Source organism: Pseudomonas sp. LD120, assembly GCF_009861525.1.
GTDB lineage: Bacteria > Pseudomonadota > Gammaproteobacteria > Pseudomonadales > Pseudomonadaceae > Aquipseudomonas.
The window spans coordinates 229,867-287,537 of sequence record NZ_WVHL01000002.1; the positions used below are offsets into that span (position 1 = coordinate 229,867).

Annotated in this window: 46 protein-coding genes (1 of these 46 running past the window's edge); 26 read left to right on the forward strand and 20 right to left on the reverse strand. The window is 61.2% G+C overall.

Features of this window, described 5'->3' with window-relative positions; all coding sequences use genetic code 11:
- Nucleotides 1–132 precede the first annotated feature (132 nt).
- On the forward strand, nt 133–1,155 hold the full coding sequence (locus PLD_RS04095; RefSeq protein ID WP_159890070.1) for a zinc-dependent alcohol dehydrogenase family protein: 1,023 nt from the start codon (nt 133–135) through the stop codon (nt 1,153–1,155).
- A 254-nt stretch (nt 1,156–1,409) separates the two neighbouring features.
- The gene (gene pgm / locus PLD_RS04100) at nt 1,410–3,056 is read left to right on the forward strand and encodes a phosphoglucomutase (alpha-D-glucose-1,6-bisphosphate-dependent) (protein WP_159890072.1); all 1,647 of its coding nucleotides are present in this window, start codon (nt 1,410–1,412) and stop codon (nt 3,054–3,056) included.
- 175 nt (nt 3,057–3,231) lie between these two features.
- On the opposite strand, the gene PLD_RS04105 is transcribed toward pgm, so the two are convergent.
- A complete protein-coding gene (locus PLD_RS04105; RefSeq protein WP_159890074.1) occupies nt 3,232–3,927 on the reverse strand; it encodes a pirin family protein in 696 nt (231 codons plus the stop codon).
- A 272-nt stretch (nt 3,928–4,199) separates the two neighbouring features.
- On the opposite strand from PLD_RS04105, the gene PLD_RS04110 reads away from it, so the two are divergent.
- Nucleotides 4,200–6,659 (forward strand): UvrD-helicase domain-containing protein, encoded by a 2,460-nt coding sequence (locus PLD_RS04110; protein ID WP_159890076.1) that lies wholly within the window; start codon nt 4,200–4,202, stop codon nt 6,657–6,659.
- A 51-nt stretch (nt 6,660–6,710) separates the two neighbouring features.
- Here PLD_RS04110 and PLD_RS04115 read toward each other — a convergent pair whose 3' ends face one another.
- Nucleotides 6,711–6,980, reverse strand: a complete 270-nt coding sequence (locus tag PLD_RS04115; RefSeq protein WP_159890078.1) for a DUF1652 domain-containing protein — start codon at nt 6,978–6,980, stop codon at nt 6,711–6,713.
- Nucleotides 6,981–7,247: 267 nt separating this feature from the next.
- Between PLD_RS04115 and PLD_RS04120 the strand changes: the two genes are divergently transcribed.
- Genes PLD_RS04120 through PLD_RS04135 form a run of 4 tightly spaced genes read left to right on the forward strand, consistent with a single transcriptional unit; the run spans nt 7,248 to nt 11,062 of the window.
- On the forward strand, nt 7,248–8,063 hold the full coding sequence (locus tag PLD_RS04120) for an AraC family transcriptional regulator (RefSeq protein WP_159890080.1): 816 nt from the start codon (nt 7,248–7,250) through the stop codon (nt 8,061–8,063).
- Nucleotides 8,064–8,114: 51 nt separating this feature from the next.
- Nucleotides 8,115–9,521: an FAD-binding oxidoreductase gene (locus PLD_RS04125; protein ID WP_159890082.1), complete on the forward strand. Its 1,407-nt coding sequence runs from the start codon at nt 8,115–8,117 to the stop codon at nt 9,519–9,521.
- 57 nt (nt 9,522–9,578) lie between these two features.
- Complete coding sequence (locus tag PLD_RS04130) at nt 9,579–9,920, forward strand: cupin domain-containing protein (RefSeq protein ID WP_123727295.1); 342 nt, start codon at nt 9,579–9,581, stop codon at nt 9,918–9,920.
- A 47-nt stretch (nt 9,921–9,967) separates the two neighbouring features.
- Complete coding sequence (locus PLD_RS04135; RefSeq protein ID WP_159890084.1) at nt 9,968–11,062, forward strand: polyamine ABC transporter substrate-binding protein; 1,095 nt, start codon at nt 9,968–9,970, stop codon at nt 11,060–11,062.
- Nucleotides 11,063–11,201: 139 nt separating this feature from the next.
- Here the strand turns inward: PLD_RS04135 and PLD_RS04140 are convergent, their stop codons facing one another.
- The 5 genes from PLD_RS04140 to PLD_RS04160 form a co-directional block, all read right to left on the reverse strand.
- Nucleotides 11,202–11,963, reverse strand: a complete 762-nt coding sequence (locus PLD_RS04140) for an SDR family oxidoreductase (protein ID WP_159890086.1) — start codon at nt 11,961–11,963, stop codon at nt 11,202–11,204.
- Nucleotides 11,960–13,342, reverse strand: a complete 1,383-nt coding sequence (locus PLD_RS04145) for an aspartate aminotransferase family protein (RefSeq protein WP_159890088.1) — start codon at nt 13,340–13,342, stop codon at nt 11,960–11,962. The genes PLD_RS04140 and PLD_RS04145 overlap by 4 nt, the downstream gene beginning before the upstream one ends.
- 61 nt (nt 13,343–13,403) lie before the next feature.
- Nucleotides 13,404–14,219, reverse strand: coding sequence for a molybdenum cofactor biosynthesis F family protein (locus tag PLD_RS04150; protein ID WP_159890090.1), 816 nt, complete (start codon nt 14,217–14,219; stop codon nt 13,404–13,406).
- Nucleotides 14,220–14,308: 89 nt separating this feature from the next.
- Nucleotides 14,309–14,983, reverse strand: coding sequence for a helix-turn-helix transcriptional regulator (locus PLD_RS04155; RefSeq protein ID WP_159890092.1), 675 nt, complete (start codon nt 14,981–14,983; stop codon nt 14,309–14,311).
- Between the two features lie 169 nt (nt 14,984–15,152).
- Nucleotides 15,153–16,487: an aspartate aminotransferase family protein gene (locus PLD_RS04160; RefSeq protein ID WP_159890094.1), complete on the reverse strand. Its 1,335-nt coding sequence runs from the start codon at nt 16,485–16,487 to the stop codon at nt 15,153–15,155.
- 370 nt (nt 16,488–16,857) lie between these two features.
- Here PLD_RS04160 and PLD_RS04165 point away from each other — a divergent pair, with 370 nt between their 5' ends.
- From PLD_RS04165 to feaR, 4 genes are all read left to right on the forward strand, one after another.
- The gene (locus PLD_RS04165) at nt 16,858–18,345 is read left to right on the forward strand and encodes an aldehyde dehydrogenase (protein ID WP_159890096.1); all 1,488 of its coding nucleotides are present in this window, start codon (nt 16,858–16,860) and stop codon (nt 18,343–18,345) included.
- Between the two features lie 238 nt (nt 18,346–18,583).
- On the forward strand, nt 18,584–20,104 hold the full coding sequence (locus PLD_RS04170; protein WP_159890098.1) for an APC family permease: 1,521 nt from the start codon (nt 18,584–18,586) through the stop codon (nt 20,102–20,104).
- Nucleotides 20,070–20,663: a DUF3156 family protein gene (locus PLD_RS04175; RefSeq protein WP_159890100.1), complete on the forward strand. Its 594-nt coding sequence runs from the start codon at nt 20,070–20,072 to the stop codon at nt 20,661–20,663. The genes PLD_RS04170 and PLD_RS04175 overlap by 35 nt, the downstream gene beginning before the upstream one ends.
- 149 nt (nt 20,664–20,812) lie before the next feature.
- Entirely contained in the window at nt 20,813–21,751 is a 939-nt protein-coding gene (gene feaR / locus PLD_RS04180; protein ID WP_159890102.1) for a transcriptional regulator FeaR, read from the forward strand.
- Nucleotides 21,752–21,771: 20 nt separating this feature from the next.
- Here feaR and PLD_RS04185 read toward each other — a convergent pair whose 3' ends face one another.
- On the reverse strand, nt 21,772–22,575 hold the full coding sequence (locus PLD_RS04185) for a helix-turn-helix transcriptional regulator (RefSeq protein ID WP_159890104.1): 804 nt from the start codon (nt 22,573–22,575) through the stop codon (nt 21,772–21,774).
- Between the two features lie 205 nt (nt 22,576–22,780).
- Here PLD_RS04185 and PLD_RS04190 point away from each other — a divergent pair, with 205 nt between their 5' ends.
- The 10 genes from PLD_RS04190 to PLD_RS04235 all read left to right on the forward strand — a co-directional run bounded on the left by PLD_RS04190 (nt 22,781) and on the right by PLD_RS04235 (nt 36,425).
- Nucleotides 22,781–24,145: an APC family permease gene (locus PLD_RS04190; RefSeq protein ID WP_159890106.1), complete on the forward strand. Its 1,365-nt coding sequence runs from the start codon at nt 22,781–22,783 to the stop codon at nt 24,143–24,145.
- Nucleotides 24,146–24,154: 9 nt separating this feature from the next.
- A complete protein-coding gene (locus PLD_RS04195) occupies nt 24,155–25,255 on the forward strand; it encodes a P1 family peptidase (RefSeq protein WP_159890108.1) in 1,101 nt (366 codons plus the stop codon).
- A 299-nt stretch (nt 25,256–25,554) separates the two neighbouring features.
- Nucleotides 25,555–27,003: a serralysin family metalloprotease gene (locus tag PLD_RS04200; RefSeq protein ID WP_159890110.1), complete on the forward strand. Its 1,449-nt coding sequence runs from the start codon at nt 25,555–25,557 to the stop codon at nt 27,001–27,003.
- A gap of 93 nt (nt 27,004–27,096) precedes the next feature.
- The gene (locus PLD_RS04205) at nt 27,097–27,480 is read left to right on the forward strand and encodes an AprI/Inh family metalloprotease inhibitor (RefSeq protein ID WP_159890112.1); all 384 of its coding nucleotides are present in this window, start codon (nt 27,097–27,099) and stop codon (nt 27,478–27,480) included.
- Nucleotides 27,481–27,689: 209 nt separating this feature from the next.
- Entirely contained in the window at nt 27,690–29,471 is a 1,782-nt protein-coding gene (locus PLD_RS04210) for a type I secretion system permease/ATPase (protein ID WP_256674541.1), read from the forward strand.
- A 14-nt stretch (nt 29,472–29,485) separates the two neighbouring features.
- Nucleotides 29,486–30,802 carry an HlyD family type I secretion periplasmic adaptor subunit gene (locus tag PLD_RS04215; RefSeq protein ID WP_371928929.1) on the forward strand — a complete coding sequence of 439 codons (1,317 nt, stop codon included), beginning with the start codon at nt 29,486–29,488 and terminating at the stop codon, nt 30,800–30,802.
- Nucleotides 30,803–30,804: 2 nt separating this feature from the next.
- Nucleotides 30,805–32,166, forward strand: coding sequence for a TolC family outer membrane protein (locus PLD_RS04220; protein WP_159890118.1), 1,362 nt, complete (start codon nt 30,805–30,807; stop codon nt 32,164–32,166).
- A gap of 50 nt (nt 32,167–32,216) precedes the next feature.
- A complete protein-coding gene (locus PLD_RS04225; protein ID WP_159890120.1) occupies nt 32,217–33,902 on the forward strand; it encodes a polyurethanase in 1,686 nt (561 codons plus the stop codon).
- Nucleotides 33,903–34,003: 101 nt separating this feature from the next.
- Nucleotides 34,004–35,857 (forward strand): polyurethanase, encoded by a 1,854-nt coding sequence (locus tag PLD_RS04230; protein ID WP_159890122.1) that lies wholly within the window; start codon nt 34,004–34,006, stop codon nt 35,855–35,857.
- Nucleotides 35,858–36,044: 187 nt separating this feature from the next.
- Nucleotides 36,045–36,425 (forward strand): hypothetical protein, encoded by a 381-nt coding sequence (locus tag PLD_RS04235; protein ID WP_159890124.1) that lies wholly within the window; start codon nt 36,045–36,047, stop codon nt 36,423–36,425.
- Nucleotides 36,426–36,439: 14 nt separating this feature from the next.
- On the opposite strand, the gene PLD_RS04240 is transcribed toward PLD_RS04235, so the two are convergent.
- Nucleotides 36,440–36,664: a YgdI/YgdR family lipoprotein gene (locus PLD_RS04240; protein WP_159890126.1), complete on the reverse strand. Its 225-nt coding sequence runs from the start codon at nt 36,662–36,664 to the stop codon at nt 36,440–36,442.
- Between the two features lie 202 nt (nt 36,665–36,866).
- Here PLD_RS04240 and PLD_RS04245 point away from each other — a divergent pair, with 202 nt between their 5' ends.
- Both PLD_RS04245 and PLD_RS04250 read left to right on the forward strand, forming a co-directional pair.
- Nucleotides 36,867–38,519 (forward strand): VRR-NUC domain-containing protein, encoded by a 1,653-nt coding sequence (locus PLD_RS04245; RefSeq protein WP_159890128.1) that lies wholly within the window; start codon nt 36,867–36,869, stop codon nt 38,517–38,519.
- On the forward strand, nt 38,516–40,792 hold the full coding sequence (locus PLD_RS04250; protein ID WP_159890130.1) for an ATP-dependent DNA helicase: 2,277 nt from the start codon (nt 38,516–38,518) through the stop codon (nt 40,790–40,792). Before PLD_RS04245 ends, PLD_RS04250 begins: the two co-directional genes overlap by 4 nt.
- A 16-nt stretch (nt 40,793–40,808) precedes the next feature.
- Here the strand turns inward: PLD_RS04250 and PLD_RS04255 are convergent, their stop codons facing one another.
- The 8 genes from PLD_RS04255 to PLD_RS04290 form a co-directional block, all read right to left on the reverse strand.
- On the reverse strand, nt 40,809–41,222 hold the full coding sequence (locus PLD_RS04255) for a TIGR03067 domain-containing protein (protein WP_159890132.1): 414 nt from the start codon (nt 41,220–41,222) through the stop codon (nt 40,809–40,811).
- A 23-nt stretch (nt 41,223–41,245) separates the two neighbouring features.
- Nucleotides 41,246–41,893 (reverse strand): response regulator, encoded by a 648-nt coding sequence (locus PLD_RS04260; protein ID WP_159890134.1) that lies wholly within the window; start codon nt 41,891–41,893, stop codon nt 41,246–41,248.
- A 74-nt stretch (nt 41,894–41,967) separates the two neighbouring features.
- Nucleotides 41,968–45,168 (reverse strand): hybrid sensor histidine kinase/response regulator, encoded by a 3,201-nt coding sequence (locus tag PLD_RS04265; protein ID WP_159890136.1) that lies wholly within the window; start codon nt 45,166–45,168, stop codon nt 41,968–41,970.
- Between the two features lie 110 nt (nt 45,169–45,278).
- Nucleotides 45,279–46,469 carry an EAL domain-containing protein gene (locus PLD_RS04270; protein ID WP_159890138.1) on the reverse strand — a complete coding sequence of 397 codons (1,191 nt, stop codon included), beginning with the start codon at nt 46,467–46,469 and terminating at the stop codon, nt 45,279–45,281.
- On the reverse strand, nt 46,456–49,290 hold the full coding sequence (locus PLD_RS04275) for an ATP-binding protein (RefSeq protein ID WP_159890141.1): 2,835 nt from the start codon (nt 49,288–49,290) through the stop codon (nt 46,456–46,458). The genes PLD_RS04270 and PLD_RS04275 overlap by 14 nt, the downstream gene beginning before the upstream one ends.
- A gap of 197 nt (nt 49,291–49,487) precedes the next feature.
- A complete protein-coding gene (locus tag PLD_RS04280; RefSeq protein ID WP_159890143.1) occupies nt 49,488–50,309 on the reverse strand; it encodes an aldo/keto reductase in 822 nt (273 codons plus the stop codon).
- A 244-nt stretch (nt 50,310–50,553) separates the two neighbouring features.
- A complete protein-coding gene (locus PLD_RS04285; protein ID WP_159890145.1) occupies nt 50,554–51,339 on the reverse strand; it encodes a type 1 glutamine amidotransferase domain-containing protein in 786 nt (261 codons plus the stop codon).
- 64 nt (nt 51,340–51,403) lie between these two features.
- Entirely contained in the window at nt 51,404–51,802 is a 399-nt protein-coding gene (locus PLD_RS04290; protein ID WP_218575850.1) for a DUF3224 domain-containing protein, read from the reverse strand.
- A 90-nt stretch (nt 51,803–51,892) separates the two neighbouring features.
- Here PLD_RS04290 and PLD_RS04295 point away from each other — a divergent pair, with 90 nt between their 5' ends.
- Nucleotides 51,893–52,747, forward strand: coding sequence for a helix-turn-helix domain-containing protein (locus PLD_RS04295; RefSeq protein ID WP_159890149.1), 855 nt, complete (start codon nt 51,893–51,895; stop codon nt 52,745–52,747).
- Between the two features lie 10 nt (nt 52,748–52,757).
- Here the strand turns inward: PLD_RS04295 and PLD_RS04300 are convergent, their stop codons facing one another.
- From PLD_RS04300 to PLD_RS04310, 3 genes are read right to left on the reverse strand one after another with little or no spacing between them, the layout of a single operon-like run.
- Nucleotides 52,758–53,597 (reverse strand): metal-dependent hydrolase, encoded by an 840-nt coding sequence (locus tag PLD_RS04300; RefSeq protein WP_159890151.1) that lies wholly within the window; start codon nt 53,595–53,597, stop codon nt 52,758–52,760.
- Nucleotides 53,598–53,639: 42 nt separating this feature from the next.
- Nucleotides 53,640–54,539 (reverse strand): SDR family oxidoreductase, encoded by a 900-nt coding sequence (locus PLD_RS04305; RefSeq protein ID WP_159890153.1) that lies wholly within the window; start codon nt 54,537–54,539, stop codon nt 53,640–53,642.
- Nucleotides 54,526–56,094 carry an NAD(P)/FAD-dependent oxidoreductase gene (locus PLD_RS04310; protein ID WP_159890155.1) on the reverse strand — a complete coding sequence of 523 codons (1,569 nt, stop codon included), beginning with the start codon at nt 56,092–56,094 and terminating at the stop codon, nt 54,526–54,528. The genes PLD_RS04305 and PLD_RS04310 overlap by 14 nt, the downstream gene beginning before the upstream one ends.
- A gap of 267 nt (nt 56,095–56,361) precedes the next feature.
- Here PLD_RS04310 and PLD_RS04315 point away from each other — a divergent pair, with 267 nt between their 5' ends.
- Nucleotides 56,362–57,357: an alpha/beta fold hydrolase gene (locus PLD_RS04315; protein WP_159890157.1), complete on the forward strand. Its 996-nt coding sequence runs from the start codon at nt 56,362–56,364 to the stop codon at nt 57,355–57,357.
- Nucleotides 57,358–57,650: 293 nt separating this feature from the next.
- Nucleotides 57,651–57,671: the beginning of an alkane 1-monooxygenase gene (locus tag PLD_RS04320; RefSeq protein ID WP_159890158.1), read on the forward strand. 1,272 nt of this gene lie beyond the right edge of the window; the window shows 21 of its 1,293 coding nt (coding positions 1–21); its start codon is at nt 57,651–57,653; its stop codon lies off the right edge, out of view.

The following is a 57,671-nucleotide window of genomic DNA, read 5'->3' on the forward strand; positions in this document are numbered from 1 at the left end:
TGGTTGTGATTTTCATGTTCCAGGGCACGGAATCAATGACAGACATGTCGACTATTAATAGGCACTGATAGTCTTGCTTTCAAAGCCCGGATAAAGTTTGCGGCATTAGAGGTTAATTTGACGAGGTTTGCGATGTCCCGCACGATTCGTTTTCACAAGTTTGGACCGGCCGAGGTGCTCAAGTGCGAAGAGCATGCAGCGTCGTTGCCTGCGCCAGGCGAAGTGCAGGTACGAGTCGAAGCCATCGGTATCAGTTGGTATGACGTGCTCTGGCGGCAGAACCTGGCACCGTCCCATGCGCGCCTGCCGTCCGGCCTCGGGCATGAAATGGCCGGTGTGGTCACGGCGGTAGGCGAGGGCGTCGACGACCTCGCGGTCGGTGACAAGGTCGCCAGCTTTCCCGCGCAAAGCCCCAATGACTACCCGGTGTATGGCGAGCAGATCGTCCTGCCACGCTCGGCCCTGACCCGTTATCCAGATGTGCTTAGCCCTATCGAAGCCGCTGTGCATTACACACCGCTGTTGATTGCCTATTTCGCCTACGCTGACCTTGCGCGGGTCAAGCCCGGGCAGTTCGCCCTGGTCACCGATGCCAGCCACTGTGCCGGCCCGTCTTTTGTGCAGTTGGGCAAGGCCCTGGGGGTGCGGGTGATCGCGGCCACCAAGACGGCTGGCGAGCGTGAATACCTGTTGTCCCTCGGTGCCGAGAAGGTGATTGTCACCGAAGAGCAGGACCTGCTGATGCAGATCAACAAGCTCACCGACAATCGCGGAGTCGATGTGGTGTTCGACGGCCTGGGCGGTCCGCAGATGTCGATGCTCGGTGATGTCCTGGCGCCTCGCGGCAGCCTAGTGTTGTATGGCCTGCAAGGTGGTAACCAGACGCCGTTCCCGGCCTGCGCGGCGTTCCAGAAGAACATTCAGTTCTTTGTCCATTGCATCGGCAACTTCACCGGCAAGCCGGAGCTGGGGATCATTCAGGATCAGGTGGCGTTGCAGCGTGCGCTGCGCGACATCAACCAACTGACTGCGGATCGGGTGCTGGTGCCCTTGAAGACCCGAGTCTTCCCCTTCAGCGAGTTTGTCGAGGCGCACCGTTACATGGACGAATGTCCATGTCGCGAACGGGTCGCGCTGCAGGTCGAACCGGCCTGAATTCCCAAACGCCAGGCCAAGCCTGGCGTTTTTGTATATGGATCTTTGTCGGCGCCGGCTTGTCGACCAATGAGGCCTGAACCTCGTGCAAGCCTTGAGGCTGTCTTCTCTGGCAAGCCAGCTACTGCGTAAGCCAGGCCTGCTGCAGTCAGCTGAGAAAGGCGGGGTTGTTCTGGGATAGATTGCGTCGCGCCGCGGTCAAACTGCCAGTAAACTGCGCTCCATCCCGAATCATCCTTTTCTAGAGGTTTTGCATGACTCTCAGTCCTTTTGCGGGCAAGCCGGCACCCGTTGAGTTGCTGGTCGATATCCCGCGACTGGTTACGGCGTATTACACCGGTCAGCCCGATGCATCGGTGCCCACCCAGCGCGTGGCTTTCGGCACCTCCGGGCACCGTGGCAGTTCGTTCGATCTGAGTTTCAATGAATGGCATGTCCTGGCCATCAGCCAGGCCATCTGCCTGTATCGCGAAGCCCAGGGCATCACCGGGCCGCTGTTTGTCGGCATCGATACCCACGCACTGTCGACCCCGGCCGGAGCCAGTGCCTTGGAAGTCCTGTCGGCCAACGGCGTGACTGTGATGATTGCTGCCGGTGACGAGTACACCCCGACGCCTGCGGTGTCCCATGCCATCCTCTGCTACAACCGCGGTCGCACTTCGGGCCTGGCGGACGGCATCGTCATCACTCCGTCCCACAACCCGCCACAAAGCGGCGGCTACAAGTACAACCCCACCAACGGCGGCCCGGCCGACACCCACATCACCAAGTGGATCGAAGCCAAGGCCAACGAACTGCTGGCGGCCAAGCTCGCTGGGGTCAAGCGCATCAGCTACGAGCAGGCGCTGAAGGCCGATACCACTCATCGTCACGACTATCTCAACACCTACGTCGCCGACCTGATCAACGTCATCGACCTGGATGCCATCCGCAACGCCAAGCTGCGCCTGGGTGTAGATCCGCTCGGCGGAGCAGGGGTGCGCTACTGGTCGGCGATCGCCGAGCACTACCGCCTGGATCTGGAGGTGGTCAACAAACAGGTAGATGCCACTTTCCGCTTTATGTCGGTGGACTGGGACGGGCAAATCCGCATGGACCCGTCCTCCAGTTACGCCATGCAAGGGCTGATCGGCCTGAAAGAACGTTTTGACGTGGCCTTTGCCTGTGACCCCGATCACGACCGCCATGGCATCGTCACGCCCAGCGGCGGCTTGCTGGCCCCGAACAATTACCTGGCGGTATCCATCGACTACCTGTTCCAGAACCGTGCACATTGGCGTGCTGATGCCGCCGTGGGCAAGACCGTGGTCAGCAGCGGTTTGATCGATCGGGTGACGGCACGTCTGGGCCGGCGTCTGTACGAAGTGCCGGTGGGTTTCAAATGGTTTGCCGACGGCCTGTTCGATGGCTCCCTGGGGTTTGGTGGTGAAGAGAGCGCCGGCGCGTCCTTCCTGCGCCAGGACGGCAGCGTCTGGAGCACCGACAAGGACGGGTTGATTCCCGCCCTGCTGGCCGCTGAAATGACTGCCCGTACCGGCCGTGATCCCAGTCAAGCCTACCGCGCACTGTGCGATGAGTTGGGCGAGCCCTTTTCGGTACGTGTTGATGCCAAGGCCAATCCGCAGCAAAAGGCCTTGCTCAGCAAGCTGTCACCGCAACAGGTGACCTCGACCCAGTTGGCTGGCGAGCCGATCCAGCAGATCCTTAGCCACGCGCCAGGTAACGAGCAAGCCATCGGTGGCCTGAAGGTCATGACCGAGAACGGCTGGTTCGCCGCACGCCCGTCTGGTACCGAGGACATCTACAAAATCTACGCTGAGAGCTTCATCGGCGACGACCACCTCAAGCAGCTGGTGCAGGAAGCCCAGACCCTGGTGGATGCAGCCATCAGCGACAACTGATTCACAGAGCCGGCTCGCCGGCGAAAAGATCCTTGAGACGGACACAGGTCTTGCGGATGCGTTCGCTGGCAAGCCAGCTCCTACGGTCGTTGTTCATTGCACGATCTGTGTAGCCGGCTAGCGGGCAAAAAAGGGGCGACCATCATAGTCGCTCCTTTTTAGTTGCCGCTGCGTTTCAAGCCAGGTCTACCAGCACGATTTCGCTGTCTTGCACGGCGCTCACCCGCAGCACCCGCTCATCCTCGATTGCAACACCGTCTCGAGCTTCGGCACGCAAGCCGTTGATCTCGATCACCCCGGTCGCCGGCACCAGATAAGCCCGACGCCCTGCGTCCAGGTGGTACTCGGCGGTTTCCCCGGCCCTCAGGTTGGCCGCCACCAGCCGTGCATCGGCGCGAATACGCAAGCTTTCCTCATCGCCTTCCTTACCGCTGGCCAGGGTCACGAAGCCCTCGCGCAACCCCTTGGGAAACGGCTTGGCGCCCCAGGACGGCGCCAAGCCGGCCTGGTTGGGGATGATCCAGATCTGAAAGATCTTGGTCGGTGTGGCTTCCAGGTTGTATTCACTGTGGGCGATGCCGGTGCCAGCGCTCATGACTTGCACATCACCGGCCTCGGTGCGGCCTTTGTTGCCCAGGTTGTCCTGATGGCTGATGGCGCCTTTGCGAACGTAGGTGATGATTTCCATGTCCCGGTGCGGGTGCTGCGGGAAGCCGGTGCCCGGGGCAATCACGTCGTCGTTCCAGACTCGCAGGTTGCCCCAGTGCATGCGCTTGGGATCGTGGTACTCAGCGAAGGAAAAGTGGTGATGGGCGTCCAGCCAGCCGTGGTGTGCGCCACCCAGGGAGCTGAAAGGTCTGAGTTCAAGCATGATCGTCTCCTCGAAAAGGGTTCGTCATGGCGGGGTGTGCCCGGGCCAAAAAACGATAACCGTTGGTCGATGGCGTGGATCTTCCATCAACTATTGATCGAGAAAAAGCGCAAAAAATGCGGTAATTCAATCGTAAAATCAGATAGTTATTTTGTCGAAAAGTTGGTGTTAAACCTTCGGTTCATCGCTTAAGTTAATGACCTGCAAGCAATTGCCTGGATGTCGTGAAAAAATCTGCTACTAACTGCTCAGCCTCACCCCTTGGAGTCCGCGTGTCGCAACACACCCCCGATCTGCCCCCCGAGCTTTTACCTCTGGCCCAGATGCCTCTCTTGAAGCGCTTGGCGGCGCGATTCTTCGGTCATGGCCTGACGCGCCTGCGGGCTCAGCATCGGGCGTCCTGGCTGCACGGTCAGGCTGACGGCTTTCGCAGCGGTCATACCGCCGGAGTGGAGTATGGGTATGAGGAGGGCCGGCTCGAAGGGTATGAAGCAGGCCGTCAGGTGCTGCTGATTCGCGACAGCCGCGACACCGAACATCGACCACCAGGCGTGGATGACCGGCTGTTTGACGATTGGCGCCTGCCGCTGAACGCCGAGTTGAAAAAACGTTTCAAGACCGATGTCGCCCGCTTGCTGGCGCCCCAGGCTCAGCCCAGTGCCGCGCAGTGGAAGATGATCTTCAGTGACACGCCAGCCACCGCGGTGATTGCCGGGGCTGGAGCTGGCAAGTCGACCTCTTTGGTATTGCGCCTGCTGTTGCTCTGCCACTACCTGGGGTTCGAGCTGGACTCCATGACCGTAGTGACCTTCACTCGCGAGTCGCGCAAGGATTTCATCAACAAGCTGGTGCAGGTCTTTGCGCTATGGGGGCGGGTGCTAAGCCCCCGGGACGCCCGGGACCTGGTACGCACCTTCCATTCGCGGATCCTGCCCATGGTGCGCAGTCTGCCGGGATTCGAGCGCCTTCAGGCCTTCGAGAACCTCGGTGATCGAGTGCAGGGGGCTGAGGATGAGGTGGACAGCAACCCCTTCGATCTGCGCATCAATGACGCCCAGCGCCAGCACCTCAATACGTGCTACCAGGCGCTGTACCGCAGTGATGAGCGCTTCCGGCTAGCCCTGAAACCCTTGCTGCGCCATGCCTTGCAGCTCAAGGCCGTGGAACGCGATCATCCCGATGTGCAAAAGCGCGCGGCCGTCACCGAGCTGGCGTCCAAGCGCGATGAAGAGCTTTGCGACACCGTGGAAGACTTGTGGTTTCGTGCTGGCGCCTGGCCGATTCCAGGCATCGAGCCTGTGCGTCAGCGCTTTGAAATCAACGGTTCGACCTTTCACTGTCACGGTTATGCCGCCGAGCTGGATGCCTGGGTGGTGCTGGGCTTCGATCCTCAAGAAAACCCGCAGATCACTCGGCCCGGGGCCAAGCTGACGGTGCGTGCAGAATGGGCGGTCAAGCGCACGTTGTTTCAAGCTTTCTTTCGTAAGCCATTGATTTGGCTTGATAGCTATCAGGCGTCCAAGCGCGCTTTGGGTGCTTTTTCCGCTGAGCTCAGCGCCGGCCCCGGTTTCGATTACAAGGTCAAGGGTGAGCTGGCCTCGGCGCCGTTGCTCGATTGCTTTGTCGCCGCCGCCGGGTTTATCGAGAACCTGGGACTGGATGTGGGCGACGCCGTTGGCCGTATGAGCTTTGCCCAGGACGATCCTGATCGTTTTTTCTTTGAGGCCTTGAGCCTGTTCTGGCAGGCCCTAGAGGATCATCTGCTGGACCAGTCGCCGCCGATCATGACCTATAACCGGATGTTTGCCTTGTTCAGCGAGCGCTCGCCGGAAAATTTCAAGTTGTTGAGCGATGCCTGTCTGAGGCCGATGTCGCACCTGATGATCGACGAATTCCAAGACGTTTCGCCGCAGATTGTCTCCTGGATCAAAGCGAGCCTCGGGGAGATTCGCAGTCGTGGTGCCGCCCTGCATGTCGGGCGCGGGGCGCAGTATTCCTCGTTGCTGTGTGTCGGGGATGACTGGCAGTCGATCTACGGCTGGCGGGGCAGTTCGCCCAAGTATTTCATCGAGTTCAACAAGGAGTTTGCGTCGCCTACTACCACGCGGGTCATGCTCAGCGAGAATTACCGCAGTCATCAGCATGTGATCGATGCTGCTGAGCATATAGTCCGGGCGGCTCCGGCGATTGCCGGCAAGAAGGCCAAGGCCAGTGGTGAAGCCCGGGAGCTGTGGCCGGTGCAGGTGCTTGATCGTGACGAACAGGGCTTGGCGCAGCGTCTGGCGGAGCACTACCGGCAAGGCGATTCAATCTTGATGTTGTTTCGAAAAATTAGCGATAAACTATTGATTGAAAAGCATATTTCACAAATAGTTAATGTGGATTCTAGCTTGCCGCCAGGGCAGCGAAGGCTGAAACAACTGACCTACCACAGCGCCAAAGGCCTGCAGGCCGATGCGGTATTTTTACTGGGCGACTGCCAGCATCTGAGCAGTTCGCCCTATAAGAACCAGGTGTATCGCATGGCCGGGCTGGGCAAGGACGGCGACGCCGAACCCTACGACAGCGCACAAAAGGACGAGATCCTGCGCCTGGCTTATGTGGGTATCACTCGGGCGGCCAAGCACTGCTACTGGTACGTCGATCGCCAGGAAACCACTGCGGGGAATGCGCCCAAAGCCTCGGACCGGGTGCCCCGTGACAAACCGTACTTTAAGGACCTGCGGCAATGAACAGGAAAAAGCCCGCTGCCTAGGCGGGCTTGGTATAACAGGCGCGCTGTTTCAGGCCTTGAGCGCCAGGGACGGCGCAAACGCCTCCAGTTCATCTTCCACGGCTTCGATTATTCGTTCGACATCCGCCGCGCTCATCACCGTGGCGCAGGGAATACCGGCGATGGCGATCAGGGTTTCACCGCTGGCACGGTCGAAGAGCCGAGCGACCATGCTGCCAGGCGCATCCATGCTGGCCTCGAAACCCATGGGATGGAAATGCCAGCGCATCAACTGGCAGGCGTTGGGAAAGGTGACTTTACTGGCCCAGACTGTGTTCATCGGTGGCCCACCCTGATTCATTGAGCGCTTCCTTGTGCTCGCGGTAGGAACGACCGGATCGTCAATGACCGATCGGTTGAAGGTTTAAAAGTAGCACCGGCGTGTGACGGTTCGCAGTTTTTTTACCCACCGTCCGGCGGTTCATCGAGGGATTCTTGATGAGGGTCACGTCTTCACAGCAAAGTGCCAGCAATGCCGTCACTCAAGGGGTGATTGATGCGCCTGCGGAAGTTCGGCAAGCTGGCTTTTTGCCTGTTCGAGAAGCTTATGTCTGCCCCTGATGACGGGCCGCTGCAAACCCAAGCCACCGGCGAAACCGTGATGCGCTATCACCTGTGCTGGAAACACCGGGACCTCGATGGAGTGATGGCGCTCTATCATCCCGAGATTGAGTACAACGATTTTTTCCAGAACCGCACCTTGGGCCTCGATGATTTGCGCGAATACGTGCGCCTGAGTATGCCCCGGGCCCCCGACGAAGCCTTGGAGCACAGCGACCGTATTCGCTTGGATGGCAACACCGCGTTTATCCAGTACCAAGTGACGCTGCGCGGCGGCCAGGGCCTGGTGTCGTTTCGTGCCAGTGAAGCCATCACCGTGCGCGACGGGTTGATCTGGCGTGTCAACGAGTACGCGTCGCTGGTGCATGAGTCGGCGTCGAACAAGGCCCCCGGCGGTCAGCGTCCGGCGGTCAGTCGTCTGGGGCTGTCGCCGCGCCAGTTGAGCTTCATGGCCGAGGATCTGCAGCAGTACTTCCAATGCCAGCAACCTTATCTGGACCCGGAGCTGGACCTGCAGCGGGTGGCCCGTGAGTGCGGTTACAGCCGCAACCAGATTTCCTATCTGCTCAATCAGGTGCTGGGGCAGAGCTTCTACCGATACGTGAACCAGGCACGTCTGCAACATGTGTTGACGGCCCTGGACAACGCCGTACCACCGCTGCGGATCGATGAGTTGGCCTTTGCCGCGGGGTTCAATTCGTTGTCGGCGTTCTACAGCTGTTTTCGCCAACGCACCGGGCTGTCGCCCAAGGCTTACGCCAAGCAAATATCTTTGCGTGCACGCGCGCAAGACAGCCCCTGAAGACAGGGATTAGGATCGCCGCATTCGAAGTTCGGGTTGCGGAGTGCTTGCATGCCAGCGTGGCGCAGTATCAGTTTGTGGATGGACCAGTTGGACGAGCCGCTAGTGGCGCGCCCGTCCCTTGAACAAGACCTGGACCTGGACGTGGCGATCATCGGCGCCGGTTACACCGGGCTGTGGACGGCCTATTACCTCAAGCGCCAGGCGCCAGAGCTCAAGGTGGCGGTGATCGAGGCCCAGACGGCCGGTTTCGGTGCCTCGGGGCGCAACGGCGGCTGGCTGATGGGCAATCTGCTGGGAGAAGACCGCCTGCTGGCGGGGCTGGCGCCGGAGCAGCGTCGAGCCTCTTTCGACCTGCTGCATGGCATCCCCGATGAAGTGGCCAAGGTCATCGAACGCGAAGGCATCGACTGCGATTACCGCAAAGGCGGGGTGCTGTATTGCGCGGCCCGCTATCCCGAGCAGGCATCCAGCCTGCGCCAGTACCTGGACAAACTCTACGCCCAGGGCCTGAACCAGGACGATTACCGCTGGCTGAACCCCGAGCAACTGGCCCAGCAGATTCGCGTGGCCAAACCCTATGGCGCTGTCTATGCCCCCCATTGCGCCACCATCCAGCCGGCCAAGCTGGTGCGCGGGCTGGCGCGTGCGGTGGAGCGCCTGGGGGTGAACATTTACGAGAACAGCCCGGTGACCCATTGGCAGGCCGGCAGCCTGCAGACTCGCCACGCCGCGGTGCGCAGCCGCTGGATAGTGCCGGCGGTGGAGGGGTACTCGGTGACCTTGCCGCCCCTGGGCCGTTATCAGTTGCCGGTGCAAAGCCTACTGGTAGCCACTGAGCCCCTGCCGGAATCGACCTGGGACGAAATCGGTCTGAACCAGGGCCAGGCCTTCAGCGAGAGCAGCCGCCAGGTCACTTACGGTCAGCGCTCGATGGATAACCGCCTGGTGTTTGGTGCCCGGGGTGGATATCAGTTCGCCAGCAAGCTGCGCCACGATTTCGACCTGAGTCGGGACGAGGTCGAGCTGCGTCGTTACCTGTTCGGCGAGCTGTTCCCGCAATTGAAGAACGTGCGCATCACTCATTCCTGGGGCGGCAACCTGGGCATGTCCCGGCACTTCAAGCCGCACATGCTCTGTGACCGACGCAAGGGCATCGCCCTGTCCGGGGGCTACGGCGGCGAGGGTGTCGGCGCCAGCAATCTGGGTGGCCGGACCTTGGCCGACCTGATTCTGCAGCACGACAGCCCGCTGGTCCGCCAACCCTGGGTGTTGGCGCAAAGCGGCCTCGACGCCCTGCGGGCCTGGGAGCCTGAACCCTGCCGCTGGCTGGGCTACAACGCGATCATTCGCAGCTTTGTCCATGAAGACCAGACCCTGGCCAACCCAGCATCGCCTGCGTGGCGACGGCGTCTGGCCAGCCGGGTCGCCGGGTTCATGGAAGGTTTCATGCACTGAGTCGGGTTTCTTGCACTGAACGATGTCCGTTCGGGTTTTTCAACCAAAGGTAGAGCCATGAGCATCACGCAATTCAAGCACACCGCCACGGTCACCCTGGACGAGTCGGCGCCGGTCGCCGTGCCCCTGGGGACGCCCGTGGCCGTGACTTCGGTGACTGCCGTCGAACGCAGCGACGGGGTCGAAACCGGGATCTGGGAATGTACTCCGGGACGCTGGCGGCGGCAGATCGTCGCCCAGGAGTTCTGTCATTTCATCCAGGGCCGCTGCACCTTCACGCCCGACCATGGCGAGCCCCTGCACATAGAAGCCGGCGATGCACTGATGTTGCCGGCCAACAGCACCGGCATCTGGGATATCCAGGAAACGGTGCGCAAGACCTACGTGTTGATTTTCTGATCCCTTGATTGCCTGCCAATAACAAAACCAGCCACAGGTATCGACTCATGATCCGCAAGACTTGCACTTTGCTGTTACTCAGCTCCTTGTTCCTGGGCGCTTCCCTGGCTCAGGCGGCTAACACGGTCAAGATCTACAACTGGTCGGACTACATTGCCCCGGACACCACAAAGCAGTTCCAGAAGGAAACCGGGACAGGTTTCACCTATGACGTCTACGACAGCAACGAGACCCTGGATGGCAAGCTGATGACCGGTAAATCCGGTTACGACGTGGTGTTCCCCTCCAACCATTTCATGGCGCGGCAGATCCAGGGCGGGGCGTTGAAGAAGCTCGACAAGAGCCAGTTGCCCAACTGGAAAAACCTCAACCCGGCGCTGCTCAAAGCGCTGGAGGTCAACGACCCGGGCAACCTGCACGGTTTTCCCTACCTGTGGGGCAGCACCGGGATTGGCTACAACGTGGCCAAGATCAAGGACGTGCTGGGGGATGACGCTCCGCTGGACTCCTGGGACCTGATCTTCAAGCCCGAGTACATGCAGAAGCTGCAGAAGTGCGGCGTGGCGATTCTCGACAACGGCCCCGAACTGATTCCCACGGCCTTGAATTATCTGGGGCTGCCACACCACAGCAAGAACCCGGCGGACTACAAGAAAGCCGAAGCGCTGCTGATGAAGGTCCGGCCTTATGTGAGCTACTTCCATTCGTCGAAGTACACCAGTGACCTGGCCAACGGCAATATCTGCGTGGCGGTGGGCTTCTCCGGCGACATCCTGCAAGCCGAAAGTCGGGCCAGGGAAGCGAAGAACGGCGTCGAAATCGGCTATTCGATTCCCAAGGAAGGCTCGCCGATCTGGTTCGACATGGTGGCCATGCCCGTGGACGCACCGGATGAAAAAGCCGGATATGCCTTCATGAACTACCTGCTGCGCCCGGAGGTAATGGCCAATATCAGCAACTACGTGCATTACGCCAATGGCAACCAGCAAGCCGATGCTCTGGTCGACCCGGCGATCAAGAGCGACACCAAGGTCTATCCGAGCCCGGCCATGATGGACACGTTGTTCGCCCTGGAAGCCATGCCGCTGGACATCGACCGGGTCCGCACCCGCTTGTGGAACAAGGTTCGCAGCGGCAACTGATCCCCGTCCCCCCAAACGGTGTAGGAGAGGGATGTATCAACGAGCCAGCCCCGCCGATTTTTGTCGGAGCCGGCTTGCCGGCGAAGAGGCCTCAGAGGCAAGCACTGCCCTGAGGACGCCTTCGCTGGCAGGGTAACGCTTACAATTGGCTGTTTTCCGGGAGCAGGGCGCCGCCGTCCACTATCAGGGTCTGGCCGGTGATGTAGCCGGCCTGTGGCGAGGCCAGGAACAACATGGCGTAGGCAATGTCCTCAGGCGTTCCCAGGCGCCCAAGGGGAATGCCCCTGGACAGGGTCGCGGTGTCGCCGAGGTTGTCCATGGCTTGGGTGGCGATAAGCCCCGGTTCGACGCCGTTGACGGTGATTCCATACTCCGCCAGTTCCAGTGCCGCTGCGCGAATGAAGCCATTGACCCCCGCCTTGGACGCCGCGTAGTGGGCCAACCCGGGAATTGCCGTGCGTGGACCGGTCACCGATGAGGTGACGACGATCCGTGGTGCTCGGGCCCGGCGTAGCGCCGGCAAGGCGGCCTGGGTCAGCCAGAAGCAGCTTTTCAGATTCACCGCCAAGGTGCTGTCGAGGGTCTGCTCCTCAAGCTCGGCCAGCTTCTGCATCGGAAAGATCCCGGCGTTGTGCAGCAGCAGGTCCAGGCCGCCGAAGGCGTCCAGGGTCGCCGTTACCGCCTGCTCGGCGGCTGCCCGGGTGCCGAGGTCCAGGGTCAGCAGCTCCGCTGTTCCGCCGGCCTGACGAATCAGGCGTTGGGTTTCGGCGCCTGACGCAGCACTGCGGGTGGCCAGCATGACCTTGGCGCCCCTGGCGGCGAACACCCGGGCGATCGCCCGACCAATACCCTGGCCAGAGCCGGTGACCAGGGCGATGCGCCCGCGGTCATCCTGGCTCATGGCCGGGCACCTGGCAGTACCTGGGCCAGGCACTGGTCCAGCAACCGATTGTGCAGGTCGACCTGCGCCTCGCGGGTGGCTGGACACATCAGGGCCATGTTGTGGAATGGGGTCAACAGCACCCCGCGATTGAGCAGGTACAGGTGCAGATACGCCTCGATCAGAGCATGGCGGGCGTGGTGGGCTTCGCCACCGTTACGCGGGGCCTGCTGCATGAACAGGTATTCGACCCGGGCACCGATGCGGGTCACATGCCAGGGCAAGCCGTGCTTGCCAATGATGCTGTCGACGCCCGCTCGCAGGCGCTCCGCGAGCAGGAACATGCGTGCGTAGTTTTCATCGTTCATCACTTCACTGAAGGTGGCGCGCATGGCGGCCATTTGCAGGGCGTTGCCGGCCAGGGTTCCACCGAAGCCGAAGTGGTTGATCGCCTGGCCCGGCTGGAAATGCGGCAGTACCTGCCAGATCCGTTCGGCCATGGCCTGGCTGCAGCCCCAGACAGCCGTGGGAATGCCCCCGGCGATGGATTTTCCCAGGACGAAGAAGTCCGGCTGCAAGCCCTGTTCGCCGCAATAGCCCCCCGGCCCGCAGGACAGGGTGTGGGTTTCGTCAATGATCAGCGGTACGTCATAGCGCTGGGTCAACTGCCGCAAGCCGTCATGGAAGCCCGGAGCCGGAGGCACCATGCCGACGTTGGTCATGAAGGGTTCGGTCAGTACCGCGGCCACGTCGCCATGGGCCAGGGCCGCTTCCAGGGCCGGCAGGTCGTTGAACTCCACCAGTCGGGTGGTCGAGGCGTGCTGCAAGCCGTTGGCGTGCACGCCGTCTCGGGGAATCATCTGCCCCTGGGCGTCGAATTCCACCTGGGATTCGTCGACGCTGCCGTGGTAGTTGCAGTTAAACACCAGGACCTTCTGGCGTCCGGTGATCATCCGGCACAGGCGCAGGACAAAGCGGTTGGCATCGGTGGCTGAAGTGGTGACCTGCCAATAGGGCAGACCAAAGCGCCGGCTCAGCTCCTTGCCGACCCACAGGCTGTCGGCGGTGGGCAGCATCAGGGTCGAACCATGCAGTGCCTGTTCGGCGATGGCAGCGGCGACCGCCGGTTGGGCGTGGCCGAACATCGCTCCGGTGTCACCCAGGGCAAAGTCCACGTACTCGCGGCCGTCGCAATCGGTGAGGGTCGCACCATGGGCATCCGCCACCATGATCGGGTAGGCGCCGGGCCATTGCTGCATCCAGTGCAACGGCGCGCCGTACAGCCAGTGCTTGAGGTTTTCCCGATAGAAGGCGCCGGAGCGCGGGTGTTGCTCGGCAAACAGCTGCAGTTCGAATTGGTAGCAGCTGGCGACGCGTTGCAGATCAATGCCCAGAGTCATGGGAGTGTCCTGTGAAAAGCGCAGCAGGCTGGCGTTAGGACAAGCCTGCAGCGGTGCGGAATCAGGGGTGCAGGGTTCGGTTGAGTACCTGGGCCAGGGCGCCCACCGGGAAGTTGGCGGCATGACCGAAGTCTGCACCCTGGTAGCCGAATATCTTGCCGTCGCTACGCCCGGCCTTGAGGTCGATCAGCACCAGGCCCAGGGTCGGGACGATCTTCTCGCGCCAGACAAACAGGTACAGTTGTTCGGCGATCTTGTAGCAGTGACAGCGGTCGGTGTCCGCCAGGCCTTGCTCGACGCCCCTGAGGCACTGCCAGCTATAGAAGTTGGCATTCAGGTAGATGTGCTCGTAGGCCTCGCTGGCGCTGTAGACATACTGATTGCGCAGGCCGATCAGCTCTGCGGTGGGCGCATGTCGCGCAGTATCGGCCGTGGGCAAGGCATCGATTGCGCCGTGGAGGAACTGCGCCTTGACCGAGGTCAGTTCACCGCCGGCCAGGGCCCGGCTGAAGAGGTCCACGCCGCACTCGGCTGGGCTCGGCATCTGGCCGACCACGGCAGTGAAACACTGGCGCTCAAGATCCAGAATCAGGCTCACCGAATGGGGCTGGCCTTGCTCCAGCTTGAGAAAGTCCACCAGGTAGATACCGGGGCGTATCGAGGTGGCGCGATAGGGCAGGTGGTCACTGGCGCTTTGGCCGAGGCTGTTCCAGCGCAGGGTGTCGGCCGCGAAGTGGTGTTCGATCTGCCAGCCATTGTCGAAGTGCAGGGTCAAGGTGCGACCGGACAGATCATTCACCCTCGCAAGGATGTGATTGTCGTCTGCAAAACCGTCCGCCAGGGCGCCGACGGTGATCCATTCAGGTTGCTGATTCATGGCAAGGCTCTTGTCCAGGAAAGGAGAGCCCCATGTTCTGCCTGGGAGCCAGTGCTGCCCATCAACCAAATGGTTGAGCCGGTGGCCCTTTACAAGAACAGCGTGCTCACCAGCTCCGTGCGATTGCCGACCCCGACCTTGCGAAACAGGTTGATCAGGTGGGTCTTGACCGTGGGCAGCCCCAGGTCCAGGCGCCTGGCGATGCTCTTGTTGTCGGCGCCATCGCGCAGCAGCCAGGCGATCTCTCGTTCTCTGGGGGTGAGGTTGGCCAGACGTTGGTCGACCTGGGAGTAGGGTGCCAGGGCAGCGATCTCCAGCAGGCCCTGCAAGGCATGCAGGGTGCCCAGTTCGTCGACGCTGAATGGCCCCTGGGCGTTGTCCCGCAGCAGCGACAGGCCGGCGATGGGACGTTCACCGTCACAAGCAAGAATTTCCACCACATCCAGCACCCCGTGACGTTGCAGGAATCCCTGGTAGACCTCGGTTGCGTGACGGCCCTGCTGGGCCATGCCCATGTGCAGCGACAGCACCGGGCGCCCGGCGGCGGCGCAGTTGCGTGGCTGCAACGGGTCGTAGTGGCGATAGCGTTGCAAGTAGGCCTGGTGCATCTGCTCGGGCATGCGGTACAGCGAGAAGTCCCGAGCCTGGAGGTTCGGATCGATGCGGTAGAAAGCGCAGAGGGTGGCGGGCACCACCCGGGTAAAGGCGGCGATGCAGCGTTGCCCCAGTTCATGGGCCCCGGGCAAGGAAGTGGGCGCAATCATTGGATAGCTCCTGGCTGCCGGCTGGGCAGTGGCTCGGGTGGTTGGGGGGCTGCGACGGGTGGCGGTGTCCGTGTCAGGGCGAGTGAAAACCAGGGGCGAGGCGCCTGGCAAGCATGGGGGCGTTGCAGGCTGCGATCGTTGTTTCTTCGACCGCAGCCCGTTGTAACGATTAGCGGTGGGCCTTGCTCAACCCCTCGGCGAGGGCATCGACTATGGCATCCACCTGGGGCTGCTGGATCACCAAAGGCGGCGAAAGAATGATCTTGGTGCCCACCGGGCGCACCATGACGCCGTTGTCCCGGGCGATCTGTGCCACCTGATTGGCGTAACCGCTCATGGGGTCGATGGGTTCGCGAGTGGTCTTGTCCGCCACCAGGTCCAGGGCCAGCATCAGGCCCTTGCCGCGTACTTCGCCGACGGTGTCGAAGCGCTCGACGAAGGGCTGTAGCTTGTCGAGCATGTAGCCGCCCATCTTCGCGGCATTTGCCGGCAGGTCCTCCTTGACCACGATGTCCAGGCACGCCAGGGCGGCAGCGCAGGCCACAGGGTGCCCGGAGTAGGTGTAGCCATGCATGATGGCCCCGGTGAAGTTGGCGTTCTTCTCGAAGGCTTCTTCGATCCGCCGATTGACCACGGTGGCGCCCAAGGGGATATAGCCCGAGGTGATGCCTTTGGCCAGGCACATGATGTCGGGCTTGACGCCCCACAGACGGCTGCCGAACATCGAGCCGCTGCGGCCGAAGCCGGTGACCACCTCGTCGGCGATCAGCAGCACGCCGTACTTGTCGCAGACTTCGCGGATCAGCGGCCAGTAGTTGGCCGGTGGCACTATCACGCCGCCGGCGCCCTGGATCGGTTCGGCAATGAAGGCCGCCACGGTGTCCGGGCTCTGGAACTGGATCTCCCGCTCCAACAGGTCGGCGCAGATCTTGCCCAGCTCTTGCGGGTCCTGGCTGTAGGGGTTGCGGTACAGCCAGGGCGTGTCGATGTGATAGCAGCCGGGCAGCAATGGCTCGTAGTTGCGACGGAACACGGTGTTGCCGTTGACCGAGGCACCGCCGAAGTGGGTGCCATGGTAGCCCTGGCGCAGGGAGATGAACTTGGTGCGGTCGGCCTGGCCTTCGAGCTTCCAGTACTGGCGGGCCAGCTTCAGGGCGCTCTCTATGGCATCCGAACCGCCGGAACTGAAGGACACCCGGGACATGTCCTCGGGCTCCAGCAGGTTCATCAGCACCCGGGACAGTTCTTCGGCACGAGGGTGGCTGACCCCGTCGAACAGCTGGAAATACTCCAGCTCATCGAGCTGGGCGGTGATGGCCGCTTTCACTTCCTGGCGGTTGTGGCCGACGTTGACGTTCCACAGCCCGGCAACGCCATCCACCAACTGGTGGCCTTTGTCGTCATATACGTAGCAGCCATCGCCTCGGACGATGCGGATCGGTTCGCGCTGCTTCATTTCGTTGGGGTGCAGCATGGGGTGCCAGAAACGGCTTGCTTGGCTCACGTTGAGTCTCCTGAAAACGCACGGACAGCGTGGAGCTATTAGTGCGTCATTTGCGGGCTCCTGGCTTGCCTCTGTGTGCCAGGACATTTGACCCAGACTGCCAGGGGCGACTGGGACGGCCTGGTCGCCGGCGGGCAACGCCGCTGCCACTCTCCCAGGCGCTGATTCGCCAGCGACGGCAGGCACGGGGACGAACAAGGCGTGTGGGGCGGTGCGCTGGCAAGCCGGTTCCAGCAGAGCGATGAGGTTGCCAGAGAGTGCCGGTGGCGCTGGCAGCCAGGGCCAAGTTTTACGGCAGCCAGGATCAAGACGGCATCCGACTTTGGGCTCAAAGTCCACCTCGAACAAGGTCAATCTGCGAGGAATCAAGATGAGCGTTGCCATCGACCCACGTGTCGCTGCATTCATAGACAGTCAGCACGGCCTGCTGATCGACGGTCTCAGCCAGCCCGCGCGCTCCGGAGCACGGATGCCGGTGTTCGACCCCGCCAGTGGCGAGCAGTTGACCCAGGTTGCCGCTGCCGCCCGGGCCGATGTGGATCTGGCGGTGGGGGCCGCGCGTCGGGCCTTCGAAGGCCGCTGGAAGGCGTTGCGTCCCGCCGATCGAGAGCGCCTGCTGTTGAAGCTGGCGGATCTGCTGGAAGCCAATGGCGAGGAGCTGGCACAGCTGGAAACCCTCAATAACGGCCAGTCGATTCATCTGGCCCGCGCCTTGGAGGTGGGGGCGGCGGCGGAGTTCACTCGCTATATGGCCGGCTGGGCCACCAAAATCGAAGGCAAGAGCCTGGAGGTGTCCATCGCGGCGGTGTCGGGGGCGAAGTACCGGGCCTATACAGTGCCGGAACCCGTGGGGGTGGTAGGGGCCATCGTGCCGTGGAACTTCCCACTGTTGATGGCCATCTGGAAAATTGTCCCGGCCCTGGCCTGCGGCTGCACCGTGGTGCTCAAACCCGCCGATGAAACCCCGCTGACCGCGCTGCGGCTGGGGCAGCTGTGCCTGGAAGCGGGGATCGCCCCGGGTGTGGTCAACGTGGTCACTGGCAGTGGAGCCGAAGCCGGGGCGGCGCTGGCGGCCCATCCGGGTATCGACAAGCTGGCGTTCACCGGTTCGACCCAGGTCGGCAAGCTGATCGGACACGCGGCGGTGGACAACATGACCCGCTTTTCCCTGGAATTGGGCGGCAAGTCGCCGGTAATCGTCCTCGAAGATTGTGATCCGCAGGTCGCCGCCGCTGGAGCGGCTGGTGCCATCTTCTTTAACCAGGGGCAGGTCTGCACCGCCGGCTCACGGCTGTACATCCAGCGTGGGATCTATGCCCAAGTGCTGGAGCAGCTGGTGGGTATTGCCCAGTCCCTGAACATTGGCCCCGGGCTGGATGAGCAGGCGCAGATCAACCCGCTGATTTCCGCTAAACAGCAGAAGCGCGTGCTGCAGATGGTGGCGCGCGGGGTCGAGGAGGGCGGCGAACTGCTCTGTGGTGGTGTTGCCCATGGCGATCGGGGGTTTTATGTGCGTCCCACGGTGATGGCCAATGTCACTGCCGACTCGCAACTGCTGCGTGAAGAAATCTTCGGGCCGGTAGTGGTGGCGACGCCGTTCGACACCCTGGATGAGGTGGTGACCCTGGCCAACGACAATCAATACGGACTAGGCGCGAGCATTTGGTCCAATGACCTGGGGCTGGTCATGCAACTGATTCCACAGATCAAGGCCGGCACCGTCTGGGTCAACACCCATAACATGCTGGACCCGTCGATGCCGTTCGGCGGTTACAAACAGTCCGGTATCGGGCGCGAGATGGGGCATGCGGCCATCGAGGCGTATACCGAGAACAAGTCGGTGTGCATCGCTTATTGAACGCGGCCCACGCGGACGCCTTCTCCGCCAGCCGGCTTAGTGCAGGAGGCGGTGGGCCGGCGAAGAGCCCCGTGAGACCGTCGCCAGTCTCTTGGACGCCTTCGCAGGCCCCGAGCGTGTACAGGACGTGAACATGATTTTAGCTGCGTCAGACAGCCAAGTATTACGCCGCTATTCAGGCGTGCCCTTGAAATGCCTAGAACAACAATGACCAACCCATGCTTTCGAGGTTTACCCCATGTCGCTCAATGACAGACTCAAGCGGCACCTGGATCAAGGTGTCGTTGGTTTTCCCACCGCGCTGGCCAGTGCCGTGGGCCTGATCATGGCCAGCCCGGTGATTCTCACCGCTACCACAGGTTTTGGCATCGGCGGCGGCGCTTTTGCCATGGCGATGGTGATCGCCCTGCTGATGATGCTGGCGCAATCCACGACCTTCGCCGAAGCCGCCTGTCTGTTGCCGACCCATGGCTCGGTCTATGACTATCTGGCGTGCGGATTGGGACGCTTCTTCGCCATCACCGGTACCTTGTCCGCCTACCTGATCGTGCACGTGTTCGCCGGCACCGCAGAAACCATCCTCAGCGGCGTCATGGCCCTGGTGAATTTCGAATCCCTCAACACCCTGCTGGAGCAGAGCGGCAGCGCCTGGCTGGTGGGTGTCGGGCTGGTGCTGTTCTTCGGTTTGCTGAACGCGGTAGGGATCACCGCATTCAGCCGTGCGGAAGTGATCCTGACCTTCGGCATGTGGACCACGTTGATCATCTTCGGCGTGCTCGGGGTGATCCAGGCGCCAGCGGTGGAGCTTGACGGCTGGTTCGGTGCCTCGATGGTGGGCACCGATCTACCGACCATCCTGTCGCTGGTGGGCATGGCCATGTTCATGTTCGTCGGTTGTGAATTCGTCACCCCCTTGACCCCGGATGTACGCAAGGCCGCCAAGGCCATTCCCCGAGCCATGGCGCTCGGGCTGGCGGGGGTTGCACTGTGCATGTTCATCTACGGCGCGGCGATGAAGCGCCAGGTGGAAAACATTGCCCTGAGTGCGGATGGCAGCGTGCATTTGCTGGATACGCCGATGGCCATCCCGCATTTCGCCGAGCAGATCATGGGGCCGTTCGGCCGTATCTGGCTGGGGATCGGCCTGCTGTTTGCCGGTGCCGCGACTATCAACACGTTGATGGCCGGCCTGCCGCGAATTCTCTATGGCATGGCCCTGGACGGGGCATTACCCAAGGTTTTCACCTACCTGCACCCGCGCTTCAAGACACCGCTGCTGTGCATCGCCGTGGCGGTCCTGATTCCCTGCCTGCATGCCTGGTGGCTGGGTGGCAGCACCGACAGCATCATGCACCTGGTGCTGGCGGCGGTCTGCGCCTGGAGCACCGCCTACCTGCTGGTCACCTTGTCGGTGGTGATGTTGCGCATTCGCCGGCCGGATTTGCCGCGTGCCTATAAATCGCCATGGTTTCCGTTGCCGCAGATCCTGTCTTCGGTGGGGATTGTCCTGGGCATGTGGTTCATCACTCCCCCCGGGATGAATCCACGGGATATCTATGTGCCCTTCGGCAGCATGTTGGGCCTGACCGCTATCTACGCCCTGGTCTGGACCTTGCTGGTACAGAAGGTCAATCCGTTTCGTCCGGTGCCGGTGGAGGAGGTGCTGGAACAGGCGCTGAGCCTGTCGCCGGATGAAGTACCAAGCCCTCGGGAGAACCCGTCTGATGAGTCTTTCAAGCTGGCGACAAAACCTCTTTGAATTCTGGCACCGGGCACCTTCGGGCTATCGCCCGGGGGTCACCCTGGGTCAGGTGCGGCGGGATCTGGCGGGCCTGGATTTCACCCCTCGCTCTGCTGGGCTGGGTGTTTTCCACTGCCCGCAAAGCGCTCTGGAGTTCGAAGTGCGGGAGCGTCCCCAGGCGCAGTTCCTGATGCATATCGTGGTCTGTGAGTGGCGTCTGCGGGTGCCCTGCGAGCGTCCCGGGCAAGCGCGGATCGGCCTGCGCCACACCGGGGCGATTCGTCGACAGGGCGTCGCCGCGCGACTGCTTGCGGGGGAGGCAGAGCAATGGGCGCCCTTGCTGCAGAAGCTGTGCAGTGATCAGTCGTTGCTGGAGCGGCTGCTGCCGCTGGACTTCAAGCACCTTGAGCTGTGGCGGGATGAGCAGGGCTGGCAAGTGCGCCTTGAACACTTTGGCGCCAGCGAGGTGGTCAATCGTTTACCGGGGTTCAGGCGCTACATCCGCTTGAGTGTCCAACAGCGGGCGGCGCTGTTGGGCAGCTTCACTGAGTTGTACAAGCTTCTACGAGAATTCTGACCGACATAACCGTAAGCACTGGCATACACCCTGCTTAAGCCATAACAGACTATCCATGCTGTCAGGCTCCTTGCCTGGCAAATAGATAACATGTTAATGATATCGCCATAACAACAAAGGCGGCCTGAACCGGCTTATGGAGGTGCACAGTGCTTGCTTCGCATAGTTTCAGTTCCTGGGTAGGTGCCCTGCAGGGTGTCTGCGGTCGATTCGACGCGCGCCCGGCGCGCAATCCCGCCTTGTTTATCGGTGAAGTGGGTCTACAGGATTATGCCGGGCTGGAGGTGGCGCAGATCCGCACCAATGCCGGGCTGATCTCCCGTCAGAGCACCAAGGTCGACCACGAGGACGATCGCCATTGTTTCCTGATCATCCAGCGCAGTGGCCACGCTCGCCTGAGCCAGGATGGCGAGAGTATTGAGCTGGCTCCCGGCGACATGGCGTTGCTGGATTCGGCCGGTGCCTGTGAAATCGTGCCCCACGGCCTGATCGAGCACGCCTCGTTCCACCTGAGCCGGGAAGAGGTTTACCGGCATCTGCCGACCCCGCAGCGCAAGTTCGGCAAGTTGTCGCAAAACTGCGCCAGTGGTCGCCTGATGCGTTTGCTGGTGGAGCAGATCTGCGCCGGCGATCTGCAGGGGTGTGCGGCGCAGCACGAGGGTCAGGCCCTGCAAGAGGCCCTGATCGCCTTGCTTGGGCCGACCCTGCGTCAGACGGCCAGCACCCTGGATGGCTTTGACGACAACCTGCATGGTCAATGCCTGCGTGATCAGGCCCGGCAGTTGATCAATCAATCCCTTAACGAGCCGAGCTTGACTCCGGTGTCCCTGGCCGGGCAACTGAATATTTCGGTGCGTCAGCTGTATCGGCTGTTTGAAGAGCAAGGAGACAGCGTGTGCCGGTTCATCCAGCGCTCACGGCTCAAGCGCAGCGCTGCCGACCTGAGCAATCCGCATCTGCGCAATGAGTCGATCACCGACATCGCCTTCAAATGGGGGTTCACCGACTCGGCGCACTTCAGCCGTACCTTCAAGAAGTATTTTGAACAATCGCCGCGTGACTTCAGGGCTCGTTCGCTGAACGCTTAGTGGCCATCAGGGCAGTGGTTTCAGGGGGCTTCCAGGTCATGCCCGAGGGACTGGATAAACAGTGAAAACAATTCTGGCTGGCTGGAAATATCCAGCTTGGCGTAGAGGTGCCGGCGATGCACTTTGATAGTGTCCGGCGATATTTTCAGGCGCTCGGCCATGGCTTTGGAGGAGAAGCCACGAAGGATCAGCCGAGCGATTTCCAACTCACGCTCTGAAAGTACGGCGCTACCAAAATGGCTCAGGGCGTCGCGGATCTGACTGGCCATTTCTTCGGTTGCCGCCCCCAGGGAACGTGCCTGGCTGTGCTGCCAATGCTGTTGCATCAGTGGCAGTACCCAGGCGGAGAAGGTGGTCAACTGGCCAATTTCCTCACTGTTGAAAATGCGCTGGCTGCCCAGTGACAGGGACAGGGTGCCGGCACCCGGCAGTTGCAGGATGAATTGCACCTCGTCTTCCAGGACGTTGTCGTGGAAATAGCTGAGAAAGTACTCGCTCTGGCGGAAGTGGTCCGGGGCTACCTCTTCCACGCGATACAAACCACTGGGATAGCCCTCGCGGCAGGCCTGAAAAAACGGGTCCAGCAGGTACAGGCCGTTGAGGTAGGTGAGCATCGACGCCGGCTTGCTGTTGGGCTCGGCGTCATACTCCTCAAGGGCTCGGGGCGGTGCGTCCGTTGGGTAGAAGATTGCCAGGGCGTTGTCGAAGGGTGTGACCTGGTGCAATAGCAGGATCAGTTGTTTCCAGAACCGTGGATTGCCGATCAGCGTGAGGGTGCGCCCCAGGCCAGCATGCATCCCGACTTCCCTGAACAAATTAGTCAAAGGCCTTGCTCCACTGATTCACCGAAAGTGTCGAAGCACGGTTTCGTTGATTTATCCAGCGCCGTCAAGAGGAGTACTCCAATAGGGGAATTGGTCGACGCGTTGCAACTGCCTAGAGTGAGGCCCATCAAGTGCGACCCAGAACGCACCCGCCCGATGAATTTCGTTTCTGCCTCAGACCAACAATAAACACGAGGATAACGATATGAGCTCTCCCTCTACGCCCGACGGCGCGTTGAAACCCACATTGAGTGTGTTCGACGTGGTGGCCATCACCGTCTCCGGTGTGACCCCCGCCAGTTCGGTATTCGTGATCGCGCCCTTTGCCATCCATCAGGCTGGCAGCGGGGTGTTCCTGGCGTTCGTCATGGCCGGCTTGCTGGCACTGATGTTCGCCTTTTGCTACGCCGAACTGGGCCGGGCCCATAACAGCGCGGGTGGCGAATACGTGTACGCCAAGCGTGTGTTCGGCGGCATGGCGGGTTATGCCACTTTCCTCACGGTGCTGGTGATGCTGCTGTTCATTCCTCCGGTACTGGCCACTGGGGCTGCCACCTACTTGAACAATGCGCTGGGCACGAATTTCGATTCCCAGACCGTAGCCCTGGTGATTGTCGTCGGCAGCTATCTGCTGGGCATTCTCAATATCAAGCTCAATGCCTGGATCACCGGCACCTGCCTGCTGCTGGAAGTCGCGGCGTTGCTGGTGATTGTCTGGCTGGGGTTTGGCAATGCCACGCAACCGCTGAGCATTCTTCTGCACCCGCAGATTGTTGACCAGGGCGTGCTGCAGATGGCGCCCTGGGCCTTGGTGATCGGAGCGGTGGGTATCGGCTTGTTTTCCTACAACGGCTACGGACCGGCGGTACTGCTGGCTGAAGACATGAAGTGCAAGGGCCGTGGCGTGCACAAGGCGGTGTTGTGGTCCCTGGTGCTGGTGGTGATCATCGAACTGGTGCCGCTCACTGCATTGTTGATTGGCGCGCCGTCCTTGAGTGCGATGCTCGCCAGTCCCGATCCCATCGGCTATCTGCTCACCAGCCATGGCAATGAAACCCTCGCTCGGGTGGTCAGCGGTGGGATCTTTCTGTCGGTGTTCAATGCCATTGTCGCCATCGTGATCCAGATCGGCCGGGTGGTGTTCAGCAGCGGCCGCGATGCCTTGTGGACCCCTACCATCAACCGTTTGTTCACACGGATTCATCCGCGCTGGGACTCGCCATGGCTGGCTACGCTGTTCCTGGCGGTGCCTTCGGCGATACTCAGTTTTAGCTCGAATCTGGCGGACCTGACCTCTTTCAGTGTGCTGCTGATCATGCTGGTGTACCTGATCGTTGCCCTCAGCGCGTTGATGAGCCGGGTACTGCTGCGCGACCGCGAGCATCCCTATCGCATGCCCCTGTGGCCAGTGCCGGCACTGCTGGCGGTGATTGGCGCGGGGTATCTGCTGATCAATCTGTTCCTTGAGGCTTCCCTTCGCGACGTCATTGTGATCATCGGACTGCTGGCGCTGTCGGTGATTCTCTATGGCACTAATGGCCGGTATAGCCCGGCGTTTCAAAAACTGTAAGGAGTGGTTATGCGAGCACGTCAATTGGGTATCCGCCTGGGTCTGGGAGCGCCGGGCCCGTTGAATGCGATCACCGATGTGCCTGGGGTGCGAGTTGGGCACAGCACCCTGAACACCACCGTGGCGGGCAAACAGGTGCGTACCGGGGTTACGCTGATCCAGCCCCGGGCCGGGCACGCGCGCCAGCAACCCTGTTTTGCCGGTTGTCACGTGCTCAACGGCAATGGCGACGCCACGGGCCTGGAGTGGATACGCGAAGCCGGAACCCTGACCACGCCGCTGGCCATCACCAACACCCACAGTGTCGGGGTGGTGCGCGATGCCTTGATCGCTCTGGAGCGTGAAGCCCTTGAGGACCCTGCGGTGTATTGGTGCATGCCGGTGGTGATGGAAACCTATGACGGTTTGCTGAATGACATTTGGGGGCAGCATGTCGGCCCGCAGCAGGTGCTCGAAGCCATGGCCAGCGCCGAATCCGGGCCAGTGGCGGAGGGCGCGGTGGGGGGCGGCACCGGAATGATCTGTCATGAGTTCAAGGGCGGTATCGGCACCGCGTCACGCCGGCTTGCGGCGCAGCAGGGCGGTTATACCGTCGGTGCGCTGGTCCAGGCCAACCATGGTAAGCGCGAGGAACTCCGGGTGGACGGATACCCGGTGGGGCGCCGTCTGGGGCACATTGCTTCGCCCTTTGCCGAACGTGGCACTCCTGGCATGGGATCGATCGTGGTGATTCTGGCCACTGATGCGCCGTTGCTACCTCATCAATGTCAGCGCCTGGCTCAGCGGGCGTCTATCGGTATTGCCCGCACCGGCGGCGGCACCGAGGACTCCAGTGGCGATATTTTTTTGGCCTTTGCCACGGGAAACCAGGACTTGCCCTGCGCCGATTATGATCGCCAGGGCCTGGCGCTGACGACGCCGCTGGCGATGCTCAACAACGATCACATCTCGCCGTTGTTCAGCGCCGCCGCCGAGGCGGTGGAGGAGGCCATCATCAACGCCATGCTGGCGGCCAGGCCGATGATGTCGGCCGAGGGTGTGCAGGTGCCGGCGCTGACCCCGCAAGTCTTGCTTGAAGCATTGGAACTAACCGGTTGGAACAGAAGTTAACGGACTAAGAAAGGCGACGTGATTGGCACAACTGTTTATAAGGATATTTAATAATTAAATTGTAGATTGTTGGACAATTCGACCAAGTCAGCCGTTGTAAAAGATTCTTTCGACAGCGCGATCATTGTTTGCTGGAGTTCGCCGGAACAGTGGAAATTGACGTCAAAAAAGTAGTGGACGTTTGATTTCAGAATGTGTCAGCTTGCTTTCGCCTGCGTAGGGCGAGTGATAGGACGATCTCGCCAGGGATTGTCGCTATCGGACAAAAGCTGTTCCATTAATTACAAGGAAGTGTGTTTATGTCGAAAGTTACAGAAGACGCTATTGCATCTGCCGAACAACAACTGGTGCCGCTGGCTGCAGCAAGTTCGGCATATAACCAGATCAACAGTTTCAGTCATCAATACGATCGTGGCGGTGATCTCACGGTCAATGGCAAACCCTCGTTTTCGGTCGATCAGGCCGCCACGCAGCTGTTGCGTGACGGCGCGGCCTACAAGGACCTGAACGCTAACGGCAAGATCGACCTGACCTATACTTTCCTGACCTCGGCCTCCTGGAGCACCATGAACAAACATGGTATCTCCGGGTTCAGCCAGTTCAGCGCCCAGCAGAAGGCCCAGGCCGTACTGGCCATGCAGTCCTGGGCCGATGTGGCCAACGTTGTCTTTACCGAGAAAACCTCGGGAGGGGACGGGCACATGACGTTCGGCAACTACAGCAGTGGCCAGGACGGTGCGGCGGCATTCGCTTACCTGCCAGGCACGGGGGCCGGTTACGACGGCACGTCGTGGTACCTGATCAATAGCCGTTACACCCAGAACAAGAACCCCGATCTGAACAACTATGGCCGTCAGACCCTGACCCATGAAATCGGTCACACCCTGGGCCTGGCTCACCCTGGCGACTACAACGCCGGCGAAGGCTATCCCACCTACAAGGACGCCAGCTACGGCGAGGACACCCGTGGCTACAGCGTCATGAGCTACTGGAGTGAAAGCAATACCAGCCAGAACTTCAGCAAGGGCGGGGTCGAGGCCTATTCGTCCGGCCCGCTGATGGACGATATCGCCGCCATCCAGAAGCTCTATGGCGCCAACTACAGTACCCGAGCCGGTGATACCACCTACGGTTTCAACGCCAATGCCGGGCGTGATTTCTACAGCGCCAGCGCCTCCACCGACAAACTGGTGTTCTCGGTGTGGGACGGCGGCGGCAACGACACCCTGGATTTTTCAGGTTTTACTCAGAGCCAGAAGATCAACCTCAATGATGCCTCGTTCTCCGACGTTGGCGGCATGGTGGGTAACGTGTCCATCGCTCAGGGCGTGACCGTGGAAAACGCCATCGGTGGGTCGGGCAATGACTTGCTGATTGGTAACAGTGCCGCGAATGAGCTCAAGGGCGGGGCCGGTAACGACATCATCTATGGGGCCGGTGGCGCGGATAAGCTCTGGGGCGGTTCGGGCGCGGACACCTTTGTGTTTGCCGCCAGTTCTGACTCCAAGCCAGGTGCGGCCGACCAGATCATGGATTTTGTCAGTGGCCTGGACAAGATTGATCTGAGTGCAATCACCCAGGGGGCGGGACTGCACTTCGTCAACGCCTTCAGCGGTGCAGCGGGTGATGCCATCCTCAGTACCTCGGGCGGGGTCAGCACCTTGGCGGTGGACTTCTCCGGGCACGGCGTGGCGGATTTTCTGGTCAGCACCGTTGGCCAGGCAGCAGTCAGCGACATCATCGCCTAGGTAACGCAGGCGCAAGGCGCCGCCGATGCGGCGCCTTGCGTTCTTGCATTGGCCCCGGGGTTGAGCGAGTCTAGCCTGCAGATGGAGCACCCTATGACCCCACGCACCTTGAGTTACAAGGCGGCCACTTGGCTGCTGTTAACGCTGATGATGTTTTATGGAGCAACAACCATGGCAAGTAGCCTGCGCTTGGCGGACCCTTCGGAACTGGTTGGACACTGGCAGGTGCAGCAAACGGCCGCGCCGGAGAGCACTTGCCTCCTGGACCTGTTGCCAAACGCTGCCCTGGGTGAGGGCGCCGACTGCTTGTCGACATGGATCGGCGAGGCCGCGGTAGGTTGGTTTCCGGAGCCCGATGGCATCGCCATTACTGGACGGGAAGGATCAAGGATTATTTTTTTCAGCCGAGAAAAAGAAGGACTTTACGAGGCTCACCTGAAAAACAACGGCTTGATTGTTTTGCAGCGTGCACGCTAATTCGCGGCGGATGATCTTCGTTCAATACTAAGCGGCCACTATCTTGCCACTTTCGCAAAGTGCTGTTACATGTCGGATCGCTGTTAATGACAGATGTCCGGCTCGAGTGCGTTCGCAGATTTTATCCGCTAAGCAGCACGCGTGATTATTAGTCGGGCCGTATAAGGGCGCGCCACGCGTGGATGGTCAGTTCAGGGAAAACGTTGAAGATGTTGAAGAGCACTCATCCTGCACCACTGTTTAAAGCACTGGGCGAATATAAAGGCATTCTTATCAGTGTTGGTTGTTTCACCGCATTGATTAACCTGCTGATGCTGGTGCCTTCGATTTATATGCTGCAGGTCTACGACCGGGTGCTCTCATCGCAGAATGAAACCACCCTGGTGATGCTGTCACTGATGGTCGTGGGCTTTTTTGTGTTTATCGGCCTGTTGGAAGTGCTGCGCAGCTTTATTGTCATCCGCATTGGCAGCCAGTTGGAGCGCCGTTTCAACCTGCGGGTTTATCAGGCGGCGTTCGAGCGCAATCTGTCTCGCGGCGAAGGTCACGCCGGGCAGTCGCTGGGGGATCTGACCCATATCCGACAGTTTCTCACCGGGCCCGCGCTGTTTGCGTTCTTCGACGCGCCGTGGTTCCCGATCTACTTGTTAGTGATCTATGCCTTCAACGTCTGGCTTGGTGTATTTGCCACGGCGGGCGCGGTGCTGCTGATCGCACTGGCGTACCTGAACGAAGCCATGACCAGGAAGTCCTTGGCGCAAGCCAGCGGTTACTCGCAACGATCCACGCAACTGGCCACCAGTCATCTGCACAATGCCGAAACCATTCAGGCGATGGGCATGCTCGGCGCGTTGCGCAAACGTTGGTTCGCCGTGCATTCACGTTTTCTCGGCTTGCAGAATCAGGCCAGCGATACCGGGTCGGTGATCAGTTCTTTGAGCAAAACCTTGCGGCTGTGTCTGCAGTCTCTGGTACTGGGCTTGGGCGCCTTGCTGGTGATCAAGGGGGACATGACGGCGGGGATGATGATTGCCGGGTCGATCCTCATGGGCCGGGTGCTGAGTCCCATCGACCAGTTGATCGCGGTGTGGAAGCAGTGGAGTGCGGCCAAGCTGGCATATGGGCGCCTGGATGCGTTGTTACGCGAGTTCCCACCCAGCGATACCGCCATGTCATTGCCGCCGCCCAAGGGGCAGGTCAGTTTCGAGCAGGTCAGCGCCGGGCCGCCCGGGCGCCGGGTGGCCACGCTGCAGCAGGCGAGCTTCAGCATCGATGCTGGCGAGGTACTCGGGGTGCTGGGGGCGTCCGGCTCCGGCAAGTCGACTCTGGCTCGGGTGTTGGTGGGCGTCTGGCCAACCCTGGCCGGCACCGTGCGCCTGGACGGCGCGGACATTCATCGCTGGAACCGGGATGAACTGGGCCCCTATATCGGCTACTTGCCCCAAGACATCGAACTGTTCACCGGCAGCATCGCCGAGAATATTGCGCGCTTTCGCCAGGCCGACCCGGAATGGGTGGTCCAGGCGGCGCAACTGGCCGGGGTGCATGAGTTGATCCTGCGCCTGCCCCAGGGTTACGACACGGTGCTTGGCGACGACGGCAGCGGCTTGTCCGGTGGCCAGAAGCAGCGGGTAGCCCTGGCCCGAGCGCTCTATGGCAACCCGAGCCTGGTGGTGCTGGATGAGCCCAATTCCAACCTTGACACCGTGGGCGAGAGTGCCCTGGCTGCGGCCATTGCCCAGCTCAAGGCTCGCGGCACCAGCGTGGTGCTGGTGACTCATCGCTCATCGGTGCTGGCCTTGGCCGACAAGCTGCTGGTGCTCAATGACGGCCGCTTGCAGGCTTTCGGCCCCAGCCAGGAAGTGCTCAAGGCGTTGTCCGGCGCCCAGCAGTCCCAGGCACCAGAGCCGGTCAAACCGGCGGTGATGCCCTATGGCGGCTTGAGCATGAGCCGTCAGTATCAGGCCCCGACACGGAATAAAGGTGCATGAGCAAGGACCGCAACATGATGATCGAAGAGGATTACGCGCCGGAGCGGGTTGAGCGTGACGCCGTTTTTTTTGCCCGCATGGGCTGGATTCTGGCGTTGGTGGGCGCGGGTAGTTTCTTTGCTTGGGCGGCGTTGGCACCCCTGGATCAAGGTATTCCGGTGCAGGGCACGGTAGTGGTGTCCGGCAAGCGCAAGGCGGTGCAATCGATGAGCAGCGGGGTGGTCAGCCGGATTCTGGTGCGCGAGGGTGAACGCGTGCAGCAGGGCCAGCCGCTGTTCCGCCTCGACCCCACCCAGGTCGCGGCGGATGTGCAGGCCCTGCAGGCCCAGTACCGCATGGCCATGGCCAGTCTGGCGCGCTGGCGCAGTGAGCGCGACAACCTCAAGCAGGTGGACTTTCCGGCTCAACTGAGCAATAGCGATGACCCGCGCCTGGCTTTGGTGCTGGAAGGCCAGCGGCAGCTGTTCAGCAGCCGGCGCGAGGCGTTCTCTCGCGAGCAGGCGGGCATTCGCGCCAATATTGAAGGTGCCACTGCGCAACTGGCGGGCATGCGCCGGGCGCGCAGCGACCTGGGTAATCAGGCCCAGTCCCTGCGCCAGCAGTTGAGTAATCTGCAGCCCTTGGCGGACAACGGCTATATCCCGCGAAACCGCTTGCTGGAATACCAGCGCCAATTGTCCCAGGTGCAGCAGGAACTGGCACAGAACACCGGTGAAAGCGGGCGGATTGAACAGGGCATCATCGAATCTCGGCTCAAGCTGCAACAGCACAGCGAGGAGTACCAGAAAGAAGTGCGCAGCCAGTTGGCCGAGGCCCAGCTCAAGACTCAGACCCTGGAGCAGCAACTGACCTCGGCGGGTTTCGACTTGCAGCACAGCCAGATCATCGCTACCGCCGACGGGATCGCGGTCAATCTCGGGGTGCACACCGAAGGCGCGGTGGTACGCCAGGGCGAAACCCTGCTGGAGATCGTGCCCCAGGGCACTCATCTGGAAGTGGAAGGGCGCTTGCCGGTGAACCTGGTGGACAAGGTGGGGACCCACTTGCCGGTGGACATTCTCTTCACCGCCTTCAACCAGAGCCGCACCCCACGAGTGCCTGGCGAGGTCAGTCTTATCTCGGCTGACCAGATGGTCGACGAGAAAACCGGCATGCCTTACTACGTGCTGCGCAGCAGCGTCAGCGACCACGCCATGGAAAAGCTCAATGGCTTGGTGATCAAGCCCGGGATGCCGGCAGAAATGTTCGTGCGTACCGGCGAGCGTTCACTGCTCAATTACCTGTTCAAGCCGCTGCTCGATCGGGCCGGCTCTGCACTGACCGAAGAATAAGGATGTTGCGTCGTATGCGTCAGCTTTCCATCCTCGTCGCCGCCGTGTCTATGCTGGTGTGTCAGGGGGCCCAGGCCATGGGGCCGTTCCAGATCTACGAACAGGCCCTGCGCAACGATCCGGTGTTCCTCGGTGCCATCAAGGAGCGTGACGCCGGTGTTGAGAACCGCGCCATCGGCCGTGCCGGGCTGTTGCCCAAGCTCGGCTACAGCTACAACAAGGGACACAACAACTCCAAGGTCACCTATCTGGACACCGTGCGCGGCACGGTGACCGACAAACGCAACTACGACAGCTACGGCTCGTCCCTGACCCTGCAGCAGCCGTTGATCGACTATGAGGCCTACGCCAACTACCGCAAAGGCGTGGCGCAGGCGCTGTTTGCCGATGAAAACTTTCGCGGCAAGAGCCAGGAGTTGCTGGTGCGAGTGCTGAGTTACTACACCAAGGCGCTGTTCGCCCAGGACCAGATCGACATTGCCCTGGCCAAGAAAAAAGCCTTTGAGCAGCAGTTTCAGCAGAACCAGCACTTGTTCCAGCAGGGCGAGGGCACCCGCACCGACATCCTTGAAGCCGAGTCACGCTACGAGCTGGCCACCGCCGAAGAAATCGAGGCCCGGGATGAGCAGGATGCCGCCCTGCGCGAGCTGGGCGCCTTGATTGGCGTGCCAGATATCGATGTGCGTGACCTGGACCCTTTGCAGGAGGACTTCCAGTCGTTCTCCCTGACGCCTGCCAACTACGACACCTGGCATGAAATGGCCTTGAGTAACAACCCGGTGCTGGCCTCCCAGCGCCAGCGAGTAGAAGTGGCGCGCTTTGAGGTGGAACGCAATCGCGCCGGGCACCTGCCTAAACTCAGCGCCTACGCGACCTTGCGTCAGAACGAGTCGGAAAGCGGCAACACCTACAACCAGCGCTACGACACCAACACCATTGGCATTGAAGTCAGCATGCCGCTGTACGCAGGCGGCGGCGTTTCGGCCTCCACCCGTCAGGCCAGCCGGTCGATGGAGCAGGCTGAGTACGAGTTGGAGGGTAAAACTCAGGAAACGCTGATTGAGCTGCGTCGTCAATTTAGTGCCTGCTTATCGGGAGCCAGCAAGTTAAGGGCTTATCAGAAAGCCCTGAAGTCGGCCGAGGCCCTTGTGGTTTCCACCCAGCAAAGCATTCTCGGTGGCGAACGGGTCAATCTGGATGCACTTAACGCGCAACAACAGCTCTATACCACCCGACGAGACTTGGCTCAGGCCCGTTATGACTACCTGATGGCCTGGACCCAGTTGCATTTCTACGCGGGCACATTGCGAGAAGAGGATCTGGCCAAGGTCGATGAGGCCTTTGGTCAGAGGGCAGTGCCTTAGGCTTTGCTGAAAAAGCGCTTGATGGCACTGCAATAACTAGGAGAAACAGCATGAGCATCTTTGACTATAAAAATGCCCTTGGCGGTACTGGCAAAGCCCAGTACAGCGATGCCATCACCCTGGCCCTGTATGCCGGGTCGCCGACGGGCGAGGCGTTGCCGGGCACCTCATGGCGTCCGATTAGCGCGACGCAACTGGGTTACCAGGGCAACATCAGCGCCCAAGGCACCATCTCCGGGGAGCAGACTTCGGTCAGCGATGCCCAGGTCGAGATTCTGGGTAAGTACGATGCCGCCGGGCAGTTGCTGTCCATCGGCATCAGCTTTCGCGGCACTGACAGCCTGGCGGACGCGTTCAATGACCTGCAGGCCGCCTTTGTTCCGGGGTTTGCCGACAACTACAGCCGCTTGGCCTTTGACAATCTGCTGGGCAAGGTCGCTGCGTTCGCTGCGGCTCAAGGCTTGAGTGGCGAGGATGTGCTGGTGACCGGGCACAGTCTGGGCGGGCTGGCGGTCAACAGCCTGGCGGCCATGAGCGGCGATCATTGGAGCGGCTTCTTCAAGGATGCCAACTACGTGGCCTTCGCCTCGCCGACCCAGAGCGCCAGCAACCCCCAGGTGTTGAACATCGGCTATGAAAACGATCCAGTGTTCCGCGTGCTGGATGGCACCCACTTCAACGCTTCATCCCTGGGCACCCATGACAGGGCTCAGGATTCGGCGACCAACAACATCGTCAGTTTCACCGATCACTATTCGTCGCTGCTGGGCAAGGTGGTGCCGCAAAGCATCCTCAATCCCTTGTCGTGGTCGGCCCACAGTGCGGTGGGCTACGCCGCCGGCCTCAACCGCCTGCTCGACTCGGACTTCTATGACCTGACCAGCCGCGATTCGACGGTGGTGATCGCCAACTTGTCGGAAGGCAAGCGCGATCAGGTCTGGGTCAAGGACCTCAATCTCTACGCCGAGAAACACACCGGCAGTACGTTCATCATTGGCACCCAGAGCAATGACCTGCTGCACGGCGGCAAGGGCAATGACTACCTGGATGGCGGTGCCGGCGATGATCGTTTTCGCGATGACGGCGGCTACAACATCATCCATGGTGGCCAGGGGCATAACGTCCTGGAACTGCAACAGCCGTTGACGAACTTCTCCATCGCCAACGATGGCGACGGCACTTTGTATGTCCGCGACGCCTACGGCGGCATCAGCATGACCCGCGACGTGGGGGCCCTGGTCAGTCATGAGACTGGGAGCTGGTGGCAACTGTTCGGCAAGGACGTGAGCCACAGCGTCACGGATAGTGGCTTGCTCAGCGGCAACCAGTTGACGGCCTACAACCACTCACTCAATGGCGATGCCTATGGCAATGCGTTGGTGGCCAGCGTCGACGGCGACTGGCTGTTCGGACACGGCGGCGATGACTTGCTGAGCAGCGACAAGGCCAACGTGACCTTCGTCGGCGGCGCCGGTAACGACGTCATGTACTCCAGCGGTGGCGGGGCCAACACCTTTCTGTTCAGCGGGCATTTCGGTTTCGACCTGATTCATGGCTATCAGAACACGGACAAGCTGGTGTTCATGGGCGTGGCGGGCATCGACGCGCAATACGACTACAGCCAGCACCTGTCACAGAGCGGCAACGATACGCTGCTCAACGTCGGCGACTACTCCGTGACCCTGGTCGGGGTTGGCATGGACACCCTGTCCGGCTCAAGCCTGGTGTTTGCTTGAGGGCGTTCGCCCCACCTTGTATTTGAAACATCGGAGCCCCTGACATGGGCTCCGGTGGCATTAGCTTTCTCTGACAATTCCAACAAAAGAGAGGCAATACCATGGGTGTCTTCGACTACAAACACTTCACCACAAGCGATTCCAAGGCGCTGTTCGCCGATGCCTTGGCCATCACTCTGTACTCCTACCACAACCTCGATAACGGCTTTGCCGTGGGTTACCAGCACAACGGTTTTGCGCTCGGGCTGCCGGCGACCTTGGTCACCGCGCTGATCGGCAGTGGCGATTCCCAGGGGGTGATTCCCGGCATTCCCTGGAACCCGGATTCGGAGCAGGCCGCCCAGGATGCTCTGCATCAGGCCGGTTGGTCGACGATCAGCGCTCAGCAACTGGGTTATGGCGGCAAGGTCGATGCCCGGGGCACGTTCTTCGGTGAGAAGGCCGGCTATGACACGGCCCAGGTGGAGATCCTCGGCAAGTACGATGCCCAGGGCCAATTGAACGCCATTGGCATTGCCTTTCGCGGCACCAGCGGGCCACGTGAGTCGTTGATCAGCGACTCCATTGGCGATGTGATCAATGACCTGCTGGCGGCGCTGGGGCCCAAGGACTATGCCAAGAACTACGCTGGCGAGGCCTTTGGCACGCTGCTGGAGCAGGTCGCCGCCTTCGCCCAGGCCAACGGACTGTCCGGCAAGGACATCCTGGTCAGCGGCCACAGCCTCGGTGGGCTGGGGGTTAACAGCCTGGCGGACCTGAGTGGCGAACGCTGGTCCGGGTTCTACCAGGATTCCAAGTACATCGCCTACGCCTCGCCGACCCAGAGCGCCAGCGACAAGGTGCTGAACATCGGTTATGAAAACGATCCGGTGTTCCGTGCCCTGGACGGCTCCAGTTTCAACCTGTCGTCCCTCGGGGTTCACGATGCCCAACAGGATTGGGCGACCAACAACATCGTCAACTTCAATGACCATTACGCCTCGGCCCTGTGGAACGTGCTGCCGTTTTCGATCCTCAACATCCCCACCTGGATTTCTCACCTTCCTACCGGCTATGGCGATGGCCTGACCCGGGTGCTGGAGTCGAAGTTCTACGACTTCACCAACCGGGACTCGACCATCATCGTCGCCAACCTGTCGGACCCGGCGCGAGGCAGCACCTGGGTCCAGGACTTGAACCGCAACGCCGAAACCCACAAGGGCAGCACCTTCATCATCGGCAGCGACGGCAACGACCTGATCCAGGGTGGACGCGGCCACGACTACCTGGAAGGCCGCGACGGCAACGACACCTTCCGTGATGAGGGTGGCTACAACATCATCCTCGGCGGCAAGGGCGCCAACACCCTGGAGTTGCAGCATTCGCTGAAGGACTACAGCTTCGCCAGCGATGGCGCCGCCAGCCTTTATGTGCGCGATGCCGATGGCGCGATCAGCATCACCCGTGACATCGGCGCGATTAAGAGCAAGGAGCCGGGGTTACTCTGGGGCCTGTTCCAAGATGATGTCTTGCACCAAGTCACCGACCAGGGGCTTAAAGCGGGCAACCAGTTGACTCAGTACGCCTCCTCGGTAACGGGCGATGCTGGCGACAACCTGCTCAAGGCCCATGCCGGAGGAGACTGGCTGTTCGGCCTGGAAGGCAACGACCACCTGATGGGTGGCAAGGGCAACGATGTGTTTGTCGGCGGCGCGGGCAATGACCTGCTGGAGTCGGTGGGCGGTCACAATACTTTCCTGTTCGAGGGGCACTTTGGCCAGGACCGCATCCTTGGCTACCAGAGCGGCGACAAACTGGTGTTCATGGGCGTGGCCGATGTTCTGCCGGATCAGGACTACCGCGCTCATGCCAGCAGCCAGGGCAATGACACCGTACTCACCTTTGGTCAAGACTCCGTGACCCTGGTGGGGGTCAGCCTTGAGCACCTCAACGGTTCGGCGATCACCTTGGCTTGATGCGCTCGCGACGCGGGGCGCGGTCGAGGCCTCGCGTTACTGTCAACGTGATGAGTGTGACCTATCGGTCAAGTAGCGACTCCAATGCCGGTAAAGTCCAGGCCCGTTAGTGCGTTACTTCAGGTAGGCGACGTCCCATCGGGATTGGGTTCCATCGATTAAAGGCAATGGCAGGAGAGTTTTCACGGTGAGTAACGGTAAGTGCTACGCAAGCGGTTTGGTGCTGGCTCTATGGGCGTTGGTGGCCGCCGCCGAGGAGTTGCCGCAGAGCTCGATTTTGAAACGTTACGGGGTGAGTCCGGAGCAACTGCCGGCCGCTCAGCCGGCGCCGCCAATAAAAGAGCAAGCGACGCCAAGCCGCTTCAAGCTGCAAGCGGAGCAGCCCGTGGTGAACCTGCGCCTGGGCGACGGCCAGGCCCCGGTGAGCACCGGCAACATCAGTATCGATAACGCCCAAGCTCGAGAGCGCGAGCGTTGCCAGCAGATGCGTGATGCGTTGTCAAAGCGCGGCAAGGCCCAGAGCCTGATCTGCAGTCCGGGGCAGGGGCCCTTTCCCTGGTCGCCTTGAGCTGCGCGGCTGAATCACTCTTCCTGGCGGACCGTGGCCACCTCGTCCGCCTTGACCCGGATGGTCTTGCCGGAGATGTCCTGAAACTCGTAGAAGCCATCGGCGGTCTTGGTCTTGGGCTGGTCCCGGGTCAGGTATTGGGTGCCGTTCTGCAGGGTTACCACGGTGGGCGAGGCGCAGCCGGACAGGCTCAGGGCGCTGACAGTAGCCAGGAGCAATCCCAGGGTTTTCATGTTCATAAAGACCTCTAAGCGATGGGGGTATCCGCGTTGGCCGGACACTTTAGTCATGGCTCGTTGGTGTAGTGAAGACGACGAAAGTTCGACGGGCCATGGAAAAATCCGCCCCCCGCCATTTATCCAATAGTGTTTGCCAGATCAGGGTGCCGGCTGTTATCTGTACGCATAACCAGTAGCAGTCCAGCCGTGGCGTCTTCATTCCGTGACTTCCAACCCCCTCGAAAACCCCTTCTATTACCTGCATAACTTTCAGCAAGTCTTGAACTGGCTGGAGCAGCGTTATGCCGATGTGCTGAGCCCCGACGAGCAGCGCTTCATTGTCGATTTCGCTCGCCTGGCCCAGCCTTCCCAGGCGTTGCTGGTACGCATGGTGATGCGTAAGGGCCGGCATTTTCGCCTCAGCAAGCTCAGTTACCCGGAGATCGGCGACAGTGGCCAAGCGGCGATGCCATTGCTCGAATTGGGCTGGGTGCAAGAGCAGGCGCCACTGGCTGTGGATGAGGTGTTCGGTCTGTTGCACAAAGCCGAGATTCTTCAGGGTTTCAAGGCCCAAGGGCTCCAGGCCAAGGCCAAGAAAAGCCAGTGGCTGACGTCACTGCAGGCGCAATATCCAGAGCCGCAAGCCTTCGGTCGATGGTGCCCGGAGTTGCCGGACAGGCTCTTGAGCTTGACGGTCATGCCCTTGTGCGATCGTTTGCGCCTGATGTTTTTTGGCAACCTCTACCAGGACTGGTCGGAGTTCGTGCTGGCCGACCTGGGGATCTACAGCTACGAAAAGGTCGAGATCAGCGCTGACGCCCGTGGCTTGCGTTGTCGCGACGATGTTGACGGTTTCTTCTATCTGCATGCTTGCCAGGAGGCGTTCGAGGCGGGCCAGGACGTGCCCGCTGTGCTGGCGCGCATTGCCGCATTCAGCACCGCCAACCCGTGGCTGGAAAAACGCCGAGGCAAGCTGCTGTTCCAGCTCGGCCAGCACTGTGAACGCCTGAAGGACTGGCTGCTGGCCAGGCAGATCTACGAACAGTGCCTGTACCCCGGCGCCCGCTTGCGTTTGATCCGGGTGCTGGAGCTCAGTGCTGAATACCAGGCGGCCCTGGCAGTGGCGGAACGGGCGGCGCTGGCGCCCCAGAGCGCCGCCGAGGCCCAGCAGCTCGTGCGGGTGATGCCCCGTTTGCGTCGCAAACTGGGTGGACCGCCGATACCTCGGGCCGCCAGCCGCGAGATGCCACGGTTGGATCTGTGCCTGCCCCGTGACGTCGATGGACTGGGGGTGGAGCTGCATGTCCAGGCGCATCTGCACCTGCCCCAGGCGCCGGTGCACTACGTCGAGAACAGCCTGATCAACTCGTTGTTCGGGCTGCTGTGCTGGCCGGCGATCTTCGCCCCGTTGCCCGGAGCGTTCTTTCACCCGTTTCAGCGCGGCCCGGTGGACTTGTTGAGCGAGGATTTTCATGAGCGGCGCAGCGATCTGTTCCAGGCCTGCCTGGAGGAATTGGACGATGGTCGCTACCGGGACAGCATCCGCCAGCGTTTTGTCGACAAGTGGGGCCTGCAGTCGCCCTTCGTGTTCTGGGCCGCCTTGAGCGAGGCGTTACTGGAGCAGGCCCTTGACTGTTTGCCGACCGAGCACCTCAAGCATTGGTTCCAGCGGCTGTTGCTGGATATCAAGGCCAACCGTGCCGGCATGCCTGATCTGATCCAGTTCTGGCCCAAGGAAAAAACCTACCGGATGATCGAGGTCAAGGGGCCGGGGGACCGCTTGCAGGACAACCAACTGCGCTGGCTGGATTTCTGCCAGCAACATCGGATGCCGGTGGTCGTGTGTTACGTGCAATGGCAGGACCCCGCGACGTGAGCTATCGCATCGCCGTGCGCGCCTTGTGCGAGTTCAGTGCCAAAAGCGGCGACCTGGACCTGCGGTTCACCCCATCGCCCACCGCCCTGGAGGGCATCGTCGGGCACCGCACCGTGGCGGCCCGGCGCAATCCGGGTTACCAGAGCGAGGTGGCCCTGGAGGGGCGATACCAGCAATTGCTGGTCAAGGGCAGGGCGGACGGTTACGACTCGGGGCAAAACCTGCTGGAGGAGATCAAGACCTACCGTGGCGACCTGGCGCGCATGCCCGATAACCACCGGCAGTTGCACTGGGCGCAAGCCAAAGTCTACGGCTGGTTGCTGTGCCAGCATTTGCAACTCTCGAGCCTGAGAGTGTCGCTGGTGTATTTCGATATCCTCAGCGAACAGGAAACGGCGTTGGTGCAAGAGCACAGTGCCGAGGCATTGCAAGACTTTTTCAATCAGCAGTGCGCGTTGTTTCTGCGCTGGGCGCAGCAGGAAATGCACCACCGAACCGCGCGGGATCAGGCCACGCGGGATTTGCGTTTTCCGCACGGTGAGTTTCGTCGGGGGCAACGTCATCTGGCCGAGTCGGTGTACAAGGCGGTCAGCACCGGGCGTTGTCTGTTGGCCCAGGCGCCCACCGGAATCGGAAAGACCCTGGGCACGATCTTTCCGATGCTCAAGGCCATGGCCCCGCAACAGTTGGATAAACTGCTGTATCTCACCGCCAAGACCCCGGGACGGCAACTGGCCCTGGAGGCGGCCCGGGTGTTGTTTGCCAGCCACGCCCAACAGCCGTTACGGGTGTTGGAACTGGTGGCCCGGGACAAAGCGTGTGAACACCTCGACAAGGCCTGCCACGGTGAGTCGTGTCCGCTGGCCAAGGGCTTTTACCAGCGCCTGCCCGCCGCGCGTCAAGCGGCCAGTCAGGTGCCGATGCTCGACCGCCAGGCGTTGCGTCAAGTGGCCCTGGAGCATCAGGTCTGCCCTTATTACCTGAGCCAGGAAATGGCGCGCTGGAGCGATCTGCTGGTCGCCGACTACAACTACTATTTTGATTTCAGTGCCTTGCTGTTTAGCTTGGCCCAGGCCAATCAATGGCAGGTGGCGGTGCTGGTGGACGAGGCCCACAACCTGGTGGCGCGCGGGCGCGGCATGTACAGCGCGAGCCTCGATCAACAGCAGCTGGCCAGCGCGCGCAGTCATGCTCCCCCGGCACTGAAAAGTCCCTTGCAGCGTTTGAATCGCCAATGGAATGCCTTACACAAGGAGCAACTGGCACCGTACCAGGCTTATGAACAGCTACCTTCAGCGCTGCTCAAGGCTTTGGCCTTGTGTATTGGCGCGCTGGGGGATTACTTCAACGAACAGCCTCAAGGTCTGGACAGTGGCTTGCAGAGCCTGTACTTCGAGCTGCTGCAGTTCGCCCGGGTGGCGGAGCTGTTTGATGCGCAGCAGTTCATCTTCGATATCAGCAAGCGCTCGTTGAGCGCCAAGCGCAGCCTGTCGTGCCTGAGCCTGCGCAATGTGGTGCCGGCAGCGCTGATTCGTCCGCGGCTAACGGCAGCCCGCAGCGCGGTGTTGTTTTCCGCGACCCTCAATCCCCGGCGTTACTACAACGATCTGTTGGGCTTGCCGGAGACCACCGTGTGGCTGGAGGTGGAATCGCCATTCGCCGCCGCTCAACTGCAGGTGCACATCGTCAGCCGGATCTCCACCCGCTACGTGCACCGTCAAGCCTCAGTGGCGCCGATTGTCGAGTTGATGGCCCGTCAGTTCGAGGCGCGACCGGGTAATTACCTGGCGTTCTTCAGCAGTTTTGATTACCTGCAGCAGGTCGCCCAATTGCTGGCCCGTGAGCATCCACACATCGCTGTGTGGCTACAGTCCCGGGGCATGGATGAGGCATCGCGACAGGCCTTTCTCGAACAGTTTCGCGCCGATGGGCAGGGCATCGGCTTTGCCGTGCTCGGGGGGGCATTTGGTGAAGGGATCGACTTGCCCGGGTCGAAGCTCATCGGCGCCTTTGTCGCCACCCTCGGCCTGCCGCAGCTCAACCCCTTGAACGAGCAGATGAAGCAGCGCATGGCTGCGCTGTTCGGTTCGGGCTACGACTACACCTACCTGTATCCAGGGTTGCAAAAAGTGGTTCAGGCCGCAGGCAGGGTGATTCGCGGGCAGACCGATCGCGGTGTGTTGATGTTGATCGACGATCGTTTCGCCGAATCCAGGGTCCGGCAGTTACTACCCGGGTGGTGGGACATTGCCATGGACGGCGCATCTGTCTGAGCGTCCATGGCAGGTTCTATGGATGCGGGCGGACGCGGACAAAGCGGCGCAGGGTCTGCCCAGGGCCGGTACGGAACTGGGTGGGTCTGGGCTGGCCCTGGTCGGCGGCGATGAACACGAAATCATCGTCAGTCAGTTGGTAGCTGGCGGGTAACCGTTTACCCGCGTCCAGGCCGATGGCGTCGATCCAGGTGATGGACTTGGGCGTGGTGCTGCTGTCGAGGGTGAAGCGCCCGCCCAGTAGCAACTCGCCGGTGACCGTCACCACGCGAAACTGATTGCCTTCAATCAGCGTCAGCGCCCCCGGAGCGCTGTGTTCATCGGGCGGATTGAGCACGCCGCTGTCTTCCAGGCAGGTTTGCTCCCAGGCCCCTTGCAGGCGATCAAGCTCCAATTGATTAGCGCTGTCGGGTGATGACGCAGTATCCATTCTTGAGCGTTTCCGTTAGAGGGTCAGTTGAAGATGTTGCGACCGATGCAGTAAGTCAGCAGGTCCTGATCGCTTTGCACCTCGAGTTTGCGCATGGCGGAAATCTTCTGCGCGCTGATGGTTTTCGAGCTGCGGTTCTGGCTGCGGGCGATGTCGCTGACGCTTTTGCCTGACACGAACAAGCGAAGGATTTCGAACTCCTTGGGCGACAAGGTGGAAATACGCTCATCAATGGCGACATTCGATTCCAGCACCGAGTTGGAGGCCGGTTCCAGGCTGCGGTAGGTGCCTTTCTGGGCAATGGCCTTGAGGGCGGTCTGGATTTCTTCGTGCAATTGGCTTTTCTGGATCACGCCGACCACTCCCAACTCATGCAGGCGGGTCAGGATCAATTGATTGGAAATCATTGTCAGGATCAGGATCTGCAAGTGCGCAAAGTTGCGCTTGAGGTATTCCACCAGCTTCAGGCCGTCGCCGTAAGGTGAGTCGCCGGGCATGTTGTAGTCGGTAATAACGATATCCACCGGCTGGGTTTCCAACAGTTTGATCAGGCCTTTGGAACATACGGCTTCACCGACGATTTCGAAGCGTTCATCGCGCTCCATTAACTCGCGAACGCCGAGCAGCACAATAGGGTGATCGTCAGCAATGACTACTTTCAGTTTTTCCATGGCAAACACACCCGTGCAATACGCTAATTAGTAAATAAACTTGAGACTGTCGGTACATTAAACCCTGCCGGCCATTATTCAAGTGGCAACAGAAGTTCGGACAAGCGCTGCATCAGTTGCCTGACTTCACTCTCCAGTGCTGGCACCAAGGTGTTCTCCAGCAGTTGACACTCCATTTCGGCACAGGCCTTGGCCAGCGTGCTGGCCTGTACCGCGCCCATGGCTCCGGCAATGCTATGCATGCGTTCGGCGGCAGTCTTGCCCGCGCCGGCAGACAGTGCCGCTTCGAGGCGTTGTAAATCCTCGCGCATGGTGCTGACAAACAGCGCTCGCATCTTATCCGAAACCTGGATGCGCTCGTCTGCGAGGGCAGGGGCCACGGGCTGGACCTGGGTCGCGGCGGGACGTTCCGCGACCCGCTTCGGCTGGGCGGGCGCTGGACTGTCGGGGGGCGTTTCGCAAAGCTGCGAGAGCTGCCCACGCAGGGTTTGCAGCGTCATGGGCTTGACGATCCAGGCGCTCATTCCGGCCTCTAGGCAGCGGTTGCCTTCCTCGCGTAAAGCGTTGGCGGTAACGCCGATGATGGGCAATTGCGGATCACGTCGGCGCAGTTCCCTGGCCAAGTCGTAGCCATTCATGATTGGCATGTTGACGTCGGTTACGGCGATGTCGAACTGGTTTGGTTGCCACTGTTCCAGGGCTTGTTCGCCATTAGCTGCCAGGGTCACCTCGCAACCCAGCGCTTCCAACTGCTCCTTGATGATTGCCTGGTTGATAGGGTTGTCCTCCGCCACCAGGGTCTGCAGGTTCAGTGGGTGCAAGGTGCCGCAGTCCCGGGGGGCTTCCTGCAAAGGTTGCCCTTGACGAGCCAGTACCGCTGCCTGGGCAATGGCGCGGATATTGTGAGCGTCGACTGCCCATTGCGTTGGCTGATCATGGTTCTGGTTGCGCCCGTGGTTGCCAGCGCTGACGCGGGGACCGGGCCAGGGTTGCGGGTTGTCTCGCGCCAGCATGTCGATCAGCACCGTGTTTTGCGGCGCGTCATCGCCTCTTGCGGGTACTGGGTACGCTTGGACCCCCAGGCGATTGAGCCAGTCGCAGGTGCTTTTCGTCAGTTCTGGCACGGGCGCTCGCACATAGACCGGTGGTCCGTCAGGCACCGGGTGGAGGCCGGACAGCGAACCGTGCTGGCGCTGCAAGGTCAGGCGAAAGGAGAAACTGCTGCCCAGTCCTGGCTCGCTGATCACTTGCATCTGGCCGTTCATCATGTCGCACAGACGTTGGCAGATCGCCAGTCCAAGTCCGGCTCCGGCTTCGGTCGAAGCCTCGCGGACCTGATAGAAGGGGTCGAACAGTTGAGGTTGTTGCAGGGCAGAGATACCGATCCCGGTATCGGTGACTTGCCATTCGATACTGGCCTGCTGGGCACTGAGCTCCGGCACCCGGACCCGCAACACCACGCGGCCGCTGTCGGTGAACTTGATCGCATTGCTCAGCAGGTTGTTGAGAATCTGCCGGATGCGCATGGCGTCGCCCAGCATCAGGTCTGGCAGGTTTGGATCAATGCAGGCGTACAACAACAACCCGCGACGCTCGGCAAGAGCGGCATAGGCGCGCAAGGCCTCTTCGACCATGTCCAGGGGACAAAACTTCACCGACTCGATGGTCATTTGTCCGGACTCGATCTTGGACACATCAAGCACATCACTGATCAGTTGGAACAAGGTGCTGGAGGAGCGCTGAAGGGTGTGCAGGTAGTCTTTCTGGCGTGGATCCAGGGGCGTCAGGCCGAGCAGTTCAAGGGTGCCGAGCAGGCCGTACAGGGGCGTGCGAATCTCGTGACTCATGGTGGCCAGAAACAGCGTCTTGGCTTCGCTCGCCGCGTTCGCCGAGCGCTGAGCCTGCTCCAGTACCTGATCTTCTTCGACATGTTGGGTGATGTCGTTAAAGGCGCACAGCACAACCTCCTGACCCTGGTAGCGGGTCGGGACGAACGTCACTTGCAGGTGACGCCCATCGATCTCCAGGCAGCTGTTGCGGCTGTCGATCAAGTTCGGGGTCTGCTCGAGCAAGGGCAGTAACCCGGCGCCGCATTGCCATTGCCGGGCCTGATGGTTCTCCAGCAGGAGCTGCAAGTTCTCGCGACGCAATATGCACATGCCACTAGGCGCGGCGTCGATGAGCGCTCGACTGAAGGCCTCGCTCTCGGCGAGGCTTTGGTAGGCCCTTTGTGCCGGCTCCACGACCTTCTTGCGGTACCAGCGGCTGGCGGCCCAACCGCAGGCCACTGCGCTCAGCGCTAGACCCAGCAGGCTCAGCAAGGCCCACAGAGCATAGTCGAGGTAGCTTTTGTAGCTAATGGTATAGAGCCCGGTCCAAAGGCCTGGACTGTCACTTGTGACCTTGAAGATCATGCCCTTCGAGCTGAAATTCAGGCCTTCGTGCACAACCCGGCTCGGGTCCTGGGAGCCGCTAAGAACGCGGCCTAATGGTTCGATCAAGGTGAAGTCGTCATAGATCGACCAGTCCATCAGGTGTTCGATGTGGTTGACCTCGTCCAGGTCCAGCAATGAGGCCGCGACCATCCAGTTGTCCGTCCCGCGAGTCTGTTGCGGGTTGGTTGCCGGCGGCAGGTTGATGTAGGCCAGTAGTTTGGAAGGCAGCGCGTGCGAGTCGGGGAGTGTGTACTGCTCCCAATATACATGGCTGTCGGGCAGGGCATTGCGCGTCGACGCCAGACGCTTCAACACCTGTTTCACCAGGGCATCGTTGCTCCAGGTCTCGCCGCGCCCAGGGCGCGCCGCGGGCGCGCTGATATCGAAACCACCGAACGCGTTGAGCACAAAAGTGCGTGGCGCCAGATGGTGCGAGGTGGACCAGAAGTTGTTGTAAAACGTTGATAGATGAGTGCCCAAGCTAAATACCTTGGGCATTTCGTCGGCGGTCAATGGCTGCTGATCGGCGTTCGGTCTCAAGGGCGGCAAATAGTGATACGGCTCGCCTTCATCAGGCTGGCGCGTCTCACTGACTAGTAGGGCGTCGATCGAACTTCGGGCCGCTACGCGCCGCAAGAACAGCTCCTGCTCCTGGATGTTTTCCATCAACTGGGCGAAATGCGACCTGACGCTGCGCTGCTGCTCGTCGATCAGGCGTTGGGTGGTCCAATAGAGCGTTGCGAACAACAGCAGCGCCAGGCTCAACACCATCAGCAGTCCTTTTTTCAGCCGGATAGAACTTCGACTCAGATTCTCCAGGAAGGTGTTGCTGTCTTTCATCACTGATTTCCCAAACACATGCAAAGGCATTACTGCCGAGATTCCTACCTCTAAAACAAAGCCCGTCAGCGATCAGTTAATGTTGCGTGGGGGAGCCATGAGTTTATCGCTTAGTACACAGTCGCCGGTCCGTCTTGGGTCAGCAATTGCTGAAACTGCTGCGAGGAAACGGCGTGGGAAATCAGGAAACCCTGCACTTGGGTGCAGTCGATTTTCCTCAGCAGGGCCAGCTCTTGTGCGCTTTCCACACCTTCGGCCACCACGGTCAGGCCCAACTGACGACCCAGCGCAATGATGCTGGTCAGCGCCTGGGCCATTTCTTCATTGTTATGGCAACCCTGGACCAGGGCCCGATCGATCTTCAGCTCGGTAAAGGGGGTCGACACCAGGTTCATATAGGAGCTGTAGCCCTTGCCGAAATCGTCCTGGGACAGGCCGAAGCCTTTGATGCGCAGGCGGCAGGCTCCAGCGTAGAAGTTGCTGATGTGTTCGGGAGTGGAGCATTCCATGAGTTCAAAGCAGATCTTGCCCGGTATGCCTTGGCGCTCGATCACGAAGTCATGCAGGCGATCGGCCAGATCGGAGCTGTTGAGCAGGTGGGTGGGTAGATTGATGGAAACCGGAATGTCGTAGCCGTCGTCGCGCCAGCTCACCTGGGCAGCCAGAGCCTGCTCGAGAATCAGCCACAACAGTTGTTCCTCAAGGCCGGCCTCGGTGAGCTCCGGAAGAAAGTCGCAAGGAAGCAGCATGCCGTGCTCCGGGTGCATCCAGCGCACCAACGCCTCGGCGGCGACGATCCGTCCGTTGTTGAGGGCCTTCTTGGGTTGAAACCAGGCTTGAATCTGCTCTTCGCGTAGGGCTTGTTCGAGGGTTTCCCGGCTGCACTCGACGCCGATCGCAGGCGGCGGGGCAGTGGCGGCCAGGTCGGGTAATTGCGCGGTGAGGTTACGCAGTGCAGCCAGGTTTACCGGTTTGGAAATCAACCCGATCACCCGCAAGCCCAGGTTGCGCGCCACCAGGCTTGCGCCCATCAACATGCGGCGTGACGAAGCACTCATGATCGCCAAGGCCGGCCGCGCACGCTGGGCCGCCAGGCCCTGGATGAACTGCACGCCATCCATGCCGGGCATCAATAGGTCTGTCAGCACCAGGTCGAAATGCCGTTGCTTGAGACGCTCTAGAGCCTCTGTGCCGTTGCTTGCAACCTCCAGTTGATAGGGGCCCAACTCGTTGAACAGGTGCTGAAGGTACATGTACTGAAACGGCTGATCTTCGACAATCAAAATGCTACAGGACTTCATGGGGAGCTCTTTCATAGGGCGCCAGGTAGTTGAACAACGCTCTTAATGCAAAGGGTTTCACCAGGCAGTGGTTCATCCCGGCTGCAAGACAGAGCTCTTCTTCTCCGCGCATTGCATTGGCCGTCGCCCCGATGATCGGGATCGAACAGCCCTGACGTCGAAGCTCCTTGGCCAGTTCATAGCCGTTGAGCTTCGGCATATTCACATCGGTCAACACCACGTCGAAGTGACCGGTCCTCCAGATGGCAAGGGCTTCCTCTCCGTTTGAAGCCAGTTCCACACTGCAGCCCAGTTCCTCCAACTGATCCTTGAGGATCAATTGATTGATCACGTTGTCCTCGGCCACCAGCACGTGCAGGTTGAGCTTTTTCAGTTCGCGGCAGTCAGGGTGCTCTTCGCTGTGCACGACCCAGACGCCTTGCGCTTGGCTGACGGCCTGGTGAATCGCTCGCAGATTGTTGGTATTGACCTGCCAACTGCCGCCACGAATGCGCGGTTCGTTGTGGCCATCACCGCTGGCCACCACCAACGGGCCTTGCCAGTCGGGCTCCAGGCGTTGCTCCACTGCGCCCGGGTGCAACTCGATCAGCACATTGCCTCGACTGCGATCGGCCACCGTAGGCAGGCTGAATTGGGCGCGAGCCCCCCAGCGGCGCAACCAACCGGCCACGGATTCGGCCAGCTCGCGCACAGGCGACACCACATAGATCATTTCTGGCAGCAAGGGGCTGATGGCCGGGGTGTTGAACACCGTGGAGGACGCTTCAAGCGGCAGCGTCAGGGTAAAGCTGCTGCCCAGCCCAAGCTCGCTGACCATGCGAATGTTGCCATTCATCAATTGCGTCAGGCGCTGGCAGATAGGCAGGCCCAGGCCGGTCCCGGCGATGACGTTGGTGTTGCCCTCGGTCTGATAGAAGGGCTCGAAGATCAGCGCCTGATCATCCTGGGCGATGCCGCGGCCGGTGTCGGAGACCTGCCAGAGGATGTTGCTGCGCTCACCGTCCCGACTGTCTACCTTGACCCGCAGGACGATGCGCCCTGAGTCGGTGAACTTGACGGCGTTGTTCAGCAAGTTACTGAGGATCTGCCGAATCCGCGTGACATCCCCCAGAAGGATCTCAGGCAACTGCGGATCGACGCAGGCATAGAACTGCAGGCCCTTGGCCTGGGCCGCCGCGGCGTAGGCCTGAATGATTTCGTGCACCAGATCCAGAGAGGAGAACTCGCTGAGCTCCAGGGCCAGTTGCCCGGCTTCGATCTTCGACACATCAAGCACGTCGCAGATCAGTTGCAGTAGGGTGCCGGATGAGCCTTCGATTGCCCGCAGGTAATCCCTTTGCTGGTTGTCCAGTTGAGTGCGCGAGAGCAGCTCCAAGGTGCCCAGCACGCCGTACAGAGGGGTGCGGATTTCGTGGCTCATGGTGGCCAGGAACAGGGTCTTGGCTTCGTTGGCGGTATCGGCCAGGCGTTTGGCCTCTTCCAGGGCCGCTTCGATCTGCTTGCGCGCACTGATGTCGCTGAAAGCGCAGAACAACACGTCCTCGCCGCTGTAGCGGGTGGGCGCGGAGCTGAGGTAGAGGTGACGTCCATCAGCGGTTTCAAAGTAGTCCGAGCTGTTGGGACGGTTAGGGTCGAACGCTTGCTCGATCCACCCGGCACACAATTGCTCGCGTTCAGTGCCATTGCCCAGCCATTGTTGGGACAGGGTGTTTTCCAGCACCACACGGCCATCGCTGCGGCGCAGTACGCAAAGGGCCACCGGGGCAATCTGAATCACGTCACGGCTGAATGCTTCGCTTTCGATCAGAGCCTGGATCCGGTGCAGCGCCGGAGCGATCAGGCGCACTTCGATCCAATGGGTCAGAAAACCGATCAACGCCATGCCGAACAGGCTGATGAGCAAGGCCGCGAGGAGTGGCGGCCACAGACTTTTGAGCAGGTTTTTCAGCTCAAACGAATACACCAGCTGCCAATCCGACGAGCCCAGCTGCTTGCTGATCACCAGGTGATCGGGCCACCAGCGACCGCCGAGAAAACCAAAGAAATTGCCGCCCTGGACCTGCTGGACGTCCTCGCTCAACTGGGCGCTGGGAGCGCTGCTGAAGATCAACCCACCCTGGGAGTTGAACATCATGAAGTCCCCGGCGCTCTGGTCACTGAGGGCTGCGGAGACACTCTTGCCGTCCATTTCCAGGCCAAGCCAGCCGGAGTTGACAAAGCGTTCGTCGAGACGGGTGAAAATATACAGCTTGGGGATGGTGGAGGAGTGGTCCATCAGCCACAGCTCGTTGCCCATCGGCACCTCGTCGAGCTTTACGTTAGCCAACTTGGACAGGAGTCTGTCCGGAAGGTCCGCAGCGTTGGCCTGGGTACTAAAGAGACGCTGTAGATGAGGGTGTTCCCCTCCGTTTATATAAAGCAGGTTCAACTGCTTGTTTTTCAGGTAATCACGCATGCGCTGGGTCAGCCAGATACCCCATTGATTTGCGTTCGGATCACCCAGATGCAAATGGATTTCTTCGGCGGAATTGCTGACGATGGTGTCGCCATCGAGCGGTTTGGATTTGTGCACGGCCGACAGGCTCAAGCTTTCCAGCAGAGCCTCGCGACTGGTGAAGAAGGTTTGGGCTTCGGTGATGGCGCTGCTCATGTAACTGCGCCGGTGTGACAGCTCGTTATTGATGCTTGAGCGCAAGAAGTTGTAGACCGCGCCCAGCAGGCCGATTAAAAAAATCAACGCGACAAGACGAAGCAGCCGACGGGCTGCTTCTGGACTGGAAAAAAGGGGATTGATCTGATGCAGGTAGCTTTTTAATCTCATCCGCCAACTGTAATGGGGGGGCATGCCAAGCAGGGATCAGACAATTCTTAAATCAGGGCGCGCAACGTGGCTTTATCAGGTACATGTTTTCTTGGAGTATTTCGCAATCCTCGAAATTGTCCCTGTTGGCCGGGACGAGTCCTTGGAAAGAGTGATCTGTAACGTTGCTCTACCTCTGGGTTGTAACGACAGACAGCTCAGACCATCTCCAAACGCTGTTTGCGCCGTGGCGCCATGAACACCTGATCCAGCGCGTGCAAGTCCTCGGCCTCCAACTGCAGTTCGCAGGCTTGGGCATTAAGGTGAATGTGTGTCGGGCGTACGGCCTTGGGAATCACCATGACGCTTTCCTGACGCAGTAGCCAAGCCAGGGCCAATTGCGCCGTGGTAACCCCATGTTGCTGGGCAAGCCGTTGCAACACCGGCTCGGCGAGCAGCGCGCCACCCTGGCCGATCGGGCAATAGGCCATCAGCGGCATTTGCCGTTGCTGGCAAGCGGGCAGCAGGTCGAATTCGATCCCGCGTGACTCCAGGTTGTACAGCACTTGGTTGGCGGCGCAGGCCGGCGCATCCAGATCATTCAGGTCCGCCACGTCGAAGTTTGACACCCCCCAGCGGCGGATCTTGCCGGCCTCGCGCAGGCGTTCGAAGGCTTCGATGGTTTCCGCCAGCGGGTACTGGCCGCGCCAGTGCAGCAGGTACAGATCGATAACCTCGGTACCCAAACGCTTCAGGCTGCGTTCGCATGCCTGCGGTACACCTGCGCGACTGGCGTTGTGCGGGTATACCTTGCTCACCAAGAACACCTGGTCACGGCGCCCGGCGATCGCCTGGCCCACCACTTCCTCGGCGCCGCCTTCGCCGTACATCTCTGCGGTGTCGATCAAGGTCATGCCCAGGTCGATGCCGGTGCGCAGCGCGGCGATTTCCTGATCCCGTTGCTGACGGTCTTCACCCATGCGCCAGGTGCCCTGACCGATGACTGGAACTGGTTGGTCCGCGAGTTTGAGCGTGCGCACAGTGACCTCCTGATCGCCAACGAGAGAGGGCACAGGGAAACAAAGCCTGGGCAGGTGGTCAAGACGCTGACGGCGTCACCTGGGGGGCAATGCAAAGGGTTCGCCATGCTCGGACGTCATGCCTCTGGGGAGGTGATTGCGCGCTCTTCATTTTGTTGGCGACATCCCTCGACCCGCAACGCGTGGTGCCGACGCTCGAGGCAGGAGGCTGGCAAGAAGGCCGGCGGCCTTGCCATCAGGCGCTTCAGCGGTTGGCGGGTTGCGCCTGCGCCTGGGCCTGACGTGCTTGGTGCAGCAGGGTTACCCATTCATTGGCCAGGCGGTGACAGTCGCCGGGCCAGCGCGCGGTCAGCAGGTTCCCGTCGCGCACTACAAAACCGCGTTCGGGATGCTCGGTTGAGTCGCGCCGTGGCAGCCAGGGCCCGGAGATAAAATCCGCCGGGCTGGCCAGGGCTTTCTTGACCTCCTCCTCGACGCTGTGGGGGTAGGTGCGGTAATAGCGCCCTAGCCACGGCGCGGTGACGAGCCAGGCTGCGAGCTCCATGGGGCCGGCGAGCAAGGCGGTAACTGTACGTCCATAGAGCACCGAGCGCCCGCTTTGCGGATCGATGCAGCGAGCCAGCGCCAGGGGGCCGTGGCACACCGCAGCCACGGGTTTGTCGGCCTTGAAGAACGCCAGGATGATCCGCCTTACGTCTTCGGACTCCAGCAGGCTGCGCATGCCTCGGGCATGGCCACCGGGGATCAGCAGGCCCTCGAAGGCATCCGGATCGACTGCGGCATAGCTCAAAGGGCTGCGAAAGGCTGAGTCCCGGGTCATGTTGTGGTAGCGCTCAAGGTCGGCCGCCGGGGTCATCAACAGCGCATTGAGCGGACCGAACCCCAGGCTGACCAGGCGCGAGTCGGCATAGGCCGGCATCCCCAGCGGCGTGGCGAACTGCGCGATGAAACCCGCGTCCCTGGCGGCCTGCCAGGGCAGGCTGCTTTCGCTGGGATCGTAATCGGCGTGAGGCAGCAAAATCAGGATCATGGCGCGGGCTCGCAGGACAAAAGGGTGCGCTGCAGATTAGCAGTCAGCAGGCACCCGAGGGTTCTCAAGGGGCAGCGGGCAGGCTGTAGTCGAATGCGTAGTCATGCTGGCCGTCATGGATATGGATCTGCATGCGGCCGCTGAGGCCCTGCAGTTCGCCAGTGGCGGAGTCAGGCAGTACTTGGATGTGCAAGCTCGATTGGCCTCGGTCCATGACCCCGTAGTGCATCAGCACAAAGCTGCCACGGCGGCCGTCCAGGGTGCCTTCGAACTTTTCCAGCGCCACATAGCCCGCCGAACCTGGCACCGTGCCGAGGCTGTTGAGCATCTCGCCCAGACTGCTGCCCTGCAGGTCGCCGGCGAAGGTCTTGTGAATCGCCTTGCGTCCCAGTTGCGCCGCTTCGGTATCCGGGGCGACGGGGTGGGCGGGCAGTCTGACGTTGAATTGTCCTGTAGCGTGCATGCTGTTCTCCGGCATCGAGCAGGTGATAATGATCGGCGGACTGTCGAGCGCTGGGCCCGGTCCTGGGACAAGGATGAAAACACAAGGGTGATGAACCGGATTGGAAAAAAACGACCGCCCCTAGCCGTGGCCCCCGGGCCGGCTCGGGGCGTGCTGAATCAGCGCCTGTCGGCCCAGCACGTCGAGCATGTGCGCCAAGCGCCGCCGGAGAGCCTGACGCCCTGGGTGGAGCACTTTTGGCAGGTCCGCTGGGCCTTGCCGAGCGCGGTGGTCGAGCGTCAGGAAACCTTGGCTCATCCCAATGCGCATTTGGTGTTCGAGGGCACTCAGGCGCGAATCTGGGGACCTCACCGACAACGCTTCAGCAAGACCCTGGCCGGTCATGGCTGGGTGTTTGGCGTCAAGTTTCGTGCCGCCGCGTTCCAGGGGTTCTGGGGCCGCCCCATGGCGCAATTGCGCGACCGCTCGATCGCTGCCAGCGAGGTCTTTGCCGGGGTCGATACCCTGCTGGCGTCTGGCGCTTGGCCGGGTATGGCCGTTATGTGCAAGCAGGTTGCAAGCTTGCTGATGGCCAATCTGCCTGAGGTCGATGAGCAGGTGCCGAAGCTCAATGAACTGGTGGCCCGAGCCGCCACGAACAGCCGCCTGACCCAGGTACAAGAACTGGCGCAGGTGGCGGGCGTGAGCCCGCGCCAGTTGCAGCGGCTGTTTGCCCATTACGTGGGCGTGAGCCCCAAGTGGATCATTGCCCGTTACCGTCTGCATGAGGCCCTGGACTTGCTGCAGCGGGGCGCAGCCCAGCCGGATGCCGAACTGGCGCTGCGGCTCGGCTATTTCGACCAGGCGCATTTCATCAGGGACTTCCAGCGCAAGGTGGGCCAGCCTCCGGCCGCCTACGTGCGCAGCCAGGTGGCGCCGGACGGAGCCAGTAGCGGCCCCGTCTAACCGCGGCGGCTCACTTGGCCGCGGCGGCGCGGGTACGCTCGATGTTCTGCATCAGGCCCTCGATGCGTTGCAGTTGCTCACGGTTATCGTGGTCCCAGGGATGAAAGCCCGGTTTGAAGAACCGCAGCCAGGGCAGGGCGATGCGCGGGAATACGCCGTGGGGGCCATAGAGGAACTTGAGCACTTGCCACAGGCCGCGCCAATGGCCGCCGCGCCGACGGTCGGCGATCAGCATGCGCACATGAAAATCAAACACCACCAGCCAGAAGGTCAGGGTGGTGAAGAGCATGGTCGCGCTGCGCAGCAGGTAGCGTTTGGCCCCGGGTTGGATCACGTTGTTAAAGACGTCATAGGACACCGCCTTGTGCTCGGTTTCCTCCAGGGCGTGCCACAGCCACATCTGCCGGTAGCCTTCCTCCGAGTGTCCGAAGCGGCTGGGGTCGCGCAGCAGCAGGTCGGCGAGGATCGCGGTGTAGTGCTCCAGGGCCACGGTGACCGCCAGGTTGAAGGCCGGCGGCAAGTGTTTTTTCTGCAAGTCGAGGATCATCCGCAGCCGTCGGTCCAACAGATGGGCCGGCAGCCCAGCGCCCTGCAACAGGTCGTTGTAGTGCTGGTGCTCACGGCTATGCATGGCCTCCTGACCGATGAAACCCTGGATCTGGCGCTTGAGCTCGGGGTCGTGAATCTGCTCGCGGTAGTGGCGCACGCTGTCCATGAAGAACAGCTCGCCGGCGGGAAACAGCAGGGACAGGGCATTGAAGAAGTGGCTGACGTGACTGCCTTGTTCGTGCCAGTCGCAGGCACGTTCGGCAGGCAGTTCAACCTTGATGTCACGGCGGATGGGCAGCATGGCTGGCGCTCCTCTAGACACTTGTAGGTGAAGGTGGCGGCCTCAGAGGCCGCGTTCGTCCTGGGGCTTGTACAGCGGCGGCCGCTCCCGGCCCGGCTTGGGCGCCAGGCGCCGGCTGAGCCACACCACCAGTCCCTGGTAGGCACTGGGCAGCAGGCGCACAAACAGGTCGAGCAGGTGCGCGTCGCGACCGATCAGCACCCGTCGCTTGTTCTTGCGCACCCCTTGCAGGATCACCTTGGCGGCGGTTTCGGCGCTGGTGATGAAGCGTTTTTCGAAGTCGTCCCGGGCCTGCTGTTGGTTGTCGATCAAAAAGCCTTTGACGTTGTCGCTGATGCGGCTGGTGCGGGCGATGTCGGTGCGGATGCCCCCCGGGTGCACGCAGGTGGCGGATACCCCGTGGCCTTGCATGTCCAGTTCCTGGCGCAGGGCTTCGGTGAAGCCGCGCACGGCGAACTTGGTGGCGTTGTAGGCGCTCATGCCCGGCTGGGAGAACAGTCCGAAGACGCTGGAGGTATTGATGATATGCCCCTCGCCGGCCTGCTTGAGATAGGGCAGGAAGGCCTGGGTGCCGTGGACCACGCCCCAGAAGTTGACGTCGACGATCCATTCCAGGTCCGCCAGGCTGGAGCCTTCCACGGTGCTGGACAGGGCGACCCCGGCATTGTTGAAGATCAGATGGATCTGTCCGTGCTCGGCGACGCTGGCGGCGGCCCAGGCGAACATCGCCTCGCGATCGCCGACGTCCAGTTCCTGGCTGCTGATGCGCAAGGGCAACAGGGTCGCGGCCCGGGCCTGGGCCACGGTTTGCGCCAAACCCTGGGGGTTCTTGTCGGCCAGGGCCAGGTGGCAGCCCTCGCGGGCCAGGGCAACGGCCAGGGCGCGGCCCATGCCGGAGGCGGCGCCGGTGATGGCGGCGACTTTACCGTTAAAGTTTTTCATCAAGAGCGGCCTCGTGCAGGTTCAGTGGACGCGCGGTGGTCAGCGTGGCGAGAGGCCCGGGATGGGGCAGGGGTGTGCTTTGGTAGTCCTTGAGCTGGAAGTGCTCCAGGGTCTTCTTGAAGCGCCAGGTGGAGCCGGGCCAGAGCGTGGTGTTCTGTCCACTGCGCGGGTCCAGATACCAGCTGCGGCAGCCGCCGGTGCTCCAGATGGCCCCGGCCAGGCGCCGTTGCAGACGCTGGTTGTACTGGCTCTCGACCTCGGGCTTGACCTCCAGACTGGCGATCTTGTCTTGGCGCATCCGGGCCAGGGCCTTGAGGATGTAGTCGACTTGGGCCTCGATCATCAGAATCATCGAGTTGTGCCCCAGTCCGGTGTTGGGACCGATGATCATGAACAGGTTGGGAAACCCCGGCAGGCAGGTGCCCAGGTAGGCATGGGCGCCTTGGGACCAACTGTCCATCAAGTCCTGGCCTTGACGACCCAAGAGCAAGCCACGGGGAATCGGGTCGGTGGCCTGGAAGCCGGTGCCGAAAATGATGCAGTCCACCGGGTGCCGCCTGCCGTCGGCGGTGATCAGCGCATCGCCGTCAATGCGCTGGATGGCGTCGGTGATGACCTCGACATTGCCGCGCGATAGCGCGGGGTAGTAGTCGTTGGCAATGAGGATGCGCTTGCAGCCGATGGTGTAGTCGGGCGTCAGCTTCTGCCGCAAAAGCGGATCGGCTACTTGCCTGCGCAGATGCCGCCAGGCCACGCGCTGCACCAGCTTCATCAACTGCGGCCGACGGGCGAAGGCGATCACTCGGCTTTCCAGGGCCCAATACAGTGCCGAGCGCACCAGACGCTGAGTGAACGGCAAGTGCTTGAAGGCCCAGCGCTCCAGGCGGCTGAGGGCGCGGTCGGGCTTGGGCATGATCCACGGCGCCGTGCGTTGGAAGAGTGTGAGCTGGGCCACGCGAGGAGCGATCTTGGGCACGAACTGGATCGCGCTGGCGCCGCTGCCGATCACCGCCACCCGTTTGCCTTGCAGGGCATAGCGGTGATCCCAGTGCTGGGAGTGGAAGTGTTTGCCGGTGAAGGATTCCATGCCGGGGATCTGCGGGATCGCTGGGCGCGACAGGCCGCCCATGGCGGATATCAGCAACCGCGCGCTGGTTTGGTGGCCGTTGTCGAAACGCAGATTCCAACGCTGTGTGGTGTCATCGAAGACCGCCTGCTCCAGGCCCATGTTGAAGCGCAGAAAGGGCGCCAAGGCGAAGTCCCTGGCGCAGTTCTCTAGGTACTCGCGGATTTCCGCCTGGGGCGCGAACTGCCGGGTCCAGTTCGGGTTGGGCGCGAAGGAAAAGGAGTAAACGTGGGATTGCACGTCACAGGCGCAGCCAGGGTAGTGATTGTCGCGCCAGGTGCCTCCTAGGGAGGCGGCTCGTTCGGCGACAAAAAAATCGTCTATCCCAGCCTCTTTAAGCTTGATCGCCATGCACAGCCCGGCGAAACCGGCGCCGATGATGGCGATGTCAACGACCTCGGGGTCGTCGGGTGGCGAGTACGCATTCATGGTGTGTACCTCGATTGTAGGGTGACGCCTGGGGTGACTTTCGTCAGTGAGTGAATGCTCAGGATTGCACAATTTAAAATAATGTTTTAAAAATAAATTTAAATAAATCACCTGAAAATGTCACTTACGCCAGCCACCTGTGGATGTTGCGAGGCTTATCCGGCTTGAGGATCAAGCGTCACAGGCAGTGCAAGGCCGCGGGCGGCAGCCACGGAGCCGGATCATCCTGATCCGGGACGGCGGCGCAGGGACGCAAGGGGACGGCTTATGCAAGGGCTGGTAGCGGTGACGGTATTGCTGGTGGTCAGCGGCATGCTCTGGGCGCTGAGCGCACGCATCAACCGCCGGATTGAAAGCCAGGTGCCGATCAATGGGCGCTTTGTCGAGGTGGACGGAGAGCGCATCCACTACACCGACGAGGGCCGGGGCCCGGCGTTGCTGATGATCCATGGCTTGTCCGGGTGCGGGCGCAACCTCACGCATTCTCTGGCGCCGGCACTACGCCAGCAGTTCCGAGTGATCACCCTTGACCGGCCCGGCTCCGGCTATTCCACCCGGGCGCGGGGCGCGGCGGCGGACTTGCCGGCCCAGGCCGCCCTGATCGCCCAGTTCATTCGCACCCTGGACTTGGGCCAGCCGTTGGTGCTCGGGCATTCCTTGGGCGGCGCGGTGGCGTTGGCGCTGGCGCTGGATCACCGGCAATCGGTGTCCGGGCTGATCCTGGTGGCGCCGCTGACACACCCGCAACGTTGGCTACCGTGGGTGTTCCTGTCCCTGGGCGTGCGTCCGGCGCTGTTACGCCGCTGGATGTCTCTGACCCTGGCGGCGCCTATGGCCATGCTCGGCCGTCGCAGCCTGGTCAAGGCGGTGTTCGCGCCGGATCCGGCACCTGAAGATTTCGCCGTGCGCGGTGGCGGACTGTTAGGCATGCGCTCGGACAATTTCTATAACGCCTCCAGCGAGATTGCCGTGGTCAACCGCGCCTTGCCCGGCATGCTCAAGCGCTACCCCAGCCTGAGCTTGCCGGTGGGCCTGATTTACGGTTCGGCGGACGCGGTGCTCAGCCACCGCAAACATGGCGAGTCGATGCAGGGCAAGGTGCCGGGCTTGTCACTGGAGATCGTTCCCGATCGTGGACACATGCTGCCCATCAGTGCCGTCGAGCGGGTGGTGGCCATGGTTCAACACGTGGCGTTGCAGGTCCAGCCGCAGCCCAGCGCCACCGTGCTGTCCCCGCCGTTCGCGGCGTCACGAGCAAGCTAGAGGCGTTCTCAGCGATGCTTTCGAGCGTTGCGCAATGACTCTGGCAGCAGTGGTAAACGCTTCACAGGCGACATTTAAAACAAGGCGAAAAAATAGTTGACGAGCTAACGAAGTCGGACTATTTTTTTAAAAAAATGTTTTGAATGTTTTTTTTGAAAGTGCAATTGAGCGATTAAAATAATGAAAATAACGCCATTACACGTTTCTGTTTTTGCATCTCTTCAGGCTCCTTGCAGCGCACCCGCGTTGTCTCTTTTCCTATCCAAGTCGACGACTGTTGTACGGAGGCTGCCATGACGGTTTCCGTGGCGGTC

Bases quoted from the DNA above. Each gene is read 5' to 3' on its own strand.
- PLD_RS04285 (WP_159890145.1), bottom strand. From the start codon at position 51,339: ATGATCCTGATTTTGCTGCCTCACGCCGATTACGATCCCAGCGAAAGC.
- PLD_RS04200 (WP_159890110.1), top strand. From the start codon at position 25,555: ATGTCGAAAGTTACAGAAGACGCTATTGCATCTGCCGAACAACAACTG.
- PLD_RS04305 (WP_159890153.1), bottom strand. From the start codon at position 54,539: ATGAAAAACTTTAACGGTAAAGTCGCCGCCATCACCGGCGCCGCCTCC.
- PLD_RS04265 (WP_159890136.1), bottom strand. From the start codon at position 45,168: ATGAAAGACAGCAACACCTTCCTGGAGAATCTGAGTCGAAGTTCTATC.
- PLD_RS04225 (WP_159890120.1), top strand. From the start codon at position 32,217: ATGAGCATCTTTGACTATAAAAATGCCCTTGGCGGTACTGGCAAAGCC.
- PLD_RS04135 (WP_159890084.1), top strand. From the start codon at position 9,968: ATGATCCGCAAGACTTGCACTTTGCTGTTACTCAGCTCCTTGTTCCTG.
- PLD_RS04155 (WP_159890092.1), bottom strand. From the start codon at position 14,983: ATGATTGCGCCCACTTCCTTGCCCGGGGCCCATGAACTGGGGCAACGC.
- PLD_RS04205 (WP_159890112.1), top strand. From the start codon at position 27,097: ATGACCCCACGCACCTTGAGTTACAAGGCGGCCACTTGGCTGCTGTTA.
- PLD_RS04140 (WP_159890086.1), bottom strand. From the start codon at position 11,963: ATGAGCCAGGATGACCGCGGGCGCATCGCCCTGGTCACCGGCTCTGGC.
- PLD_RS04150 (WP_159890090.1), bottom strand. From the start codon at position 14,219: ATGAATCAGCAACCTGAATGGATCACCGTCGGCGCCCTGGCGGACGGT.
- PLD_RS04165 (WP_159890096.1), top strand. From the start codon at position 16,858: ATGAGCGTTGCCATCGACCCACGTGTCGCTGCATTCATAGACAGTCAG.
- PLD_RS04275 (WP_159890141.1), bottom strand. From the start codon at position 49,290: ATGAGATTAAAAAGCTACCTGCATCAGATCAATCCCCTTTTTTCCAGT.
- PLD_RS04145 (WP_159890088.1), bottom strand. From the start codon at position 13,342: ATGACTCTGGGCATTGATCTGCAACGCGTCGCCAGCTGCTACCAATTC.
- PLD_RS04115 (WP_159890078.1), bottom strand. From the start codon at position 6,980: ATGAACACAGTCTGGGCCAGTAAAGTCACCTTTCCCAACGCCTGCCAG.
- PLD_RS04240 (WP_159890126.1), bottom strand. From the start codon at position 36,664: ATGAACATGAAAACCCTGGGATTGCTCCTGGCTACTGTCAGCGCCCTG.
- PLD_RS04120 (WP_159890080.1), top strand. From the start codon at position 7,248: ATGTCTGCCCCTGATGACGGGCCGCTGCAAACCCAAGCCACCGGCGAA.
- PLD_RS04260 (WP_159890134.1), bottom strand. From the start codon at position 41,893: ATGGAAAAACTGAAAGTAGTCATTGCTGACGATCACCCTATTGTGCTG.
- PLD_RS04105 (WP_159890074.1), bottom strand. From the start codon at position 3,927: ATGCTTGAACTCAGACCTTTCAGCTCCCTGGGTGGCGCACACCACGGC.
- PLD_RS04300 (WP_159890151.1), bottom strand. From the start codon at position 53,597: ATGCTGCCCATCCGCCGTGACATCAAGGTTGAACTGCCTGCCGAACGT.
- PLD_RS04210 (WP_256674541.1), top strand. From the start codon at position 27,690: ATGTTGAAGAGCACTCATCCTGCACCACTGTTTAAAGCACTGGGCGAA.
- PLD_RS04190 (WP_159890106.1), top strand. From the start codon at position 22,781: ATGAGCTCTCCCTCTACGCCCGACGGCGCGTTGAAACCCACATTGAGT.
- PLD_RS04195 (WP_159890108.1), top strand. From the start codon at position 24,155: ATGCGAGCACGTCAATTGGGTATCCGCCTGGGTCTGGGAGCGCCGGGC.
- PLD_RS04170 (WP_159890098.1), top strand. From the start codon at position 18,584: ATGTCGCTCAATGACAGACTCAAGCGGCACCTGGATCAAGGTGTCGTT.
- PLD_RS04215 (WP_371928929.1), top strand. From the start codon at position 29,486: ATGATGATCGAAGAGGATTACGCGCCGGAGCGGGTTGAGCGTGACGCC.
- PLD_RS04255 (WP_159890132.1), bottom strand. From the start codon at position 41,222: ATGGATACTGCGTCATCACCCGACAGCGCTAATCAATTGGAGCTTGAT.
- PLD_RS04095 (WP_159890070.1), top strand. From the start codon at position 133: ATGTCCCGCACGATTCGTTTTCACAAGTTTGGACCGGCCGAGGTGCTC.
- PLD_RS04125 (WP_159890082.1), top strand. From the start codon at position 8,115: ATGCCAGCGTGGCGCAGTATCAGTTTGTGGATGGACCAGTTGGACGAG.
- PLD_RS04230 (WP_159890122.1), top strand. From the start codon at position 34,004: ATGGGTGTCTTCGACTACAAACACTTCACCACAAGCGATTCCAAGGCG.
- PLD_RS04175 (WP_159890100.1), top strand. From the start codon at position 20,070: ATGAGTCTTTCAAGCTGGCGACAAAACCTCTTTGAATTCTGGCACCGG.
- PLD_RS04220 (WP_159890118.1), top strand. From the start codon at position 30,805: ATGTTGCGTCGTATGCGTCAGCTTTCCATCCTCGTCGCCGCCGTGTCT.
- PLD_RS04270 (WP_159890138.1), bottom strand. From the start codon at position 46,469: ATGAAGTCCTGTAGCATTTTGATTGTCGAAGATCAGCCGTTTCAGTAC.
- PLD_RS04310 (WP_159890155.1), bottom strand. From the start codon at position 56,094: ATGAATGCGTACTCGCCACCCGACGACCCCGAGGTCGTTGACATCGCC.
- PLD_RS04295 (WP_159890149.1), top strand. From the start codon at position 51,893: ATGAACCGGATTGGAAAAAAACGACCGCCCCTAGCCGTGGCCCCCGGG.
- pgm (WP_159890072.1), top strand. From the start codon at position 1,410: ATGACTCTCAGTCCTTTTGCGGGCAAGCCGGCACCCGTTGAGTTGCTG.
- PLD_RS04315 (WP_159890157.1), top strand. From the start codon at position 56,362: ATGCAAGGGCTGGTAGCGGTGACGGTATTGCTGGTGGTCAGCGGCATG.
- PLD_RS04130 (WP_123727295.1), top strand. From the start codon at position 9,579: ATGAGCATCACGCAATTCAAGCACACCGCCACGGTCACCCTGGACGAG.
- PLD_RS04290 (WP_218575850.1), bottom strand. From the start codon at position 51,802: ATGCACGCTACAGGACAATTCAACGTCAGACTGCCCGCCCACCCCGTC.